The organism is Caulobacter sp. SRI_008, from assembly GCF_057586355.1.
Genome location: NZ_JBYCZS010000004.1, coordinates 109,436 through 163,494, shown reverse-complemented (window position 1 = coordinate 163,494; position 54,059 = coordinate 109,436). Strand labels below are relative to the sequence as shown.

Sequence of the window (54,059 nt, the reverse complement as noted above, 5' to 3'; positions counted from 1 at the left end):
CCGCGGGCGTGCAGGGCGGCGATGGCGGGCTCATCCAGCTGAAGCAGCGGCTCGCCGCCGGTGCAGACCACCAGCCGGTCGTTGGGACCGCCGGTCCAGGCGGCCTCGACGGCGTCAGCCAGGGCGTCGGCGGTGGCGAACTTACCGCCGCCCTCCCCGTCCGTGCCGACGAAGTCGGTGTCGCAGAAGGTGCAGACGGCCTTGTGGCGGTCCTGCTCGCGGCCGGTCCAGAGGTTGCAGCCGGCGAAACGGCAGAACACGGCGGCCTTGCCCGCCTGGCCGCCTTCGCCCTGCAGGGTGAGGAAGATCTCCTTGACGGTGTAGGTCACGGGACCAGGACCTCGCGACCGGCCGCGTCCCACTCGACGTAGCCCTTTTCGCGCAACTCGCAGGCCGGGCATTCGCCGCAGCCGTGGCCCCAGGGATGCAGCTCGCCGCGTTCGCCCTGGTAGCAGGTGTGGCTCTCAACCACGATCAGGTCGACCAGGTCTTCGCCGCCGAGGGTCTTGGCCAGGGCCCAGGTCTCAGCCTTGGTCAGATACATCAGGGGCGTCTCGACGCGGAAGTTCCGGTCCATGCCGAGGTTCATGGCGCTCTGCATGGCGTCCAGCGTGTCGCGGCGGCAGTCGGGATAGCCCGAGAAGTCGGTCTCGCACATGCCGCCGACCAGGGCGTCGATGCCCCGGCGGTCGGCCAGGGCCGCGGCGTAGATCAGGAACACGAGGTTGCGGCCGGGCACGAAGGTCGACGGCAGGCCGCGCTCGGTCATCTCGATGGCGCGATCGGCGGTCAGGGCGGACTCGGCGACGGCGCCGAAGCTCTTGATATCCAGGACGTGGTCTTCGCCCAGACGCTGCGCCCAGTGCGGGAAGCGGGCGGCGACCTGGTGACGGACGGCCTGGCGGGCCTCCATCTCGATCGAATGGCGCTGGCCGTAGTCGAAGCCCAGGGTCTCGACGCGCGCATAGCGCTCGAGCGCCCAGGCCAGGCAGACGCTGGAGTCCTGGCCGCCGGAGAACAGCACCAGGGCGGCGCCCGAGGGCGCGGAAGAGGTGGAAGATGCGGACATGCCGCTCCTCTACACGACCTTGCCCCCGGCTGGAACGGCGGGACGCGGCGCGGCGGCGCCAGGACTTCGACAACCAGCGTTTTCCGACTGTACCTTTTACGGGAATGCGACAAGATACAGCGTGCGGGGGAGCAAATTTTCTCCCTATTTTCAGCAGACCGTCACGGATGACCTTGCGTCACCCGGCGGACCGTCTTTTCTAAATTTCCAATAAGCGAGTTTTCGGCGCAACAGATGACGTTGCGTCAAGTGAAAAGCCGTAACCTATCGCCGTTTACTTACAGGCGCGGCAGTTGACAGCCAAAGAACGCAAGTATGCAATCCTGCAATGCCGAAGCAGGTCTGCCGGACACCTGCCCGCCGATCTCCGCAAAGGAGATACGACAATGAAAACGTGCGGCGACGAGGAAACAACGGGACGCGGATAGGGGCCGCCAACAAGGCGTCATCGCGTCCAGGGAGGGATTTCGAATGACGCAGACCCTGCGCTTGCGCGGCCTCTTGGCCATGAGCGCTTCCGCCGCCGTGCTGGCCGCCGTGGCCGCCCCCGCCTTCGCCCAGACGTCCGCACCGGCCAAGCCGGCCCAGGACAACGTGATCGAAGAGCTGGTGGTCACCGCCCAGAAGAAGGAGGAAGCCCTCCAGGACGTGCCGATCGCGGTCTCGGCCTTCAGCCAGGACAGCCTGGAAGTCCAGAAGATCGACGGCGGCCCGAACCTTCAGCAGGCCATTCCGAACGTCAGCTTCGGCAAGAGCAACTTCACCAACAGCTTCAACTTCCAGATCCGCGGCATCGGCTCCAAGGGCGTCGGCGTCTCGGCCGACAACGGCGTCGGCGTGCACGTCAACAACGCGCCCCTCCAGGCCTCCAACCTGTTCGAGGCCGAGTTCTACGACGTCGAGCGGGTGGAAGTGCTGCGCGGCCCGCAGGGCACGCTGTACGGCCGCAACGCCACCGGCGGCGTCGTCAACATCATCACCGCCAAGCCGGCCGACCAGTTCGAGGCCCTGGCCCGCGCCGAATACGGCAACTACGGCACGACCAAGCTGCGCGGGATGGTCAACATCCCGATCGTCGAGGAGAAGATGGCGCTGCGGATCGCGGCCGCCTCGGTGAAACGCGACGGCTTCGTCACCAACACCTACAACAACCACAAGGTCGACGATCGCGACCTGTGGTCCACCCGCGTCAGCCTGCAGGTCAATCCGAACGAGCGCCTGCGCGTCAACCTGATGTGGGAGCACTTCAACGAGGACGACAACCGCGCCCGCATCGGCAAGCAGCTCTGCACCAAGGATCCGGGCCCGGCCACGGTCGGCGGGGTGGCCACCGGCACGTCCCGACGATACCTGACGCAAGGCTGCTCTTCGGCCAGTCTCTACACCGACGCCGCCTACGGCACGGTCAACACTTCGGGCACGCTGTATGGCGTTCTGGGCAACCTGGTGGGCTTCACCAGCGGCGACCTCAACGCCGGCGACACGGTCAGCAAGGACCTGCGCGAGATCGAGACGCTGTTCGACCCGATCTACAAGTCGACCTCGGACGTCTACCAGTTCAACTTCGCCTACGACATCACCGACAGCCTGACCTTCACCTCGCTGACCTCGCTCAGCAACGGCAGCATCTATTCGAAGCAGGACTACTTCCGAAACATCTCGCCGGGCACGTTCAACAGCACGGCCCTGACGCCGGGCGGCTTCTTCACCGATCCGCAGACCGGAACGTCCAACACCTTCCTGACCTATGACATCTCGCGGTCGACGGCCAAGCAGCTGAGCCAGGAGTTCCGCCTGCAGTCGGCCTTCGACGGGCCGATCAACTTCAACGTCGGCGGCATCTATTTCGACTACCAGGGCATCACCGACTACCTGGTGGTCAGCAACGGCCTGACGATCTCGGCCCTGGCGCTGAACTTCCAGAACACCGGCAACCCGACCTGCAACCCGTCGACCACGGCCAACTGCATCGGCATCGACACCTCGGCCACCCCGACCGGCCAGGGCCACAACTACTATGACAACCACACGCCCTATCACCTGCGGGCCACCGCGCTGTTCGGCGAGGTCTACTGGCAGGCCAACGAGGACCTGAAGTTCACGCTGGGCCTGCGCCAGACCCAGGACAAGAAGAAGTCCGACTACTATCCGACCCCGCTGCTGACCACGGGCTACGGCCTGACCCAGGGCACGCCGTCGGCGCAGTACTCCGACTTCAAGGAACTGACCGGGCGCCTGGGCTTCGATTACAAGGCCAACCTGCCGTTCACCGACGAGAGCCTGCTCTACGCCTTCTATTCGAAGGGCTACAAGGGCGGCGGCGCCAACCCGCCGGGGGCCATCGGCCTGGCCGGCGTGGCGGCGACCTACCAGCCGGAATTCGTCAACGCCTTCGAGGTCGGGGCCAAGAACACCCTGCTGGGCGGCAGCCTGCTGCTCAACGCCACCGGCTTCTACTACGACTACCAGGGCTACCAGATCTCGAAGATCGTCAACCGCACCTCGGTGAACGAGAACATCGACGCCAAGGTCTGGGGCGTCGAGCTGGAAACCCTGTGGCAGCCGATCCACGGCCTGCGCCTCAACGCCAATGTCGGCTATCTGCACACCGAGATCGGCGACGGCGTCACCTCGATCGACACCATGAACCGCACCCAGGGCGACGCGGCCCTGACCCTGGTCAAGGCCGCCCGGCCGACCGCGGCCCTGGGCAGCAACTGCGTGCTGACCACCGCGGGCGTCGCGGCGGTGCTCGGCGCCGGCCTCGGCGGCACCCTGCCGCTGGCCTGCGCCGGCCCCGGCACCGGATCCAGCAGCTACTACAGCAACCTGACCAACACCCTGCTGACCCTGGCGACGACCAGCGGCGGCGCGGGCCTGACCGCGGCCCAGGCCACGGCTGTCCAGACCATACTGGCGGCGGCCGGCGGCCCGTCGGCCGGGGCCAGCACCCTGGTCGGCGCCCTGATGTCGAACGGCTTCACCTCGACCCAGGCCACCGGTCTGGTCACGGTGGCGCTGACCGCCAACGCGGTGGCCAACGGCACCGGCCTCTACAACTACGCCACCGGGGCCTCGATCGACGGCCGCGCGGCCGACCTGTCGGGCAACGAACTGCCCAACTCCCCGCACTGGACCCTGTCGCTGGGCGCTCAGTACACCTGGGACCTGCCGTCCGGCTGGTCGGCCACCGTGCGCGGCGACTACTACCGCCAGAGCGAGCAGTACGCCCGCATCTACAACACCGAGTACGACCGGCTGAAGTCGTGGGAGAACGTCAACCTGACGCTCAAGATCGAGAAGCCGGAGCTGGGCCTGTCGTTCGACGCCTACGTCAAGAACCTGCTCAACGACACGCCCATCACCGACGCCTACACCACCGACGACACCTCGGGCCTGTTCACCAACGTCTACACGCTGGAACCCAGGCTGTACGGGATCAGCATCACCAAGACCTGGTGATCCGGCTGAACCAGGTTCGTTGAAAAAACGAGGGCGGCGGGTGCAAATCCGCCGCCCTTCCTGCTTTCAGGCCTGTGACTTAACGACTCTGCAAGGCCAAGTCGTCCAAGCTGTGAACTCAACGTCGTCCAGCCCCCGGCCGCATGGAAACGCTCGCCCGCCTCATCGATCGCCGTGAACCGGTCGATCCTCAGACGTCCTGCCGGACGGTGCTGGAGATCTTCGCGAGCGAACCGCGCCTGGCGGCCCTGGCGGTCACGCAGGGCCGCGAGCCGATCGGCCTGATCTATCGCGACGTCTTCGTCGGCCAGATGCTGGTCGCCGCCGAACACCTCAACGAACGCCCCGTCACCGAGGTCATGGACCCCGAGCCGCGCAGCGTGCGCGTGTCGATGGATCCCGGCGTCTTCGTCGACGCCCTGGCCCAGAGCGCCACCCCGGTCTTCCGCACCGCCTTTGTCGCCACCGACGAGCACGGCGACTATGTCGGCGTCGGGGGCTTGGCCTCGCTGCTGGCCTCGCACCGCCGCAAGCAGCGCGAAGCCCGCGAGGCCATGGGCCTGGTCGAGCGCATGGCGCACGACATCGGCCTGCACCTGGACGGCGTCCAGGCCTTCACCGACCGGCTGGAACAGCAGCGCCTGGCGCCCGACGCCGCCGCCTGCGTGCGCGCCATCAGCGACACCAGCCGCGACATGAGCGACATCCTCGGCCGCGCCATGGACCTGCACCGCGCCGCCACCGGCGGCCTGGCCCTGTCGCCCGAGCCGACCCGCCTGCGCGACCTGGCCGACGCCGTCGAGGCCCGATGGGCGCCGCGCGCGGCCGAAGGCGGCTCGACCCTGCTGTTCTCCTACGACGGCGAGCCCGAAGCCGCCGCCCTGATCGATCCCTCGCGCCTGCTGCAGGTGTTCGACGCCCTGATCGACGGCGCCCTGGCCCACGGACGCGGCGTGATCGAGGCCAGCCTGCGGGCCCGCCTCGACGGCGACCGCCTGCGCCTGGAAGGCGACGTTCGCGACAACGCCGCCGCCGTCACCGCCGAGGAACGCCTGGCCCGCGTGTTCGACCCGCTCGGCGAAGGCCGGATGGACGACCGCGCCGAGATGGCTCTCGGCGTCGGCATGGCCCTGGCCCACCGCGTGCTGCGCGAGATGGGCGGCCAGGTGCGCGCCGAGCCCAACCGCGGCGCCGGCCTGACCCTGCGCTTCGCCCTAACCGCCCCGGTCGCCGAGGCGCTGTTCGACGACGCCGAGGAAGTGACCGTCTCGGCCCGCCCCGCCCACATCCTGATCGTCGACGACAACGCCACCAACCGAATGGTCGCCGAGGCGCTGTGCGAGATGTTCGACTGCACCTCGGAGCAGGTGACCGACGGCGTCGAGGCGGTCGAGGCCGCCCGCACCGGCCGGTTCGACCTGATCCTGATGGACATCAAGATGCCGCGCATGGACGGGGTGGCCGCCACCCGCGCCATCCGCGAACTGCCCGGCCCGGCCGGCTCGGCCCCGATCGTAGCCCTGACCGCCAACGCCGGCCCAGAGGACGTCGCCGTCTATCTGGCCGCCGGCATGCAGGACGTGGTCGAAAAGCCGATCAAGCCCGAGCGCCTGGCCGTGGTGCTGAGCGCCCTGCTGGCCGGCGAAGACGAGCAGGAAGCGGCCTGATCCGCCCTGGCCGATCAAGCTCCGCAAGACTCAACCTCTACGAAACCCAAAGACACCGAAAGTTGTCTCAAGATCTGGCTTGAGTAGAGCCCGCGACAGATCGACGCCGCTACTGGCCTGCGCGCCAAAGTAGCCCTAAGTTGTTGTTCGAGCGGGAGACGAGAGCGTCGTGTTGAATTCGGCCGAACAGCAGGCTTGGGATTTCCTGAGCAAGGCGCCGCACTACGGCGCGCCGGCCGAAGTCGAAGAGCATTTCGGCCGCGCCCTGGCGGCCTTCGGCTACGAGCGCTTCGCCGCCACACTGGTCAACGCCGAGCGCTACGGCAAGGAGCCCCCGGCCCTGTCGCGCCAGGACTTCGAGGCCTGGGACAGCCGCTACTGGGGCGAACGCTACGTCGTCCACGACCCCTGCGTGAAGCTGCTGCTGAAATCGAGCAAGTCCTTCGCCTGGACCGACGCCAAGCCGCTGGGCGACCAGCGCGCCCACGCCATGTGGGGCGAGGCCTCCGAGTTCGGCATGAACGACGGCTATGTGGTGCGGGTGTTCGGCCCGGCCGGCCACGAGGTGCTGATCCGCATGGCCACGGGCGCGCCCGACACCGACCCGGCCGCCCGCGCCGTGGTCGAGAGCCTGGCCACGGTGTTCGGCACCATCATGCTCAAGCATTGGGAACTGCAGGACGACAATCCCGACTACGGGGTGATCTCCGAGCGTCAGGCCCAGTGCCTCTATTGGGCCAGTCGCGGCAAGACCGACTGGGAGATCGGCGCGATCCTCGAGCTCTCGCCCCGCACCGTCCACCATCACGTCGAGGCGGCCAAGAAGCGCCTGGGCGTGGTCAAGCGGCAGGAAGCGGTGATGAAGGCCGGCGAACTGGGCCTGCTGAAGGCCGAGTGACTCTACACGCGTAACGTCGATACGCGAAATTTCACAACCTTGAATATGGCTCGACGATCTGTTAGGTCTTCGACATAGTCGTTTTGCGCCCGCGCGGAACGCTAATTATGGTCGTGTGTGCGCCAGCGCACAGACCAATTCCCCTTAAAAACCGGAAATGCCTCACGGACTGAGGCGGCGTGCGCATAGGCCGTTTGGCCTATCGGTGATTGGGCGGATCATACTGCCTAATGCGAGCTGTCCAGAACGGGGGACAGCATCGCCATGATCCACATCGTCACCTGCGAAAATCGCCACCTCTACGGCCCCCAGCTTTGGGCCATGCATGAAGAACGTCGCAAGCAGTGCGTCGAGAAGAACGGCTGGGTCGACCTGGTCGTGCTCGACGGCGGCGAGGTCGACGACTACGACGACGCCCGCGCCATCTACCTGCTGGGCTTCGACGACGACATGCAGCTCGAGGTCGGCCTGCGCCTGCGGCCCACCGACGACCGCTGCATGCTGGCCGACAAGTTCGGCCACCTGATCGCTCCGGGCGAAAGCCCCAAGAAGGGTCAGGACGTGTGGGAGGCCAGCCGCCTTTTCACCACCGAGGCCTATCGCGCCAAGAAGGGTCCGAGCCGCGGCACGCGCGTGTTCGAAGCCTGGGCGGCGGCCATGGAGCTGGCGCTGGTCAACAACGTCACCCGCTTCGTCGGCATGATCGACATGGCGCTGTATCCGGGAATCATGAACTCGCCGATCGACACCCGGCTGGTCGGCCTGCCCCGCCCCTACGAGTACGGCGTGGTCGCCGGATCGGAAATTCTCCTGTCGCGAGAATTGCTCCAGCGGGTTCGCGAATCGATCGCCATCGAATCAACCGTGGGCTATCACGTCGACGAACTTGACCTGCGGGCCTTCGGTGATCTGGTCGCCGTGCAGCGCCAGGTGCTGCGGGCGATGACGCCTCAGATTCTTCCGGGTTCGGAGCGTGACGAAACCCTTTCCGCGGAAGCGCTTTTCCGCTTGCACGACGCAAGCGGCCAAGCTCGGCGGATCTGGAGCGATCGCGGTCAGAAATCGGAGTTTCAGCTTAACGCTTAGGCGGAGCATAAGCTCCACCTCAGCGACGTAGCGCCGCACCTGAGCTAGCTCGACTTTCGCCAACGCCCCGGTCGTGTCATTTTACACAAACAACCGTTGGAGGCGAAAAAGTTGAGTGAAGAAACCGAAGGCCGGCGACCCAACCCGGTCGATCTGCACGTCGGCGGTCGTGTCCGTATGCGTCGCAAGCTGTTGGGCGTGAGCCAGGAGCAACTGGCCGATTCCCTGGGCCTGACCTTCCAGCAGGTCCAGAAATACGAGCGTGGCGCCAACCGCGTCAGCGCTTCGAAACTGTACGAAATCGCCCGCACCCTGCAGGTGCCGGTGTCCTTCTTCTTCGACGGCCTCGCCGACCCGATGAACGGCGCCGAAGAGGACGAAGTCGGTCACCACGCCGAACGCGTCGTTCAGGAATTCCTGACCACGCCGGAAGGCCTGGAACTGGCCGAGGTGTTCCCGAAGATCAACCGCGGTCGCGTCCGCCGCCAGGTGCTGGACCTCGTCCGCGCCATGGCCGAGGAAGCCGCCCGGGCCGACGCCTGATCCGAGCGATCACCGAGTAAACTGCTTAGAAGAGCCTCGCCTCCCCCCAGGCGAGGCTTTTTCTTGGTCTGTACATCAACCGGCGTTGGCCCGGCTCTGGGCCGCCAGCCAGATGCGCTTGGCCGTCTGGGCCCCGGCCGGGGCCAGGCCGCGCAGGTCGTGGCTCTTGAGAAAGGTCAGGCCGATCTCGCGGTCCTTGCGCCAGGCCACCTTGGCGTCGTGGGCGAAGCCGCCGACCAGGTCGACCAGTTGGGCGCTCGCTGGCGGCGTCGAGCCCGACAGCATCTGCACGCGGGCCCCGCCGTCCGACATGTCCTTGATCACGCAGTCCCAGGCGAAGGCGCCGCACAGCACCTTGCCGGACCTGTTCGTGGACAGGCGCGGCGCGGTACGCCGGTCAGCCCCCGAACGTGAATCGAATATCGACATGCCTCAAGGAACGCACGGCGCGGTTAATCGGCCGTCTGTTCCAAAGGTTTTTCCGATATTTACCTAAAGCTTGAGCATACCGATCATGCCGCGTCGCGGCTCGCGTCGGGCCGCCAGCCGTTGCTCAGCAGGTCGATGGCCATCAGGTGCGCCAGCTCCAGCACCTGCCCCTCCAGGCTGTCGAGCAGGGCCAGCCGCCGGTCGGGCGACGGGGTGTGGGCGTAGAGCGCGCACAGCACGTGCAGGCGGGCGCGGATGCTGGGCGGCTGGAAATCCGAATGCAGCAGCGAGGGCCCGGCCATCTCGGCCGCCGACACCCCGCGCCGGCCGAACGGACCGGTCGGAAGATCCTCCGACGCGTCACCGAGACCTGGCCACTGCTGCGACGGAACCGACTGCCTGGACATGACTGAACTCACGCTTTCCTGCTTGGGGTTGAACTGAAGATCAGGCCACGAGGGCCGGGGCGCCGCAGCGCATGCCGTTGGTGCGGACGTCGGCCTCGCCCAGGCCCACGCCGAGCATGCCGGTCAGGCTGTTGATCACCTGGTCGAGCGGCGCGGCCGCGGCCGCCAGCACCGGCGTCAGGGCCGTCAGCACCGCCGACTTGCCCAGGCCCAGCTGGATGCCCAGCAGATTGACGTCCAGCGTCAGGCCGGTGATCAGCGTGGCCACGGTCGTACCGACCAGGTCGTTGGTCTTCACCGTCTTGACCGTGCGGGCCTTCACCTCGGCGCTGCTGAACACGACGTTGCGGAACGAGCCGCCGCCCAGGTCGACCTTGGACGAGCCGTCCACCGTGAACAGCGGCGCCTGGACGATGCGGCCCTTGGTCGGGGTCAGGGCCTGCTTGAAGTTCGACAGCTTGCTGGTGTCGACCTGGCCGATGGTCAGCGAGCCGACGCTGGGCTTGACCGCCAGGGTCGTGGTGCGGGCCGTGCAGTCCAGGGCGGCCAGCTTGGCCTCGCCCGAGGCCAGCTCGACGATCAGCGGCACCTTGATCTGGGCCGCGCCGCCCAGCAGGCTGCCCGACCCCAGCAGCTTGGCCTCGACATAGAGCCGCGTCTGGACGGTGCGGATGACCACCGACTTGTCCTGGGTGACGGTCATGAACGGGGCGTTGTTCATCGGCTCGCCGATGGCCAGCCAGGCGTCGACGTCGGCCAGGCCCGGGATGGCGGTTCCGAGATCCAGCTGCACCTGGCGCGAGCCGTTGCTCAGCATCAGCATGGCGTTGGCCAGTTGCATGGCGTCGATGCCGACCGCCGCGCCCGCCCCGCCGACCACGCGGTCCTGGCGGGCGTAGGGGCCGGCGTCGATCAGCGCGCTGAGCTTGATGCTCTGGTTGGCGTTGGTGGCCGAGGACAGCACCTTGGCCGCCGCCGAGGCGCGGGTCTGGCCGGCCGCCGACAGCACGTCCGACAGCACAGACAGGGCCTTGCTGGTCTTCACGTCGGTGGCGAGCAGGTCGTTGTAGCTGGCCGCCTTGACGCCGAGCTTGGTGTTGAGCGCGTCGAGATAGCCGAACAGCTCGACGTCGGCGCTGGCGAGGGCCTGGTAGTCCATGACCGACAGGCTGACCGAACTGCCGGTCAGGCCGGTCAGCAGGGCGTTGGCGACGCCGCCGTCGACGCTGGCCAGGCGCGTGCCGATCGAGAAACTGGCCAGATCGGCGCGGGCGGCCGTGGCCTGCCGGCGGATCGGGATCGAGGGGCGGCCCAGCAGGGCCTGGCCGAAGAACAGGTCGGCCTGGCCCTCCAAGGTCACGCGGGCGGCGTCGGGCGTGGTCGCGCCGCTCTGGAAGCGCTGGGCGGCGGCCGTCTTCTGGGCGTCGTAGCGGCCCTTGGCGACCTGCACGGCCACGGTCCCGCCGACGGGGTTGACCTCGACCGTCGCGCTGGCGGCGCGATCGGCGCGGTCGAGGTCGGCCGCCGCGGCCAGGGCCGCCAGGTCGGCCACCCCCTGCAGGCGCCGAGACTGCAGGTAGACAGAGCCGAGGTCGACGGCCAGGGCGGCCAGGCCGACCCCGCCGGTCAGGGCGGCGGCGGCGATGATCGCCACGCCCCCCTGGTTGTTGGAAAGAAAGCCACGGCTGGAAAGGAAACGGCGCACCATCAATACCCTCCCAGACGGACGACCGCCTGACGGGTGATCAGGCTGGACGGCATGGGAGCGATCTTGGCGAAGGCGAAGGCCACGCTGTTGGAAGCGTCGTAGGAGACCGAGATCACCGCCCGGTCGCCGCGATCGGTGACCTTGGTGGTCAGCCGCTTGGCGTCGAGACCGGCGTAGTCGGTCACGCCCTCGGCGGCCGAGGCCTTGGCCAGCTGGCTCCGTTCGGTGGCGTTGAGGCCGGCCACGGCGGCCCGGGCGGCGTCGTTGGCCACCTGTTGCACCGAGTGGGCCATCCAGAAGTAGGAGCCCCAGCCGACCATTCCGATCACCATGGCGATCAGCACCGGGCACACGAGCGCGAATTCCACCAGAGCCGTCCCTTGCTGGTCGGCGCCGAACTTCCGGATCGAACGCGGCTTCCTCATCTACGCCTCCCGTACCCGTCTGGGACGAACACCCTTTGGGTTGTGAAGCGAGATTAGTTCGACCTTGGCTTTCTCCACGTTCGTACGGGTAATCCGGATTTTGCGAAGTTCACGGACATGGAACCGACGACCCGTGCGACGTTTGGCCACCCCCCAGACTGCGTTGCCCCCGTACTCAGCCGCCGGTAACTTTAGCGCGCAACTGACCAACCATTCCGAGAGTTTGCTTCAGTGAATGCGTAGCGTCCGGATTCCACGCAAATCTGGAGGGCGACATGAAGTCGCGCGACATAGCACCTGCAAGGGTGACCGCCGGAGAAATCAGCCGCAATTTCGGCCAATGGCAGGATGTGGCCCTGTCGGGGCCCGTCATTGTCACGCACCATGGCCGTCCACGGGTGGTGATGATCTCGGCCGAGCACTACGCCGCCGCCGGCCTCACCGAAGGTCCGGGCGGTCACGACAATGATTCCGAGCTGCACACGGCCGAGACCGCGCGATCGGCGATCCTGGGCCACATGAACGAGGCCTTCGTGGCCCTCGACCCCGACCTGCGCATCACCGCCGTCAATCCGGTGTTCGAGGACCTGAAGGGCTCTAGCGCCGCCCAACTGATCGGCGCGGCCTGGAACGAGGTGTTCAACGCGCCGTCCCAGGCCCTGATCGGCGAACAGTTCCGCCGCGTCCTGCGCACCGGCGAGACCCTGGAGTTCGAGTCGGAATCCACCGTCCAGGCCGGTCGCTGCTTCGGCGTGCGCGTCTTCCCCTATCCCGGCGGCGTGGCGGCCCTGTTCGTCAACCGCACCGAGGAGCGCGACCTGCGCGGCCGCCTCGACCGCGCCTCGGCCCTGGAGACGGCCCTGGCCGTGCTGCCGGGCCTGGCGACCGCCCGGCTGAACATCCGCGGCGTGCTGGCCAGCATGGACGCCGACTTCCTGACCCTGACCGGGTTCTCGGAAGCCGAACTGCGCGACTGCCGGCTCAGCGACATCGTACGACCGGCTGAGCGTCGCGGCCTGACCATGGCCGTCGAGCACGCCCTGCAAGGCGACCCGCCGGCCCGCCTGTCGGTGACCCTGCTGATCAAGAACGGAGCCGAGCGGACGGTCGAGCTGGGGCTGGCGACCATCCGGCGAGACGGAGCCCCCGACGGCGTGCTGATCGCGATCGCGGCCTGACCGCTATACCGTTAACTTGACCGTACGGAACAATCGCCAGCCAATGCGCTGTAAGCGCTTGTCTTTTTGATGATCACAAGGCAAACCCGAAACGTTGGTTTTCGTATACGGAAGCGGCGTCATGGCGGGCTCGCCCATTCCACATCCAGTCGACACCCATGTCGGCGCGCTGATCCGCGCGCATCGTCGCGCGGCCGGTGTTTCACAAGAAGAGCTGGGCAAGGCGATCGGCCTGACCTTCCAGCAGGTGCAGAAGTATGAGACCGGCGAGAACCGGATCAGCGCTTCCAAGCTGGTCGAGGTGGCTAGGACGCTCAACGTGCCGATCTCGGCCCTGTTCGACGGGCTCGACACGGGTCCCGACGGCGAAAACCTGATCGTGCGCTTCACGGCCCTGCGCGACGCCAGTCCGTTCATGCAGGCGGCCGTCGAGCTTCCCGACGCGATCCGGGCGGAACTGTTCAGGCTGGCCACGGTCTACGCCGCCGAGGACGGGGCGACATCCTGATCACCGGCCGACGACACAGCCATAGTTTGCCATAATCAATCGCTCTACCTATAGTAGCCAATCCGACACATCCGGGGGGATGCGGCTATGGGCGAAGCGAAGACGATAAGGGTGCCGGCGCGAGACGGCGTCGAGATCGGCGAGGTCGCCGCCGGCGCAAGCTGGCGCTTCTCGGCCCGCGGCCGCTGGTGGGACTGGTTCGTGCCTTCGGGCGCCGGCGGCTACCGCTTCTTCCTGGCCGACATCCTGGACATCTACCCCGTGTCGAAGGGCCGGCCGTTCTTCGAGCTCACCGCCCGCGTGCGGGAGCACCCCGAAAAGCTCTATCCCATCGGCCGGGGCGCGACGGTCACCTTCGAGCAGGCGGGCACGGTCGAGCTCTTCGCCAACGACGTCGAAGGGTTCAACTGGAACAACAGCGGCGCCATCGAGGTCGACTACGAACCCTGCGACTGCCCAGAGCCCCTCCCCGACCACAGCCAGTACGACGGCCTGCCGGGCAAGTGGACGCTGCTGCGCGACACGCTGGACAAGACCAAGGGCGTCGGCTCGACCGCCATCCTCACGCTGGGCGCGGGCGCGGCGCTGGCCTTCACCCAGCAGGGCCGAGACCTCGTGCGCACCGTGGCCGAGGGCGACTTCTCCGGCGACACCGCGGTGCGCCAGATCTTCTTCGCCCTGACCCTGCTGTTCCTGGCCGTGCAGACCTGGATCTGGCCCCGCCTGATCATCCTGTCGAACTACGGACGCGATCGCCAGGCCTGGACCCCCAACTGGCTGCTGCGCTGGACGCCGAGGCTGCTGGGCCTGGCGCCGTTCCTGTTCGTGATCGGGGCGCTGTTCAAGAATCCCGCGCCCAATACCGGACTGATCGCCGCCCTGGTGCTGATCGGCCTGGGCTTCTTCGCGGCGATCATCGCCCAGTACGACGCCCGCAAACGGATCAGGGCGACGGCGAACGCCAAACGCCAGACGCCGCGCGAGCCGCTGCGCATCGGCCGTCTGTGGGTGATCGCCAGCTTCCTGATCAGCCTGACCGCGATGCTGTGGGCGATCTTCTTCCCCGTCGCCTTCGGCTTGACCCTGGGCGCGCCGGCCGTGGCCTTCCTCGGGGTGGGCTGCATCATCCCGGTGCTGGTCGTGCTGATCCAGACCGGCGACGCCGCGCGCGTGCCGACCCTGGCCTTCCTGGTGGTCGCGGCCGCGATCTTCGGACTGTGGGTCGACAACCACCCGGTCGGCTGGCGGGCGGCGACCACGCCCTATCACGCCATCGCGCAGGACCAGCGGCTGACGCTCGATCGGGCCTACGAGGACTGGGCCAAACAGGCGCCGGCCGGACCCGACGGCGCGCGCACCCTGGTGCTGGTCGCCTCGGAAGGCGGCGCTTCGCGGGCCGGCTACTGGACCGCCGAGGTCCTGGCCTCGCTGCACGAGAAGACCGGGGGCAAGCTGGCCCACAACCTCTTCGCCATCAGTTCGGTTTCCGGCGGCAGCGTCGGTGCGGTCGGCTATGCGGCGGTGCTGCAGGACCGCCCCAACCTGCAGCCGAAGGATCTGCGCGGCGCGGTCACCGACTTCGCCGGCCGCGACTTCCTCAGCCCCACCTTCGGCGGGATGCTGTTTCCGGACCTGCTGCAACGCCTCGTGCCCGTGGCCCTGCTGCCCGACCGGGCCCAGGGCCTGGAACTGGCCTTCGAGGCCGGATGGCGCGAGCACTGCAAGGACGTTCCGGGCTGCGACCATCCGGATCTGCTGAGCCGGAGCTTCAGCCAGTTCGGCCCGACCGACGGCGCCTGGCGGCCGCTGGTCATCATCAACGGCGCGAGCCAGGAGACCGGCCGGCGCATCCTCACCAGCCGCCTGCGCTTCAGCCCGTGGGAGATCAATGCCGACGACTTCTACAACGTCGTCGATCGCGACGTTCCGGTCTCCACCGCGATCCACAACGGCGCGCGCTTCCCCTGGATCAGCCCGGCCGGAACCCTGACCCGCAAGAACGGAACCGGGTCGGGCCACATCGTCGACGGCGGCTATTTCGAAGCCGCGGGGGTCGAGGTGCTGCGCGAACTGGCGCCCGCCCTGCGGACCATCGCCGAGAAGCGCGGCGACAAGCTGCGCATCGTCTTCGTCTATATCGGCTATCGCGAGCGCACCGACGAGGCCCTGGCCAGCGCCGCCGCCCCGGCCGACGACCCGAGGGCCAACAGCTTCCTCAACGAACTGAGCGCGCCGCTGAAGGCCCTGTTCGGCAGCCGCTCGGCCCATGCCGGCCATCTGCAGCGGGAGCTCAAGCTGGAGGCGTCGGGCGATCCCCGGGACATCAACCCGATCCTCTATTCCTCGACGCCGCTGGCGCACTACGAGCCGATCCTGCTGTGCAAGCAGACGGGTCCGCGGCCCTTCGAACCGCCGATGGACTGGGCTCTGTCGGGCTGCGCCAAGGCCTATATGCGCAAGGCGGCCGGCGGGACGGCGATCGCGGAGGGCCGGCAAAGCGCCTGCCGCAAGATCCTCGACCAGCCGATCCCCTGCCAGCGCTCGCTGGATGCTGCGATCGCCCGCGCGGCGCGTCAGACGCTGGGCGGAGCGCCGGAGCCGAGAACGCCGACGGCGGTCGTCGCACAGCCTTGAATCTGATCGGCGCCCATTCCCGACCACGAAGGCGGGGATCCAAGCTGGCTTTCAGGATGAAGCTCGCTCTTGGGTGATCTTCCGACTCGGCTTGGATCCCCGCCTGCGCAGGGATGCTCGGTGGAAAAATGGCCGAAGTTCTTGAGCGTCGATGCGCCCCGGGGGCGGCGTGAGGACGCACGGACGCCGAGCCCGCCAGAAGCGACCGGGGCGCATACGAAGTACAAAGCTTGTCGGGAAGAACCGTAGTGGTGGCTGGGGGCGGGATCGAACCGCCGACCTGTGGGTTATGAATCCACCGCTCTAACCATCTGAGCTACCCAGCCGCCGAAGCGGAGCGGGCTTATAAGCGCAAACTGACGCCGGCTTCAAGCCCGGTTTGCGATGTCATCCACAACTGCGCTGAGGCGCCGCGCGAGGCTGTCGGGACCATAATCGGCCAGCACCGCTTCACGGGCCTTTTCGCCAAAGGCCAGCGATCCAGCGGGGTTGGCGACCAGGGCGGCCAGGGCGTCGGCCAGGGCGACCGCGTCGCCCGGCGGCAGCAAGCGGCCGCTGACGCCCTCGACGATCATCTCGTCCGGACCCGGAATGGCGCTGGCGGCGACGGGCAAGCCCACCGCCATGGCTTCGAGCAGCACCAGGGGGAAACCCTCCTGGTAGGACGGGAAGGCGAAGACGTCGCCCGTGGCCAGGAAGGCCGAGGCGTCGCGCCAGCCGACCAGGCGCACGCGGTCGGCCAGGCCGTGCTCGGCGATCAGGCCTTCCAGCTTGGCGCGCTCGTCGCCCTCGCCGGCGATCTCGACCTCGAAGGCAAGGCCCCGGTCGCGCAGAAGGGCGGCGGCGGCGATCAGCACGTCGAAGCCCTTCTTGGGATGCAGGCGGCCGGCGGCGACGATGCGCGGCGGGCGGCCAGGCTCGGTGAAGGGCGTCGCCCGCACGGTCGGGATCTTCACGGCGTTGGGCACGAAGTGGACGTGGGCGGCAGGCACGCCGCGCTCGATCGCCAGGTCGGCGAGGTGCCGGCCGACGCAGATGTAGTCGGTGCGGGTGGTCTCGATGTCGAAGACCGGCTTGTGGACGCAGATCGCCAGGCGGGTCGATTTCGGGGCGGCCTTGGCGAACAGGCGCGCGGGCCGCTGGCCATGGCTGAGGATGATGGCGGGCTTGACCGCCTTCACGATGGGGCGGGCCGCGCCCAGGGTCAGGGGATCCCAGTCGGTGTAGGCGGGCATCGACAGCAGCGGCGGGGTGCGGCCGGCCTGGGCCTGGGCCACCTTGCTTCCCGCCCGCACGACGCCCGCGCACAGACCGCCGCGGCGGGCCGCCCAGGTCTCGAGGATCGGCTGGTAGTCGAGGAACACCTGTTCCAGGCCGCCCAGACCCTTGCCCAGCATGGCGTGCAGGATGGCGGTCAAGGCGATCTCCGAAACTGACGGGAAAACAAGCGCCGGAACCTTCCCCGCGAGGCCCACGCTGTCAATGCGCCGGACGAAAATCAGGCCCGCTCTCGCCGCCCCCCTCGCCTGCCGGGAGAAAAGCCGTTTATGGTCGCCTCATGCGCTCATCCCTGATCTTCGCCGCCTCCGCCCTTCTCGCCATGGCCGCCTGCGGTCCCGGCGAGGCCCAGAACAGCGCCGCCCCGGCCGTCACCGCCGACGGCGGGCCGGTGGAGACGCGCGCCGCCAACGCGCCCGACCAGAAGCCGGCCTTCGCCGGCCAGACCCGTGCGCCCCTGAAGGCCGCCGGCGTCGCCTATCAGGTGCAGGTCGTGGCCAAGGGCCTGGAGCATCCGTGGGCCATCGCCTTCCTGCCCGACGGTTCGGCCCTGGTGACCGAGCGCGCCGGCCGCCTGCGCATCCTGGCCAAGGACGGAACCCTGTCGCCGGCCGTCGCCGGCCTGCCGGCGGTGGACGCCAACGGCCAGGGCGGCCTGCTGGGCCTGGCGGTCGATCCGCACTACGCCCAGAACGGCCTGATCTACTGGAGCTATGCCGAGCCGCGCGAGGGCGGCAACGGCACGACCGTGGCCCGGGGCAAGCTGGTTCCGGGCGCGGCGCCCAAGGTCGAGACCGTCCAGGTGATCTGGCGCCAGACCCCGACCCTGGCCTCGGCCCTGCACTTCGGCGGTCGGCTGGTCTTCGCCCGCGACGGCAATCTGTTCGTCACCACCGGCGAGCGCTCAATCATCGAGGGCCGGATGCAGGCCCAGCGCCTGGACGGGACCCTGGGCAAGGTGATCCGCATAAAGCCGGACGGGTCGATCCCGGCGGGCAATCCCTTCGCCGGCCAGGACGGGGCCAAGCCCGAGCTCTGGTCGATCGGCCATCGCAACCTGCAGGCCGCCGCGATCAATCCCAAGACCGGCGAGCTGTGGACCGTCGAGCACGGCGCCAAGGGCGGCGACGAGCTGAACATCCCCCGCGCCGGCAAGAACTACGGCTGGCCGACCATCACCTATGGCGAGGAATATTCCGGCAAGCCGATCGGCGACGGGATCACCGCCAAGGAAGGCCTGGAGCAGCCGATCTACTACTGGGATCCGGTGATCGCGCCCTCGGGCATGGCCTTCTACGAGGCCGACCTGTTTCCGGCCTGGAAGGGCAGCCTGCTGGTCGGGTCGCTGAAGGAGCACCACATCGCCCGCCTGACGCTGGACGGCGACAAGGTGGTGGGCGAGGAGCGCATCGCCACCGAGTTCGGCGAACGCATCCGCGACGTCGTGGTCGGCCCCGACGGCGCCGTCTGGGCGGTGACCGACGAGGAAGACGGCAAGGTGATCCGGATCACGCCGAAGGGCTGAATTTCACCAAGGCGCGATTGACGCAGGACAACAACCTGAGACTGTGATCGCCAGTCCAGTCCCGAGTCCGCATCCATGCTCGATCGCCGCCAGACCCTCACCCTGCTCGCCGCGCTGTTCGGAGCCCAGGCGACCAGTTCCGCGCTCGCGGCGGGCGCGCCCATCCGCGCCAAGATCCGCCTGCAAGGTCGCCGCGTGGTGATGGACGCCACGCTGAACGGGCGCGGACCCTACGCCTTCATCATCGACACCGGGGCGGTGATCAGCGGCATGCGGCCCGACCTGCCGGGGCAGCTTGGCCTGCGCAAGCTGCGCGACGTGCGGCTGAACCAGGGCAAGGTCTTTCCGCTCTACGCCGTCGACGAGGTGGTGTTCGGCGGCGCCGTGCGGCAATCGGGCGTCAGCCTGGCGGGCCTGACCGACGTCAGGATCGACGCCGACGGCCTGCTGGCGGCGGGGCTGCTGACCACTTTCGACAGCGAACTCGACTTCGAGGCCGGTGAATGGCGGGTGCTGCCGAACGGGCAGTTCGATCGCGCGGGCTACGCCCGGCTGCCTTCCGACCTGCACGAGAGCTCGGCCATCGGCGGCTCGTCGCGCATCGTGGCCGACGTCACCCTGGACGGCAAACCCCTGCGCCCGCTGCTCGACACCGGCGCGCCGATGGCGATGTACATGGAAAACCGCCTCGGACGGCAACTGGGCCTGTGGAATGACGAGACGCCCTATGCGCCGGTCCGCTCGCGGGGGATCGCCGGGCCGACCAAGAACCTCTCCCGTCTGGTTCGCGCCAGGCAGCTCAAGGTCGGCGCGGAGGTCTACGAGGATGTCCTGGTCGTGGTCCACGCGCCGCAGGAACTGATTTCCGGCTCGCTGCTGGGGCTGCCGATCCTGCAGACGCTGAACCTGTCGTTCGATCGCGGCGACAACGCCCTCTGGGTCAGGCGCAACGGGCTGCCGGTTCCCGAGACGCCCTATGCCCGCTCGGGCCTGTGGGTCGATCTGGAGGGATCGGAGGTGCGGGTCACCGAGGTCGGCGCGGGAAGCCCCGCGGCCAAGGCCGGCGTGCTGCCCGGCGACGTGGTTCGCGGCGCGCGTTCGGTGCGCGAGGCGGTGGCCATGACCGGCGGCCCGGCCGGACGCGAAGTGACCTTGCCGCTGACGCGCAAGGGCCAACCCACCGAAGCCCGCCTCACCCTGGCCGACTACCTGTAACTAATCGACGTCGCGCCGGGCGCGCCAGGCCTTGCGGGCCTCGGACGGCTTGCCCTTGACCAGGGCCCCGGCCGCCACGCCGGCCAGGAACGAGGCGGTGGGGTGGGCCAGGATGATGTCGGCCACCCGCTCCTCGATCGGAGCCTTGCGATGCTTGGCCTGATGGTTCGACTGGGCCAGGGCCCAGATCGCCACCACCGCCGCGGCGATGCCGGCGACAATGGCGTGGGCCCAGGCCGTGCCGACGATCGAGGCCAGGAAGGCGAACACCGCCATGGCGCCCGACACCGCCGCGATCGCCGCGGCCATGACCAGTCCCGCGCCCCGCACCAGGCGCGAGGTCAGCCGCTCGATGAAATCGTCCACCATCGCCCTCTCCGTGAAACAGCCTATCGGCTAACGCGCGAGCGGGGGTTTGGTGTCAGCCGGCCGACACAAGCAGATCCGCTACCGTTTCGCCGATCGCCAGCGAACTGGTCAGGCCCGGGCTCTCGATGCCGAACAGGGCCACGAGGCCCGGCAGGCCATGGGTGTCGGCGCCGCGCAGCTGGAAGTCGGGCTGGGGCTCGTCCGGACCATGAAGCTTGGGCCGCACCCCGGCGTAGTCGGGGCTGAGGACGCCGTCGGGCAGGCCTGGCCAGAACTTGCGGATATAGGCGGCGAAGGCGTCGGCCCGGTTCGGATCGACCGAATAGTCGGGGGCTGGGACGTATTCGAGGTCGGGTCCGAACACCGCCTGGCCGCCCATGTCGTTGCGATAGTGGGTGCCCAGCGCCCCATGGATCGGCGGCGGATAAACCAGACGCTGGAACGGCGCCTTGCCCATGAGCCGGAAATAGACGCCCTTGCCGTAGTGAGCGGCGGGGATCTGGTCGGCCGGAAAGCCCTCGATGCTCGCCGCCACGGCCTGGGACGACAGTCCCGGGGCGGTGACCAGCAGGCGCGTGGTCAGGGTGGTCGGTTCGGCGCCGCCGGCCCGCACGGTGAAGCCGCCGCCCTCCAGCGGGGTCGCGCCCTCGAACGGCGTGGACAGCACCACCGCCCCGCCGGCCGCCTCGATCTCACCCTGCAGGGCCAGCATGTAGTCGTGGCTGGCGAAGACGCCGCTTTCCGGCGACAGCAGGGCCGCGTGGGCGTTGAGGCCCGGCTCCAGCGCCTGGGCCTGCGCGCCGGTGAGCCGTTCCATACCCTCGACGTCGTTGGCCTGAGCCTGGTCCCAGATGGCGTCGAGGCGGGCGATCTCGTCGTCGCTGGTGGCCACCACCAGCTTGCCGCACTTCTTGTAGGCGACCTTGTGCGCGTCGAGGAACGCGTAGAGCCGCCGCCGCCCCTGCACGCACAGCAGGGCCTTCAGCGAGCCGGTCGGGTAGTAGAGCCCGCCGTGGATCACCTCGGAATTACGCGACGACACGCCCTGCCCGATGTGCCCCTCGGCCTCCAGCACGGCAACGGTCAGCCCGCGCTGGCTCAAGGCGTAGCCGCAGGCCAGCCCCACGGCGCCGGCGCCCACCACCACCGCGTCGAAATCAAACTCGGTCATTTGAGGGTCGCTGAATGTTCGATGGAACGGATGATCACCGCGTCGTCCGCCACCTCGTAAAAGATCACATAGGCGCCGTGCGGCAGTCGGCGAAAACGAGGATGGCTGGCGACCGCCTGAGCCATGTAGGGCGCAAAGGCGAGCTGCTCGAAACGCTCCATCAGGCTCTCGATAAAGCGGACGCCGGCGCGAGGACTGTCCTCGGCGATATAGTCGCGAATTCGCGTCAAGTCGCGCCGGGCGCGCGGCGTCAGGACATAGGGAAGGCTCACTCGCCGGTGGCCTTGGCCCGCGCCTTCAGATCCGCCAGCATTTCAGACAGGAATTGGCGGCCATCGACATGCTCGGCCGGATCGACGGCTTCCATTTCCAGTTCGTCGAGCAAGGCCTCGAGCTTGTCCGAACCACCGACGATGTCGACCGCTCGGCGATAGTTGAGCTCCGCCAGTTCGGCGGCGACGCCCTCTTCCAGCGAAGCAAACTCGCCCCGCTCGACCCGCGCCAGGAGGTCAGCCGCGTCCTCGGCGCTCAAGGTCACCGTCACCTGGTCTGGATGTCGAACCGGCCTGTTCATGGCGGCAAGCCTAGCACGGAGCCAAAGAAATCAATTCGGTCATTTGAACGCGACCGGCTTTCGCGCCCCGTGCCGGACGCCAAGAATGAGGATGTCCCGCTCGCGAATGCGATAGAGGATGATGTAGGGCGGAATGGTCACGCCTCGAACGTCCGGACCGAACGACGGCTTCAGGCCGTATCCCTCCGGAGCGTTCGCCAGGCTCTGGCAGCGCTGGATGAGGTGATCGACGAAGCTCGCCGCCGCTCTTGGCTTGTCGGCGGCGATATCGTTACCGATCGCGCTGATGTTCCTCGCGGCCGACGCGCTCAGGCGAACCGGCTTCAAGCCCGATCGTCCTGGGCGTCCGCCATGTCCTCGTATCTGGCCTTCAGGGCGTGCAGAAATTCGAAGGCGTCCACCTCGCCGGCGCCCGTCGCGGGATCCGCCTCGATCTCTTCGACGAGAGCCTGGAGAGCCGCCTCGCCGCCGAGCAGTTCGACGGCGCGGAAGTGTTCGAGTTCGAGCAGCGCGGCCGTGACGGCTTCGTCGAGCGAGGCGAACTCTCCGCTCGCGACTCGCGTGGTCAGATCCTCGACGGCGCTGGCCGGAAGATTGACCGAGACCATCGAAGCGCTGCGAACCGGCCTGTTCATGGCGGCAAGCCTAGCACGAACCTCCCGGCCCGCCACGGCTCATGGCGCGACAGGCGCTCGCCCCTGCGTTGCGAGCCGCATGAAACTTCGCCATAAGCGGTGCAGGGGACTTCCATGACCGTACGCCTTCTCGCCCTGGCCGCCAGCCTCGCCGTCGCCGGGCCAGCCCTTGCCGATCCCGCCCCGCCCGCCCGGGAGCTGACCGAGGGCGTCGTCTGGAAGAGCAAGCCGGGGCCGATGGACCTGGATCGCCATTACCCCGAGGAAGCGCGCCGAAAGGCCCTTTCCGGCTGGGCGCTGATGCGCTGCCGGGTGTTGGCCACGGGCGAAATGGAGGCTTGCCGCGCGCCGGCGTCCTCGCCCGAAGGCGCGCATTTCGACGACATGGCCCTGAAGCTGGCCTCGAAGTTCCGCATGGAGCCGACCACCGCCGACGGCCAGCCGGTGGGCGGGGCGATGATCACCATCCCCATCACGCTCGTCGGCGGCCCGGACGGCGGAAAGCCGCCGCCGGTCAGCTACCAGCCGGGACGCGCGGCCGCGGCCCTGATCCCGGCCAAGACCGGCTCGATCCCCTGCCCCGCCGCCGACGCCCCCGACCAGCAATGCCATTTGCAGGCGATCGCCTGGGAAGAGCGGCCCACGCTGGACGTCGCCGCCGCGCGGATCCTGGCCGCGGGTCCCGCCGAGGGCATGGCCAACCTGGAATGCACGGCGCGCGCCGGCCAGCTCGTGGACTGCGAGGCCAGCGGTCCGGCCCTGACGCCGACGGCGCGCGAGGCGATGCTGGCGCTGGCCCCCGCCTTCAAGCCGCCGAAACGCGCCGCGGGCGGCGCGTCCACCGAAGGCCAGCGGATCTTCACCGTGTTCGACTGGACCACGCTGAGCCGCATCTACGGCGCGGTGTACGGCGGCGAGACCCGGTAGGAGGGCCTCAGCCCTCCCACTGCCCCCACAGCCTGGCCGCCGTCGCCTTGGCCTTTTCGACCGCCGCTTCCTTGACGTGGCCGTAGCCGCGGATCTCGGAGGGGACCTCGGCCAGCTTCAGGGCCAGGGCCTTGCGCTCGGGACGCAGGCCGGCGACCAGACGGTCGAGCGTGACCTCGTAGTCGGCGATCAGGCCGCGCTCCATCCGGCGCTCCTCGGTCTTGCCGAAGACGTCCAGCGGACCGCCGCGCAGGCCCTTCATGCGCGCGATCATCGGGAAGGCGAGATCCAGCATCCAACCGCCGAAGGCGATCTTGCGCGGCTTGCCGTCCTTGCCCTTGGGCGCGATCAGCGGCGGCGACAGCCAGACCTTGGCCTTGCCGCCCTTGAAGGTCCCGGCCAGCTCTTTTGCGAAGCGGCCGTCGGTGTAGAGGCGGGCGACCTCGTACTCGTCCTTGTAGGCCATCAGCTTGTAGAGGTTGGTCGCCGCCGCGCGGGTCAGCGGCAGGTCGGCGCCCTCCCCGACCATGGCCACCTCGGCGTGACGCACCTTGGCGATCCGCTCGGCGTAGCGGGCGGCGTAATGGGCGTCCTGGTAGGCGACCAGGTCTTCGACGCGGCGAGCGATCAGGGCGTCCAGCGGCTCGGTCTGGGGCGTGGGGACGTCGCTCGGCTTGTCGCCGGCCGCGGCCGGGTCGAAGGCGATCTGGCGGCCCAGCTCGAAGGCCTGCAGGTTGGCGTCGGCGTCCACCCCGTTAAGCTTGATGGCCCGGTAGAGGGCGCGGCTGGAGAGCGGGATCACGCCGCGCTGCCAGGCGAAGCCGACCATGATCATGTTGGCGTAGATGGCGTCGCCGAAGCGGCTCTCGGCCAGGCGCTGGGCCGGGCAGGCGTCGAAGGCCTTGGTCGCGGCCTTGACCCGCCGGGCCATGGCCCCGCCGTCGAAGCGCACGTCGCGGCTGGTGACGAAGTCGGCCGTGGGGGCGAAGTCGCTGTTGCCGAAGGCCATGGTGCGGTCCTTGGCGTAGAGCGACAGCGCCTCGGGGCTGGCGGCGACCAGCAGGTCGCAGGCGATCAGCACGTCGGCGCTGGCGGCCGGCACGCGGCCGCCGACGATGGTGTCCTCCAGCTCGCCGATCTTGACGTGGCTGAACACCGCCCCGCCCTTCTGGGCCAGGCCCGTCATGTCGACCACGCTGCCGGCGCGGCCGTCGATGTGGGCGGCCATGGCCAGGATCGAGGCGACGGTGGTCACCCCGGTGCCGCCGACGCCGGTGAAGATGATCCGCCGCACGCCGTGGAAGTCCTCGAACGCGGGCAGCGGCGTGGAATCGACCGACAGCGGCGCGGGCTTGACCTTCTCGCCGGCCTTCTCGGCGCCTTCCAGGGTAATGAAGGACGGGCAGAAGCCCTCCAGGCACGAATAGTCCTGATTGCAGCTGGACTGGTTGATCTTGCGCTTGCGGCCAAAGGCGGTGTCGAGCGGTTCGATCGACACGCAGTTGGACTTCACCGAGCAGTCGCCGCAGCCCTCGCAGACCAGCGGGTTGATGAAGACCTTCTGGGTCGCCTTGGCCATGGTCCCGCGCTTGCGGCGGCGGCGCTTTTCGGTGGCGCAGGTCTGGTCGTAGAGCAGCACCGTGGTCCCGGGCGTGTCGCGCAGCATCTGCTGCACGCTCATCAGTTCGGCGCGCGGGAAGATCTCGACGCCGGGGGCCAGGTCGGTCACGGCCTCGTAGCGCTTGAGGTCATCGACGACGATGACGGTCTTGGAGACGCCCTCGCTGGCCAGTTGGCGGGTGATCTGGGCGGGGGTGAAGCCGCTTTCGGCCCGCTGGCCGCCGGTCATGGCCACGGCGTCGTTGAACAGCAGCTTGTAGGTGATGTGCGCCCCGGCCGCGACGGCGGCCCGGATGGCGAGCGAGCCCGAGTGGTTGTAGGTGCCGTCGCCCAGGTTCTGGAAGACGTGCTTCTCGGTCGTGAAGGGCGCCGCGCCCACCCAGGTCAGGCCCTCGCCGCCCATGTGGGTGTTGAGGTCGGTCGAGGGGTCGTTGAAGCCGGCCATGTAGTGGCAGCCGATGCCGGCCAGGGCGCGGCTGCCCTCGGGCAGCTTGGTCGAGGTGTTGTGCGGACAGCCCGAGCAAAAGAACGGCTTGCGGGCCTGGTCGGCGGCCAGGCTGACGGCGGCGACGCCGGCGGCCGAGACGCGGTCGAGATAGGCCCGGGCGCGCTCCATGTGCGGCCCCGGCGGCAGGCGGTCGTAGATCGCCAGGGCGATTTCGGCCACCGACAGCGAGCCCAGCTCCGACAGCAGCGGATGGCCCTTCTCGTCGGTCTTGCCGATGATGCGGGGCCGAGCCTGGGCCGGCAGGTCGTAGAGGGCGGCGCGGGCCTGGGGTTCGATCAGGGCGCGCTTGTGCTCGATGACCATGAGCGTTTCGAGGCCGGCGGCGAAGGCGCGCAGGCCCAGAGGCTCCAGCGGCCAGGGCATGCCCACCTTGTAGACCGAGACGCCGAGGTCGGCGGCTTCCTGCAGGCTCACGCCCATGGCCGAGAAGGCCTCCAGCACGTCCTTGTAGGCCTGGCCCTGGCAGACGATGCCCAGACGCGCCTTGCCGACACGGACATGCGAGGCGCCCAGCACCACGCGGTCGATCTGGTTGGCGCGGGCGAAGGCCAGGGCGGCGGGGATCTTGTGGAGGCGGAGACGGCGCTCCTTCTCCATCGGCTGGTCCTTCAGCCGGATGCCCAGGCCGCCGGGCGGCATGGCGAAGTCGGGGATCACCACATGGTGGCGGCCCAGCGACACGTCGATGGTGACGCCGCTGTCCATGGTGTCGGCCAGGGCGATCAGGCCGGTCCACAGACCTGAGAAGCGCGACATGGCGATGCCGAGGAGCCCGTAGTCGAGCACCTCCTGCACGTCGGCCGGCGACAGCACGGGGATCTCGAAGTCCTGGAAGGCGAATTCCGACTGCGACGGCAGGGTCGAGCTCTTGCAGGCGTGGTCGTCGCCGGCCACGGCCAGCACGCCGCCGGTCGGGAAGGTCCCCGCGAAATTGGCGTGCTTGAAGACGTCGCCGGTGCGGTCGACGCCAGGCGCCTTGCCGTACCAGAGGCCGAAGACGCCGTCGTGGGTCGCGCCGGGGAACAGGTTGGCCTGCTGGCTGCCCCAGACGGCGGTGGCGGCCAGGTCCTCGTTGAGGCCTTCCTTGAAGACCACGTCGTGGGCGGTGAGCAGCTTGTTGATGCGCGCGGCCTGCTGGTCGAGGCCCCCCAGGGGCGAGCCGCGATAGCCCGACATGAAGCCGGCGGTGTTCAGTCCGGCGAGTCGATCCAGGCGCTTTCGATCGAGCAGCACACGGAGCAGCGCCTGCACGCCAGTGATGAAGGCGCGACCATCTTCGAGCACATATTTGTCGTCGAGCGTGACTTCCGAGTGCCGCATGGCAAAATTTTTCCTCCCGGGTCTTTTCGCCCGCCACGCAATATCTTATAGAAGCGCGGAAATTGTTTGCCCAAGGCGTGCCCGACTCGTGTCGGTTTTGCGCAAGATCGACGCGTCAAACACCCTCTGGGGGGAGGAATTCTTGTCCGAACAACTCGACGCCGTGGATGCCAAGATCCTGGATCTCATCCAACACGACGCCGGACTGTCCGTCGCCGAGATCGCCGAGCGAGTCGGGCTGTCTTCCAGCCCGTGCTGGCGACGCATCAAGCGACTGGAAGACGCGGGCGTCATCCAGCGCCGCGTGACGATTCTCGACCGTGAAAAGCTGGGCCTCGGCTTCGAGGTCTACTGCACGGTCAAGCTGTCGCTGCCGACCAAGGAGAACCTCGAGACCTTCGAGCACGCCGTGGCCAAGTGGGCGGAAGTCGTCCAGTGCGCCACCGTGACCGGCGCGGCCGACTACGAAATGCGCATCGTCACCCGCGACATGCACGCCTTCGACGAATTCCTGCGCGACAAGATCCTGTCGCTGGGCCTGGTGTCGAACATCGAAAGCCGCATCGTCATCCGCGGCGTCAAGAACTCCACGGCCGTGCCGCTCGGCCTGGTCAGCCCCTACGTCAGCCCGCTGGGCTGAGGCTCCCGTTCGGGGGCGGCATGAGCCGCCCTCGACGAGACCCCTTGCATCCGACGCCGGATGCGTCCTCCATTGGGCACAAGGTCGGGCTACATCGGCCGGGAGGACACGCCCCATGGGCCAGCACGTCGAGCCTGCGGCCGGCGCAGAGCGCTATCGGCGCTTCGCCGACTTCTATCCCTTCTATCTCTCCGAACATCAGAGCCGCACCAGCCGCCGCCTGCACGTGGTCGGCACGGGCCTGGTCATCATCAGCCTGGTGATGGGCTTCACGGTCAGCCCGTGGTTCTTCGCGGCCGCGCCGATCGTCGGTTACGGCTTCGCCTGGGTGGGCCACTTCGTGTTCGAGAAGAATCGCCCTGCCACCTTCACCTATCCGCTGTTCAGCCTGATGGGCGATTTCCGGCTGTTTTTCGAGACGGTGGCGGGCCGCCGGCCCTGGTGAAGACAAGCTTACGGCCCGGATTTCCCTGGAGCTGAAACGGGGCTTTCAGATTGGCGCCTCACTTGCTGCTTAGGCTGGCAAGCGACCCATTTCGAGAAAGCCGCCGCCAGATGTTCCAGAAGAAGAAAGACGCTCCCGCCCCGCTGGCCCTGGAGCCCCTGGCGACCACGCCCGTCGCGCAACCGCAGGCCGCCGCGCCGGCCGCGCCGCCCCGTCCCAAACCCGCCTCGCTGATCGCCCAGGGCCTGACCATCCGCGGCGACGTCTCGGGTGACGGCGAACTGCACCTGGACTGCCTGGTGATCGGCGACATCAAGGTCGGCAAGCTGGTCCTGGGCCCCAACGGCCAGGTGGAAGGCTCGATCGCCGCCCAGGCCATCGAGATCCACGGCAAGGTCAAGGGCACGGTCGCCGCCCGCGCCGTTCGCCTCTACGGCACCGCCAAGGTCGAGGGCGACATCGCCCACGAGCAACTGGCCATGGAGACCGGCGCCGACTTCCAGGGCCGCAGCGTCAAGTTCACCCGCCCGGCGCCGCAACCCGCTCCGGCCCCTGCCCCCGCTGCCCCGGTCGCGACCGCTCCGGCCGCCTACGCGCCCGCCGCCGGCTGATCGCTGGAAACTGGTCGCGCGATCCGGGTATTGTTCTGGCGGGGCGCTTCAGCGGCGCCCGCCAGTTCGAGTAAGGCCCGCCCATGACTGCGCCGACTGTCCGCCTCGCCCTGATGCTGGCCGCCCTCGCGGCGGCGGCCGGCTGTTCGCGCAATGACGACAAGGCAGCCGCACCGGCGGCTGGCGGATCGGCGCCCCCGGCGGAATCGGAAGCCGCTCCCGCCGCCGGCGGCCCGCCTCGCCTGATGCGCGCGGGTCTCTGGAAGACCACCGCCCACACGCCCGGCGGCGCCGAGCGCACCACCACCCAATGCGTGGGCGAAGGCCAGGACCCGGCCCTGACCGCCGCCCAGGACACGCCCTGCGGCAAGCCCGAAGTCACCCCGGTGATCGACGGCTTCACGATCGAGCTGGCCTGCACCAAGGACAAGATCGCCTACAGCCTGGCCGGCGTGGTCAAGGGCGACTTCCAGACCCGCACCACCAGCAATCTCGAAATGACCGTCCAGGCCTATGGCGTGAAGAAGGTCATGAAGCTGCAGAGCGAGAGCGTCTATGTCGGCCCCTGCGACGCGGCCGCCGCGCCGTCGGGTCAGGACGAGGCGCAGTCCAAGTAGAGCCGGCTTGTTTCCGCTGAAAAAATGGGCGGGCTCTAAGCAAAAACCATACCCAAAACAGGCGATGTGGCCCCAACGCCACAAGCGCCGAGCTTCGCGCGAAGCCTCTATTTTTTACAGGAACAGCAAGGCTTGTAGGTTCATTGTCATCGCATGGGGGTTCCGTGAGTTCGAGGAGCCGAGATGACGATCAGCGGTCCGCACCTGACCGTAGTGCCGGAAGAAACCGACGGCGCCGAAGTCTATAATCTGACCCGTGGGCCGGAGACGACGGCCCAGCGTCTGCAGCGTCTGCAACAAGAAGCCCGCCTGCTGGCCCGCGAGGAAGTCGAGGCCCTTGAGCGGGACCTGATCGCCCTGGGCGAACGCGCCCTGCAGATCGCCGAAGGCGGCGAAGCCTATGCCGTAGGGCTACGGGAGATGGCCTCGCGGCTGTCGTCCGACCTGCCCCAGAAGGCCCAGTCCCTGCGCGCCATCCTGGAACGCACCGCGCGCGGCTGACGCCCAACGAAAACGGCCCGGAAGCAAAGCCTCCGGGCCGTCTAATTCTTTCGAGGCGAACCAGCCCTGGGCCTAGAGGCCCGGCAGCTTGATCTTGCCTTGCTTCTCGCGGCTGATGACGATCGCGCCGCCGCCCGTGAGGGCCTTCAGGCGGGCTTCCTCGGCGGCCGCGTCGACGGGAACCGGAGCGGTCGCGCCGGCCTCGGCGGCCGTCACGGCGCCGGCCGTCTTGTCGTCCTTCTTCCAGAACATCACCTTGCTGGCGAAGCTCTCGTCCTTGTGGGCCAGGTCGCCGTTCTCATCGTCGACGACGAAGCGGATCAGCGGATCGGCCTTGTCGACGCCGGCCTTGGCGACCAGCAGCTTCTCACCGTCCGAGCGATTGGCGGCCAGGCTCTGGCCCAGCAGCGCCTGACGGGCGGCGCTTTCCGGCTGCAGTTCCTGCGGACGCGGCTCGCCGGGCGCCGGCGGGCGCAGGCTGTAGTCCGGCGGAACCACGAGCGGAGCCTTGGTCACGACGCGGAACTCGTCGGGGACCACCTTGCTCATGCCCAGGGCCTTCGAGGCCGACTGGCAGCCCGCCAGACCGGTCGCGGCGGCCACGGCCAGCACGCTCAGGGTCGCAACCCGATTGAACTTCATGAAACCCATGCTCCAGCGGCCGCCCCCGGGGCCTAAAAATCGGACGCCCTCGATACGACATCCGAGGGCGGGCGCCAATGTCCTTCGGATTTGTGGCCTTGCTTGGGCGCTGAGCCCCCGTTTGGCCCCTATTCGGTCTGGTGCGACAGCTTCTTTTCTTCACCGATGAAACTGTCCAGCAACAGGAGCGCCACCCCCACCGAGATGCCCGAGTCGGCGACGTTGAACACCCAGGGGAAGTAGAGTCGCGAGACGTCGATGAAGTCGACGACATAGCCGTAGATCACCCGGTCGATCAGGTTGTTGCCGATCGCCCCGCCGATGATCATGCCCAGGCCGACGGCCGTCAGCGGCCGCAGGACCTTGCGGGCCCAGAAGCCCAGGCCGATCACCACCGCGGTCGAGAACACGGTCAGCAGCCAGCGACCCCATTCGGCGTGGTCGCGCAGCAGGCCAAAGCTCATGCCGTAGTTATGGACCATGGTCAGCTGGACCGGACCCAGCAGCGAGGCGCTGGCGCCCTGGGCGTGGCCCAGCAGGCCCAGCACCCAGAGCTTGGAGATCTGGTCGAGCACCACCGTGGCGACGGCGACGGCGTAGGCGGTCCAGCCCAGGCGGGTGATCTTCAAAGAGGCCACGTTCGTTCTCTCATCCCCGATCTTCCTTCTCCCCTTGCGGGAGAAGGTGGCCTGCGCAGCAGGTCGGATGAGGGGTCGCACCGGCCGAAACCGTGCGCGGCTGATCGCGCCTTCAACCCCTCATCCGTCGCCTGCGGCGACACCTTCTCCCGCAAGGGGAGAAGGAACAATACGGCGAGCTTAAGCCCGCGCCGCGTCCCAGAAGGCCACGGCGTCGGCGTCGCGAAGGCTAAGCTCCGGATAGCGGGGGTCGGTTCCCACCTCCGGCAGGATGCGCCACGAACGGGCGCACTTGTTCCCCTCGGCCTTCACCGGATCCACCGACACGCCCTTGACCTCGTCGGCCTGGAACGCGCCGCCTTCGCCGGCGACCAGGGTCGCGGCGCTGGTGCGGAACACTTCGGCCGCGTCCAGACCGTCGAAGGCGGACAGCAGGTCAGCGTCGGCGATGTGGACGACCGGAGCCGCCTCCAGGGCCGAACCGATGCGTTTTTCGCGGCGCTCGACTTCCAGGGCGCCGGTGACGACGCCGGTGACGGTCTCGACCTTGGCCCAGCGGGCCGCCTCGGCCTGGTTTTCCCACGCCGCCGGAGTTTCCGGCACCACGCGCAGGGCCACGGGGCCGGCTTCGGGGAAGCGGGTGACCCAGGCCTCTTCCATCGTGAAGCTGGCCAGCGGGGCCAGCCAGATGGTCAGGCGGTCGAAGACGTAGTCCAGCACGGTGCGATAGGCCCGGCGGCGCAGGGCGCTCGGGGCGTCGCAGTAGAGGCTGTCCTTGCGGATGTCGAAGAAGATCGCCGACAGGTCGCTCTGGCAGAACTCGACCAGCGGCCGGATCACGTCGGAGAAGCGATAGCTCTCGTAGGCGGCCTTCACCTGGCCATCCAGCTCCCACAGGCGGTGCAGGATGAACTTCTCCAGCGGCGGGAACTGATCGTAGTCGGTGACCCGCTCGGCCTCGTCGAAGCCGGCCAGGGCGCCCAGCAGGTAGCGCATGGTGTTGCGCAGCTTGCGATAGGCGTCGGTGGTGGTGGCCAGGATCGTCTTGCCGATCCGCTGGTCTTCCGAATAGTCGACCATGGCCGCCCACAGGCGCAGGATCTCGGCCCCGGACTCCTTGGTGATGCTCTGCGGCTCCACCGTGTTGCCCTTGGACTTGCTCATCTTCTCGCCGTTCTCGTCCATGGTGAAGCCATGGGTCAGGACGGCCTTGTAGGGCGCGCGGCCGCGCGAACCGCAGCCTTCGAGGAGCGAGGACTGGAACCAGCCGCGGTGCTGGTCGGAGCCTTCCAGATAGAGGTCGGCCGGCCAGGCGCTGTCGTCACGGCCTTCGATGGTGAAGGCGTGGGTGCAGCCGCTGTCGAACCAGACGTCGAGGATGTCGCCGACCTTCTCGTACTGGGCCGGGTCGTGATTGCCCAGGAAGTCGGCGTCCGGACGCGTGAACCAGGCGTCGGCCCCGCCTTCCTTCACCGCCGCCAGGATGCGGGCGTTGACGTCGGCGTCGACCAGCGGGTGACCGGTGTGCTTGTCGACGAACATCGCAAGCGGCGTGCCCCAGTTGCGCTGGCGGCTGATCAGCCAGTCGGGACGGGTCTCGACCATGGCCCCGATGCGGTTGCGGCCGGCGTCGGGGTGGAAGGCGGTGTCGGCGATGGCCTGGACGGCCGTCTCGCGCAAGGTCTTGCCGCCCAGCGCCTCGACCTCGTGGTCCATGCGGATGAACCACTGCGGGGTGTTGCGGAAGATCACCGGGGCCTTGGAGCGCCAGCTGTGCGGATAGCTGTGCTCGACGCGGCCGCGGGCCAGCAGGTTTCCGGCCTCGATCAGCTTGTCCATGACCGCGCCGTTGGCGGGACCGAACTTGCCGATCTTCTTGCCCTCGGTCTCCAGCACCTTGAGGCCGGCGAACAGGGCGACGGTCGGATAGTAGGCGCCGTCCGGATCGACGGTGTCGGGGATCTCGCGATGACCGTGGGCCAGCCAGACCTGATAGTCGTCGGCGCCGTGGCCAGGCGCGGTGTGCACGAAGCCCGTACCGGCCTCGTCGGTGACGTGGTCGCCGGCCAGCAGCGGCACGGCGAAGCCGTAGTGGCTGTCCAGATCGGCCAGCGGGTGGGCCAGGACCATGCCTTCACAGTCGACGCTCTCGACCTTCTCGAAGGCGGCGACCTTGGCGGCCTTGAAGACCTCTTCGGCCAGCTTCTCGGCCACGATCAGGCGATCGCCGACCTGGGACCAGGGGGCGAATTCGAGACCCTCCTCCAGCGCCTTCACCTCGAAGACGGCGTAGGGGATGTCGGGGTTGTAGGAGACCGCGCGGTTGGCCGGGATCGTCCAGGGCGTGGTCGTCCAGATCACCAGCTTGGCGCCGACGGCGGCGTCCGAGCCCTCGACGACCGGGAACTTCACCCAGATCGTGGGCGAGACGTGGTCGTGATACTCGATCTCGGCCTCGGCCAGGGCCGTGCGCTCGACCGGGCTCCACATCACCGGCTTGGAGCCGCGATAGAGCTGGCCGCTCGAGGCGAAGCGGTGGAATTCCTCGACGATCTTGGCTTCCGAGGTGAAGTCCATGGTGGCGTAGCGGTTCCACCAGTCGCCCAGTACGCCCAGGCGCTGGAATTCGACCTTCTGGGCCTCGATCCAGCCGGCGGCGTAGGCGCGGCATTCGCGGCGGAACTCTTCGGCCGGGACCTCGTCCTTGCGGCGGCCCTTGGCGCGGAACTGTTCCTCGATCTTCCACTCGATCGGCAGGCCGTGGCAGTCCCAGCCCGGCACGTAGTCGACGTCGTAGCCCAGGGCGAAGCGCGAGCGGACGACGAAGTCCTTGAGGATCTTGTTCAGCGCGTGGCCGATGTGGATCGCGCCGTTGGCGTAGGGCGGACCGTCGTGCAGCACGAACAGCGGCGCGCCGTCGGCCTGGCGCTTGGCGCGCACGGCGCCGTAGAGGCCCTTGTCGGACAGGGCCGCCCAGCCCTCCAGGATCTCGGGCTCCTTCTTGGGCAGGCCGGCGCGCATCGGGAACGGCGTGTCGGGAAGGAAAACGGTTTCGCGGTAGTCGCGGGCGGGCGCGGCGTCGTCGGCCATGGGAAGGCTATCCAGCTCTGGAATGTCGGAAGAAGGCGGGTGGAACCCGGCGCGCGCTGGAGGTCTCGTCCGGCGGCGTCACGCCGGGCGGATAATTCGCGCGATCTTCCGAACGAAACTCATGAGGCGACGGGATAGCAGAGCGGGCGGCGAGCGCAAAGGGGAGCCTGACACGGAAACGGCCGCTCCAGTCGCCTGGAACGGCCGTCTCGTCGTTCGATCGAGGAAGATCAGCCCAGCTTGGCCAGGTCTTCTTCGCTGATGTCGGCGCTGGAATAGACGTTCTGGACGTCGTCGTCCTCGTCCAGGCCGTCGAGCAGCTTCATCAGGGAGGCGACGGTGTCGCCGGTGACCTCGTTCAGCAGCTTGGGCTTCCAGACGATCTTGGTCGAGGAGGCTTCGCCGAACTTGGCTTCCAGGGCGGCCGAGACCTCGTTGAGGTCTTCGAAGGCGGTGTAGACGGTGTGGCCGCCGTCTTCGCCCATGTCGCTCTCGACGTCCTGGGCGCCGGCCTCGATGGCGGCTTCCATCATGTCGTCTTCGCTGGCCTTCGAGGCCGGATACTCGATCTGGCCCAGACGGTCGAAGTTGAAGGTCACCGAGCCGGTGGCGCCCAGATTGCCGCCATGCTTGGAGAACAGCGAACGGACGTTGCTGGCCGCGCGGTTCTTGTTGTCGGTCAGCACCTCGACGATGACGCCGACGCCGCCCGGGCCCATGCCCTCGTAGCGGATCTCGGCATAGTCGGCCGCGTCGCCCATCTGCGACTTCTTGATGGCGCGCTCGATGACGTCCTTGGGCAGGCTTTCGGCCTTGGCGTTGTTCACGGCCAGGCGCAGGCGCGGGTTCATCGCCGGGTCGGGCAGACCGGTCTTGGCCGCCACGGTGATTTCACGCGACAGCTTGGAGAACAGCTTGGAGCGCGCGGCGTCGGCGCGGCCCTTGCGGTGCATGATGTTCTTGAATTTCGAGTGGCCGGCCATTCGGAGGCTCTTCTCTAGATGTGTGACATGAATGGGTTGGCGGCGCTTCTACCGCCTCAAGCCGCGTCTTGTCACCCCGGGGATGGAACTGACGGCCGCGCTCGACGGTTGAGGTTGTGCCGAGTTCCTTGATCGGGGGCGCGTCGGGCGCCGGCTCGGCCGGAGTATGCTTCATGCGCAAACTGATGCTCGCCGCCATCGGCGCGGCCCTGCTGGCGGCCGCGCCCGCCGCCATCGCCCAATCGCCTCAATCGTCGCCCCAGTCGCACCCGCCCGGCCACGGCGGCCAGGGTCCGGGCAATGGTCCCGGGCACGGAAACGGCCCGGGGCCTGGTCCGAGCAAGCCGACGCCCTCGCCCGGCCCCAATCGTCCGGGCGGTCCGGACTACGGCCACTGGGACAACCACTGGGGCATCCGCCCGCCGGCCCCGCCGTCGCACTGGAAGAAGCACAACGGCTGGTACCGCCACGTGCGCGCCTGCCAGCAGCGCTATCGCAGCTACAATCCGCGCACCGACACCTACCGTGTGCGGCCGGGCGTCTATCGCCGGTGCGTGCTGTAGCCTCGGAGACTGGTCCTCGCCCTTCGACAAGCTCAGGGTGAGGACCAATTCAGCCTAGGTAGAAAACCTCACCCTGAGCTTGTCGAAGGGCGAGGTTTTCGTTTCTTCACGCCACCTTCAGTTCCACCACCACGTTGCCGCGGGTGGCCTTGGAGTACGGGCAGACCTGATGGGCTTTGTGCAGCAGGTCCTCGGCGACCGCGCGATCGACCGCGGGCGCGTTCAGCGTCAGGCGCACGCCGATGTGGAAGCTGACGTCGTCCTTGATCAGGTCGACCTCGCTGTCGAGGCTGTGCTCGCCCAGGGCGACGCTCTGGCCGCGCGCGACCAGGCCGAGCGCGCCGAGGAAGCAGGCCGCGTAGCCGGCCGCGAACAGCTGCTCGGGATTGGTGCCCTCGCCGTTGCCGCCCAGCGACTTGGGATAGCCCAGCTGCACGTCCAGGTGACCGTCGTCGGTCTTGGCGGTTCCCTGGCGCCCGCCCACGGCGTGGGCCTTGGCGGTGTAGACGGTGGTGTCGGTCATGAGGGCTCCTCTGGCTGGCCTCGGATCGAGCTTGAGCCCCGGATCATGACGGATGCAAGCGGGAGTGGATTGTCGGAAGCCGCCGCGTGGACAGGGCGAGCGCTGCAATGATAAGGCGAGCCCGCATTCATCTGGGGCGAAGAATGAACACCTTCACGCGTATCCTCGGCGCCGCGTCTCTGGCCGCCGCGGCTCTCGCCGGACCAGCCGGCGCCCACGCCCAGACGGCCGCCGCGCCGGCCAGCTCCGCCAAACCGGTCGCCGTTACGCCCGAGCAGATCGCGCAGGGCCGCCGCCTGATGCGGGCCATGAACCTCGAGGCGGGCGTCACCCGGACGCTGGACATGCTGATCGGCCAGACCCGCGAGCAGACCATCAGCCAGGTCAAGGACCTGCCGGTCGAGAAGCAGCGCCCCGTGATGGACGCCTTCGCCAGCGCCGTCGAAGCGCCCCGCACCCGCCTGACGCAAGGCGTCCTCGATGACCTGGCGGCCTATTACGCCACCCAGCTGTCGACAGCCGAGATCGGCGACCTCAGCACCTTCTACGAAACCCCGCTGGGCCAGAAGGCGGTGCTGACGCCCGACGCGATGACGCCGCAGGAGAACGAACAACTGGGCGCCTACGCCCTGGAGCACCCGCAGTTCATGCGCGTCCTCCAGCTGGCGCCGGGCACCATGGAGACGACCCGGACGTCGCTGCAGCGCCGCGGCCCGATCTTCCGCGCCGCCTTCACCAAGAACTACTGCGCCAACCTGGGCAAGATCGGCATGACCAACACGTCATGCCCCAAGCCCGCAGCGAAGAAGAAGTAAGGGCGATGCGGACGACTGCTCACCTTGGCGGCGCCGTGCTGGCGATCATTCTGTCGACCGCCAGCGCCTTCGCCGACACACCGCGACCGGGCCAACCGGCCTCGCCCCAGCAGGAGCGGCTGGACGCCGCTCGCCGGCTCGCCGAGGCTCGTCGTAAAACCTCGCCAGGCTCCTCCGACTGGCTGGCGGAAGAGCTCATAAACACCTACGAGCAGACTTGGATCACGGACAAGACCGCGCCGGCGGACCAGCACGCCCGCCAGAAGCAGATCCTGGCCACGCTCACGGCCCAACCGCGCCAGCAGCTGCGCGAGACCGCCCAATCCACGCGCATCAAGGCCTACGTCGAGGCCGGCGACGCTGAACAGTTGGACCAGATCAGGATCTTCTTCGCCTCGCCGCTTGGTCTAAAGCTGGACAACCACGAGCGGCTTACCGCCGAGGAGAGCCAAGCGATCAACACTCAGTTGAAGCCGCTCGAGGCCCCCTTGATGCTGGTCATGATGGCGGAGATGCAGGTCTCGAACGCGGCGCTCGCGGCGCAGAAAACCATTCGCCCGGCGCTCGGCAAGGCCTTCTGCGCGCAGGTGGCGGCCGAGAACCTCAGCAACACCACCTGCGCCGAGGGCAAGTTCTAGACCGCCGGCACCGACTGCTTCAGCCGGCCGCCGACGCGGATCGGCTCGACCCGCACCGCCAGACCCGTGCGGTCGTCGGTCTCGACGAACACGCCGCAGACCGTGGCCGGACCGCTGGCCGGCTGGTAGCGGCCGCCGCTGATCTTGGTGGTGAAGCGCCGCAGGGGCTCTTCCTTCTGGTTGCCGATGACGCTGTCGTAGTCGGCGCAGGCGCCGGCGTCGGTCTGGTAGGCCGTGCCGCCGGGCAGGATCTGGCAGTCGGCGGTCGGCACGTGGGTGTGGGTGCCCACCACCAGGCTGGCGCGGCTGTCGCAATAGTGGCCCATGGCCATCTTCTCGGACGTCGCCTCGCAGTGCATGTCGACGATCACCGCGTCGGCGACCTGGCCCAGCGGGGCCTTGTCGAGCTCGCGGTCGGCGGCGGCGAACGGGTCGTCCATGGCGTCCATGTGCACCCGGCCCAGCAGGTTGACGACGAACACCGTCTTTCCCGAATCCGTCTGGAACAGGTGGCTGCCCCGGCCCGGAGCGTCGGACAGGATCGGGTAGTTGGCCGGACGGATCAGGCGCGGTTCGCGCACGATGTAGGTCAGGGCCTCGCGCTGGTCCCAGCTGTGATTGCCCAGGGTCAGGCAGTCGGCCCCGGCGTCGAACAGCTCACGAGCGGTGTTCTCGGTGATGCCGAAGCCGGCGGCGGCGTTCTCGGCGTTGATGATGACGAACTCGAGGCCCAGTTGGCGACGGAGGCCCGGCAGGTGGTCGGCCAGGCCGTCGCGGCCCGACTTGCCGACGACGTCGCCGAAGAAAGCAAAACGCATGATCGATCAGTCCTTTCGGACCTCGATATACTCGTTTTCGGTCAGAATGGCGTCCAATCGTTGATCATGCCGTTCGTCGGGCAGATTGCGGGTCTCCTGGCCGTGATAGGCCAGCCCCAGGACGAAGACGTCCTTGCGCTGGCGCAGGGCTTCCAGGGCCCGGTCGTAGTAGCCGCCCCCCTGCCCCAGGCGGCGGCCCTCGCGGTCGTAGCCGAGCAGCGGCGCGACCACGAGGTCGGGCTGAACGACCGGGTTTTCGGCGACGGGCGCGACCAGGCCGATGGCGTCGCGGGCCAGGGGCTCGCCTGGCGTCCAGGCGCGAAACACCATGTGGCCGCCCTTGCCGTGCGGATCGGCGCCCTCGACGCTGGGCAGGGCCAGGCTCCAGCCCTGCTCGGCGAGCCAGTCGGCCAGAGCGCGGGCCGAAACCTCGGATCCCAGGCCATGATAGACGGCGGCGACCTTGCCTTGCGGCTGCGGAAAGCGCGCCGACAGCGCCTCACGGCCGGCGTCGACCAGCATCCAGTCGGCTTCAGGGTGTTCGAGAGCCAGCTGTTTGCGGCGATTGCGCACGAAGACGCGCAGGGCGGACTTGGCGGCGGCGGGGTCGGCGATGGTCATGGCCGACTTCTAACGCGGGAATGGCGGGAGAGGTAAAGGGTGGCGGCGCCGCGAAGAACCGTGAAGACGTTTCAATCCACTCGAACCTGTTAGTTACAGGTGGGCCCCGTGTTCCCGCAGCCACGGCCACGGGAGGGAACAGGTCCCGATAGAGAGATTAAGGTCCCTGGGAATAGAAATCTTCGACGAGGGCCGCAGCAAGACCCGCCGTTGGATAAGATAGGGGGTCGGAGGCTCCGGCGCCAGCGCCGCGTTGACGCGGGAGCCGTTTTATCCCGCCGCCAGCTTCTCGATGCGTTCGGCGGCGGCGTCGATGGCCTTGATGGCGCGGATTTCGACGCGGGTCTGTTCGTTCTGCAGACGGGCCAGTTCCGACTGGTTGTGGGCCAGGCGCAGCTTCAGGTCCGACAGCTCGTCGGCCAGCAGCAGGGCGCCCATCAGGAACAGGCGCGTCTCGCCCAGCTGCCCGACCTCCTGGCTGACCTGGCGGACCTGGCGGTCGAACAGGCGCGCGATCTCGAGGAGGTGGGCCTCCTGGCCGTCTTCGCAGCCGACGGTGTAGGGCCGGCCGTTCACGTGGATGGTCAATTGCGCCATGGGCTCAGGCCTTCGCGGGCGGGTCGGGGTCGAAGGGCGGATCGTCCTCGTCGAACGGCGGCTCCAGATCGTCCTCGAGATCGTCGGGAGCCCCCTCCTCGTCGTCGTGGACACCTTCGCCGATCAGGCTTTCGTCGCCCAGGGCGGCGCGGATCTCGGCGATGGCGCGGCCCAGGGCCTCGCTGGCCTGCTCGCCGGCCTGTTCCAGGGCGCGCTCGCGCACGCGGGCGGCTTCCAGGTCGGCGGCCAGCTGGGCGGCCTGCTCGACCACCGCGGCGTCGGCGGGCGCCGGCGGCGCCTCGAACAGGTCGCCCGAGGTCGGCTGGGCGGCAAGACGCGCATGCTCGGCCCGCTCGGCGGCGATTTTCTGCTCCAGGTTCGCGACGGCGCGTTCGAGCCGGCGCGCGGCCAGGTCGAGGGCGCTTCCTTCGCCCGGGGTCATCGGCAAGTTCCCATCATGCGGCGCAACATATAGATCGCCGCCGACTTCGCCAGCGGGCGTGACCACAATTGGGCGATGTTACCAGCGTCACAACAATAGCTAATCTGTTGTGAGCGTTCCTGGGCTTGACTTCGCCGCTCGCGACCGCGAAACCGCCTGCAAAATCAAGGAACGCCGCTCGCTTCCGAGCGGGTCCGATCGTGAGGAGAAAGACCACATGGCCCTTCGCGTCGCCATCAACGGCTTCGGCCGCATCGGCCGCCTCGTGCTGCGCTCCATCGCCGAGAACGGCCGCCGCGACATCGAGGTGGTGGCGATCAACGATCTGGGCCCGGTCGAGACCAACGCCCACCTGCTGCGCTACGACAGCGTGCATGGCCGCTTCCCGGGCGTCGTCACCTCGGGCGAGGACTGGATCGACGTCGGCACCGGCAAGATCAAGGTCACCGCGATCCGCAACCCCGAGGAACTGCCGCACGGCGACCTCGGCGTCGACATCGCCTTCGAGTGCACCGGCATCTTCACCGCCAAGGACAAGGCCGCCCTGCACCTGAAGGCCGGCGCCAAGCGCGTGCTGGTCTCGGCTCCCGCCGACGGCGCCGACAAGACCATCGTCTACAAGGTCAACCACGAGACCCTGACCGCCGACGACATCATCGTCTCGAACGGCTCGTGCACCACCAACGCCCTGGCCCCGGTGGCCAAGGTCCTGCACGACCTGGTCGGCATCGAGCGTGGCTACATGACCACGATCCACAGCTACACCGGCGACCAGCCGACGCTGGACACCATGCACAAGGACCTCTACCGCGCCCGCGCCGCGGCCCTGAGCATGATCCCGACCTCGACCGGCGCCGCCAAGGCCCTGGGCCTGGTGCTGCCGGAACTGAAGGGCAAGCTCGACGGCTCGTCGATCCGCGTCCCGACCCCGAACGTCTCGGTCATCGACCTGAAGGTCGTGCCCTCGCGCGACACCACGGTCGACGAGGTCAACGCCGCCCTGCAGGCCGCGGCCGACGGCGCCATGAAGGGCGTGCTGTTCACCACCACCGAGCCGCTGGTCTCGTCGGACCTCAACCACATCGCCGCCAGCTCGACGGCCGCCCTGCCCCAGACCCAGGTCATCGAGGGCAAGCTGGTCCGCGTGCTCAGCTGGTACGACAACGAGTGGGGCTTCGCGACCCGCATGAGCGACACCGCTCTGGAAATGGCGAAGTTCCTCTAAGAAGCCGACCCAGCCCCCGCCCTTCCAAGGGCGGGGGTTTTCACTGACGCGACAGCCACGGGGATCGATGTCGACCGCTTCCGTCCAGCCGCCGTTTCGGACGCCGCTGCGCTTGCGTCTCTGGACGTGGACCGTGTCGGTCATCCTGAGCTATGCGGCGTTGGGCGTGCCGTTCGGCGCCGCTCTTTCGGCGTGCTACTGGTTCGGCCGCAAAGCTCCCGGAATTTCGGACATGCCGCCGTTTCGTCTGCTGGGCCTGGGTCCGTCGATCGATGCTCCCCCCATGATGGCCGTCGCGTTCGTCGGGTGGGTCGTCGCCTGGGGCCTGCATCTCCACGCCTCGCGGCGTCGCCGGATGAGCATCTTCCACGCCCTCGCTCCCATCGCCGTGCTCACGCTCGGCTGCGTCGCGGCTTTCCGCACCATGGCCGCCTGCCTCCCTCTCTGAACGGACCCCTCCCATGACCTTCCGCACCCTCGACACCGCCGATCTCGCCGGCAAGCGCGCCCTGGTCCGGGTGGACTTCAACGTGCCCGTCGACGGCGGCCGGATCACCGACGACACCCGCCTGCGCGCGGCCCTGCCGACCATCGCCTTCCTGTCCAAGGCCGGCGCCAAGGTCGTGCTGCTGGCCCACTTCGACCGCCCCAAGGGCAAGGTCGTGCCGGAGATGAGCCTCGGCTTCGTGGCCGAGCCGCTGAGCAAGCTGCTGGAGCAGCCGGTGGCCTTCGCCAGCGACGCCATCGGTCCCGAGGCCGCCAAGGTCGTCGATGCGCTGGAGAACGGCGGCGTCGCCCTGCTGGAGAACGTCCGCTTCCACGCCGGCGAAGAGAAGAACGATCCCGAGTTCGCCAAGGCCCTGGCCGCCAACGGCGACGTCTATGTCAACGACGCCTTCAGCGCCGCCCACCGCGCCCACGCCTCGACCGAAGGCCTGACCAAGCTGCTGCCGGCCTATCCGGGCCTGGCCATGCAGCGCGAGCTGGAAGCCCTGGACGCCGCCCTCGGCAACCCGAAGAAGCCGGTGATCGGCATCGTCGGCGGCTCCAAGGTCTCGACCAAGCTTGATCTGCTCAACAACCTGGTCGCCAAGCTGGACCGCCTGGCCATCGGCGGCGGCATGGCCAACACCTTCCTCTTCGCCCAGGGCCACGACGTCGGCGGCTCGCTCTGCGAAAAAGACCTGGCCGACACCGCCCGCGAGATCATCGCCAAGGCCGAGAAGGCCGGCTGCGAACTGCTGCTGCCGGTCGACGTGGTGGTGGCCAAGAAGGTCGCCCCGGGCGTCGAGACCGCCGTGCGCGGCCTTGGCGAGGTGCAGTCCGACGACCTGATCCTCGACGCCGGCCCGGAGAGCGCCAAGCGCCTGCTGGCGGCCATGGATCAAAGCGTCACCTTGATCTGGAACGGCCCGCTGGGCGTTTTCGAGGTGCAACCGTTCGATGAAGCGACCGTTTCGGCGGCGAAACACGCGGCGGAACTGGCTAAATCGGGTAAGATCGTGGCGGTTGCAGGCGGCGGTGATACTGTCGCGGCGCTCAACCACGCGGGCGTGTCGGCCGACTTCACCTTCGTTTCGACGGCGGGCGGCGCGTTCCTGGAATGGATGGAGGGCAAGACGCTTCCGGGCGTCGCGGCCCTGGAGGCCTAAAGGGAGGACCTTCTCCGGCCAGCCGAACGGCGCCGGACCTCAGCAAAGTCGGAACGCCCCGCCCCGAGCCTTTCGGGTCCGGGGCTTCCGCTCTCGGATCACCGGACGAGGAACCGGTCCCGGGAATCCTGGGCAAAGAGCGCAAAAGCGCCGCGCCCCAAAAACAAGAAACACTTCAACGACTTCAAAGCTTGCAGGAGAAAGACCACGTGGCGAGGATCACGCTTAGGCAGTTGCTGGACCATGCGGCGGAGCATGAGTACGGCCTGCCCGCCTTCAACATCAACAACATGGAACAGGGCCTGGCCATCATGGAGGCCGCCGACGCGGTCGACAGCCCGGTCATCATCCAGGCGTCGCGCGGGGCGCGCAACTACGCCAACGACATCATCCTGACCCGTCTGATCGACGGTCTGGTCGAGCTCTATCCCCATATCCCGGTGTGCATGCACCAGGACCACGGCAACGGCCCGGCGACCTGCGCCACGGCGATCCAGTACGGCTTCACCTCGGTGATGATGGACGGTTCGCTGATGGAGGACGCCAAGACCCCGGCCTCCTACGAGTACAACGTCGACGTCACCCGCAAGGTGGTCCAGATGGCCCACAGCTGCGGCGTCTCGGTCGAGGGCGAACTGGGCGTGCTGGGCTCGCTGGAAACCGGCATGGGCGAGGCCGAGGACGGCCACGGCTTCGAGGGCAAGCTGTCGCATGACGAGCTGCTGACCGATCCGGACCAGGCGGTCGACTTCGTGCAGGCCACCGGCGTCGACGCCCTGGCGATCGCGATGGGCACCAGCCACGGCGCCTACAAGTTCACGCGCAAGCCGGACGGCGACGTCCTGGCCATGAACGTGATCGAGGAGATCCACCGCCGCCTGCCCAACACCCACCTGGTGATGCATGGCTCGTCCAGCGTTCCGCAGGACCTGCAGGACATCATCAACGCCTATGGCGGCGAGATGCCCCAGACCTGGGGCGTGCCGGTGGAAGAGATCCAGCGCGGCATCAAGCACGGCGTGCGCAAGATCAACGTCGACACCGACAACCGGATGGCCATCACCGGCGCCATCCGCAAGCTGCTGATCGAGAAGCCGCACGAGTTCGACCCGCGCGCCTATCTGAAGCCGGCCAAGGAAGCCATGCGCAAGGTCTGCCAGGCCCGCTTCGTCGAGTTCGGCTCGGCCGGCCACGCCAGCAAGATCAAGGCGATCTCGACCGCGGTCATGGCCAAGCGCTACGCCGCCGGCGAGCTGGACGCCAAGTTCGGCGCTCCGGCCGGCAAGGCCGCCGCCGAGTAAGGCTCGCCGCCTTCAGGCAGCTACAGAGGCCCTTCCGGTTCGCCGGGAGGGCCTTTTGCTTTGGTGGGTGATCAGGCGGCCAGGCGGTTGATCGCCGCGCCGGCCGCGCCGCACAGCAGCACGCCGCCGGTGTACCACAGGCCCACGAAGACGAAGGTCGAGTGCGGGCAGTGCAGGCCGTAGAGGCTGGCGGCCACGCCGCCGGCGAAGATCCCGGCGGCGAAGCCGGCCAGGGCCGGCCGCTCGCAATCGGTCGCCCGCAGCGCCGTCAGGCTGAGCAGCAGGGTCGGCAGGGCCATGACGACGATGTTGAAGAAGCAGGCCGTCACCGAGGCGGGCCGGAACAGGCGCGCCAGACTGTCCGGATCCAGACGCAGGACCTCGGACACGCCGCCGACCAGGAACACCAGGGCCGCGGCCGCGGCCACCAGCACGGCGGTCGGCGCCGGCGGACCCCGGCGCAGCAGGCGCGCCAGACCGTCGAACCCGGCCGCGCCCAGCGAGGCGGTGAAGACCATCTTCAGCCAGAAGAACGGATGGCCCGGCGCGGTGTCGATGTCGGGTCGCAGGTCGAGCCAGAAGAACACCAGCAGCAGGGCCGCCAGTCCGCCGGCGACGCCGATCTCGACCAGCCGCCAGGCCGGGCGCGCGTCTCGCGGACCGCGACCGGTCGAGCGCCGCGATACGCGGCGCGCCAGGGCCGAGAAGCCCTCATGATAGGTCGCGTCGTCGAAAGCCAACCGGCCGTTCCCCCGCAGCGATTATCGTCGCCGTCGTCCCCTGACGGCGCGCTTTTGAGATGCGATCTCATAAGCCGGGGCGAATGCGTAAAGACTGGGCAGCGGAAGTCAATACCGGCGTTCTTCGACTCCTGTGGAGCGGTTGTGGACGCTCTCGCTTCGCGCATGGCGACGCTTTCGGCGCCCGTCGTTCAGGCCGCCCGTTTCGCTCCGCTCACGGATCGTCCCGTCACCCGGCGATCGGCGAGAAGCGCCAGGACGCCACCCAGGCCGTAGCAGACCAGGTCGCTCGGATCGAACACCCCGCCAAACACCACGCGGGCCAGGGCGTTGCCCTGCAGTCCGACCAGGGCCAGGACATGCGAGGCCTGGCCAAGCTCGATGGCCACGCCCAGACCAAAGGCGCTGACCGAAGCGCCCATTGCGCTAAGGGGCGTGACGCCGCGAAGGCCGAAATGGACCATGGCCACGGCCAGCACGTCGCCCAGATAGGGCCGCACGAAACGGTCGCGCCACCACAGGGCGATGGCGACCTCGACCACGAACAGGCCGATGGCGACAACCAGATGACCCAACCGAATCCGCATGCCCCTCCCCGTCTCGAGAGCGAGGAGAAAGCCGCGTCGGGACGATCAGTGCAAGGTGGGACGAACCGGCGAACGCCGCCACAGCTGGGCGGTCAGGGCGTTGGCCACGCCCAGCCAGCCGAGGTCGGGCGACGAGGCGCCGCCGACCTTGCGGGCCTCGACGGCGTAGGCGGCCGAGGCGCCCAGCGAGGCGGTCGCCACGGCCAGCTGGCCGCCGCCCCGCTTCGTGCCGAACGCCAGCCACAGGGCGTTGAAGCCCTGGGTCAGGCTCCACAGGGTGAGCGCGCGGGTGCGGGCGGGACTGGACGGCGCGTTCCAGGTGCGCAGGCCCGACAGGGTCATGGCGATGAACAGCGGCGGCAGCAGCAGGCTGGTCAGGGGCTTGGGCTGGTGAGCGACGGGCTCGTGCATCTCGGCGTAGCCGACCGCGTATTCCTCGTCGTCGATCACCCGCTCGTGACGTCGGCCCATCAGCGTCGCGGCCAGCAGCGCCCCGCCGGCCAGGGCCAGGCCTATGGCCAGTTGCGCGCCGGCGCTGTTTCCGCTGGTGTCCGGCTGGAACGCTTCGCGGCCGGCCAGGGTGCGGTGGGCGTACGGCTTGCCGGTGGTGATGCGCATGACGGACTCCTCGATAACTTGGAACCGTAAACCGCTCAGCTTTCGGCTTGGTTCCAGATGACCCGCGCCCCCACGACTCCCATCCTGCTACGTCCCGCCCGCGCCGTCGAGGTCGAGACGATCCGCGTGCTGGAGCGCGCCTCGGCCCAGCGCTTCGTCGGCCTGATGGACGCCATCGCCGCCGACGAGCCGACGCCCGCGGCGGTGCTGGTCCGGCGCGTGGCCGAGGACGGCCTGCTGGTCGCCGAGGCGGGCGGCGTCATCGCCGGCTTCGTCATGTTCCGGCCGCTGGAGGACGGCCTCTATGTGGAGCAGCTCGACGTCCTGCCCGCCTTCGCCGGCCGACGGATCGGCGCGGCCCTGCTGGACGCCGTCGCCGCGCGGACGGAGGGCGGCCTCGTCCTCTCCACCTTCCGCGACGTGCCCTGGAACGCCCCCTACTACGCGCGGCTGGGGTTCGTGGAGGTTCGCGCGCTGACGCCGGGCATGGCGGCGATCCGCGCCGAGCATCTGGCGCGGGGATTGGACGAGGCGGCGCGGGTGTTCATGGCGCGGCCGGCCTGATGGGAAGAAACCTCGTCCTTCGACAAGCTCAGGATGAGGCTTCTACTGCGGCGCCTGCATTTGATCCTCACCCTGAGCCTGTCGAAGGGCGAGGATCAACGCACGAGCGCTACCGCGGCAGCAGTGAGATCGCCGTGCTGGCCACGGTGCTGACCGGCAGGGCCTTGAGGTCGGGCGAGCGGATCACGGCCACGTGGCCACGCGGGCCGCACAGGGCCGGGTCCGAGGCGTCGGAGAACAGGGCGATGGTCGGCGCGCCGGCCGCCGCCAGCAGGTGGGTCGGGCCGGTGTCGTTGCCGACCACCAGCGCCGCCTTGGCGCCGAGCACCGCCAGCTGGGCGAAGTCGGTGCGGCCGGTGAGGTCGCGGGCCTGGCCGGCGGCCTTCTGGATCTGGCGGGCCATGGCGCTTTCCTGCGGCCCGCCGATGATGACGATGTCCAGGCCCTTGGACTTCAGCAGCGCCGCCAGCTGGGCGTAGCTCTCGACCGGCCAGCGCTTTTCGGGCCGGTGGGCCGAACCGCCCGGCACCAGCAGCACGTAGGGCTTGGGCGCCACGGCCCCGGCCACCGGCCGGGCGTCCTTGTGCTTGCGCAGGATCCACGACAGGTCCGGCGGCGGGGCGCTGCCCGGCTCGATCGGCGCGTCGGGCCAGATGCCGGCCTGGCGCAACTGGTCGGCATGCCGCTCCAGGGTGTGCATGTGATAGCGGGCGCGGCCGCGCTGGGGCAGGCTGGCGCCCTTGGCGATCCCCGACCATTGCGGCGGGAACGGCCGCAGGGCCTGGAAGTACCAGCCGGTGCGGCTGTTGGTCTGCAGGTCGTAGACGCGGTCGTACTTGGCCTTGCGGATGCGGCCCAGCATCTTGAAGAGGTCGCCGGCGTCGGACGGACGGCCGTCCACCTCGACGGCGTTGAAATAGGGCGACAGGCGCGCCAGGGCTTCGAACGGCGGGGTGGTCAGCAGGGTGATCTTGGCGCGCGGGTGAGCCTCGCGGATCTTCTTCATCGCCGCCAGGGCCAGGACGAAATCGCCCAGCGCGCCCAGCTTGATGACCAGGACCTTCTTGATCTCCTTGCTCAACCCTTCGACTCCGAAACTCTCGCACCGGCCCTATGGGCCGCGATCACGCGCGCATAGACCTTAAGGGTCGCCTCGACCATGGCGTCCACAGAATACAACCGGCGGGCCCGGGTTCGGGCGGCCTGGCCCATGGCCTGGCGTCCGGCCGCTCCCGCCTCGCAGGCGTCGTTCAGGGCCTTGGCCCAGGCCTCGACGTCGCCGGGCGCGGCCAGCCAGCCGGTCTCGCCGGGCACGACCGTCTCGCGCGTCGCGCCATGGTCGGCGGCGATCACCGGACGGCCCATGACCTGGGGCTCCACCGCCGTGCGGCCGAAAGCCTCCGGCTCCAGCGAAGGAGCGATGGCCAGATCGGCCAGCAGATAGGCGGCCGGCATGTCGTCGCAGTGGCCCACCAGCTTGACGCTGTCTTCCAGGCCGGCCTGGGCGATCATGTGCTCGAGTTCGGCGCGATAGCCCTTGCGGCCCTGGTCGTCGCCGGCCAGCAGCAGCAGGATCCGGGAGTCGCCCAGGGCCTTCAGCCGGGCCAGCGCCTGGATCGCCAGCCCCTGCCCCTTCCAGCGGGTCAGCCGGCCGGCCAGCAGCACCTTCAGCCGCCGCTCGTCGGGGGCCACGCCCCAGGCCTGGCGCAGGGCCTCGACCCGATCGGCCGAGACGAAGCCGGGCTCGAAGCGCGACAAGTCCACCCCGCGCGGAATGGCCACCACCCTGTCGGGATCGATGCCGTGCTCGGCGATGACGTGGGCGCGGGTGTATTCGGAATTGGCGATCACCAGGTCGCCCTTGGTCATCACCGCGTTGTACCAGCGCTTGAGGCTGGACTTGGCGTTGTAGACCCCGTGATAGGTGGCCACGAACGGCGCCTTGGTCGCCTGCGCCGCCCACAGGGCCGAGAAGGCCGGGGCGCGCGAGCGGGCGTGGACCAGGGTCACCTTCTCGCGGCGGATCAGGTCGATCAGGCGGGCGGCGTTGCCCAGCATCACCAGCGGGTTCTTCGACTGGGCCGGCATCTGGGCCAGGCGACCGCCGTCGGCCTCCAGCCGCGCGGCCATGCGGCCGCCTCGGGTGGCGACCAGGGCCTTGCCGCCCAGGGCGACCACGCCATGGGCCACGTCGATCGTGGTCTGCTCGGCGCCGCCGGTCTCCAGTTCCGGAGTCACCTGCAGCAGGGTGAAATCATCGGGAAGGATGGACACGCCGCGCTCTGAAGAGGTTAGGAGAAGCTAGTTAGCGAAACGAACAAGGCCGCGCCATGACCGAAGTCCGCGATTTCCATCCGCGCGAGGAAAATCAGCGTCTCGCGTACCGCCAGGTGGACGGCGAAGGCCCCACGGTGGTCTGGCTGGGCGGTTTTCACTCCGACATGACCGGGACCAAGGCCCAGGTCCTGGCCGAACAGGCCCTGGCGACAGGCGGCGCCTACCTCCGCTTCGACTATTTCGGCCACGGCGAATCATCGGGCGACTTCAAGGACGGCACGATCAGCCGCTGGCGCGCCGACGCCCTGGCGGTGATCGACGAGTTGACCGATGGGCCGCTGGTGCTGGTCGGCTCGTCGATGGGCGGCTGGCTGGCCTGCCTGGCCGCCATCGCCCGGCCCGAGCGGGTGAAAGCCCTGGTGCTGGTCGCTCCCGCCCCGGACTTCACCGAAAAGCTGATGGGGCCCGAGCTTTCCGACGAAGCCAAGGCTGCGATCGAGCGCGACGGCTTCTGGATTCGTCCCTCCGAATACGACGACGACGGCTACGCTATCACGCGCGAACTGCTCGAGGACGGCGGCCGCTGGTCGATCCTGCCCGGCCCCGTGCCGATCGACATTCCGGTGCGCGTGCTGCAGGGCGGCCAGGACGACGCCGTGCCCTGGACCCACGCCCTGGAACTTGCCAACGGCCTGACCAGCCAGGACGTCGTCTTCTCGCTGATCAAGGACGGCGACCACCGCCTGTCGCGCCCGCAGGACCTGGAACGCCTCACCGCCGCCGTCGCCGAAGCCCGCGTGCTCGCCACGCCGGTAGACGACGACCCGGTCGCCCGCCGCCTGGCCCGCGCCGCCCGCGCGCGTTCGGCGGGACAAGCCCCGGCGGCCGCCTGGGCTGCGGCCGACCTGGGGGACGAGGAGGAGTAGGCGACATCGCCCTTCTCCCCTTGCGGGAGAAGGTGGCGGCGAAGCCGACGGATGAGGGGTCGAAAGCCCTGTCCGGAAAAGTCTGAGAGACCCCTCACCCGACCTCGCTCCGCGAGGCCACCCTCTCCCGCAAGGGGAGAGGGATCAGCCTTCCAGGATCGCCGCCAACCCTTCGCGATAGGTCGGGTACTTCGGTCGCCAGCCGAGCTCGGCCTTGGCCAGGGCGTTCGAGACGCGCTTGTTCTCGGCGTAGAAGCGGCGGGTGGCGGGCGACAGGCCCAGGGCGTTGAAGGGCAGGTCCGGCGGAACCGGGACGCCCAGCAACAGGGCGGCGTGCTCCATGACGTCCTGCGGCGGGGCCGGCTCGTCGTCGCAGAGATTGTAGACGGCGCCGGCGCGAGGGCGCTCCAGCGAGGCCAGCAGGCCCGAGACGATGTCGTCGCGGTGGATCCGGCTGAACACCTGGCCCGGCTTGACGATGCGGCGGCCCTCGCCGGCCTTCAGGCGGTCGAAGGCGCTGCGGCCGGGGCCATAGATGCCCGGCAGGCGGAAAGTCACGACGGTCAGCCCCATGCCCCGGCAGACCTGGCGCCAGTCGCGCTCGGCGCCGACCCGGCGCGCGCCCTCGACCGATTGGGCCTTCAGCGGGCTCGATTCGAACACCCAGCGGCCGTCGAAGTCGCCATAGACGCCGGTGGTGGAGAGATAGCCGATCCAGTCGGGGAAGGCCTCGGCCGCCGCCAGTGCGGGAATCACCGCCTCCAGGGCCGGACAGCCCTCGCCGGTCGGCGGCGAGGTGACCAGCACGGCGTTGACGCCGCGCATGGCCTCGACCATCGCGGCCTTGTCGTCGGGGTCCACCGCCGCGAAGCCCTGGGCCTCCACCGCCGCCCGCGCCTCGGGCGTGCGGCCCGTCGCGGTGACCAACCAGCCTTGCGCGGCCAGAGATTCGGCGAAAGCGGCGCCGACGAAGCCCAATCCGAACACGAAGAGACGCAAACCCTGGCCCCGACCTCAAATCCAAGGGTCCAATGAGCCGCTCAAACGGCCGGTTCCGCAAGTGCGACATTCATCCCCATGAAGTTGGCCAACAGTGCTTGCCAAGCCCGGATCGCTCTGCCATAAGCCGCCTCCTCGTCGCGGGGCGCTGTTTTCAGCCTCTTCGATGCGGGCGTAGCTCAGTGGTAGAGCGCCACCTTGCCAAGGTGGATGTCGAGAGTTCGAATCTCTTCGCCCGCTCCATTCCCTCCTTCCCGGGGGGTCGTGGACAGAGACAAGAAAATCGGTGCGCGGGCGTAGCTCAGTGGTAGAGCGCCACCTTGCCAAGGTGGATGTCGAGAGTTCGAATCTCTTCGCCCGCTCCATTTTCTTCTCTCTCCTTTCCCTTGCGTTCGAAATGATCGGTAAGCAGCGGCTTGGCCGTTTGGCCGCGCAGCGCGACATGATCTAACCTCGCCCCTGTCCACTTCGGGGAGCGTTCATGCGCCATCATCTTCTCCGCCTCGCCGCCGGCGCGGCCCTGTCGGCCGTGCTGTTGGCCGGACCGGTCCAGGCGGCCCAGGTCAGCGCCTCGGCCCGCCTCACCGAAGCCGTGAAGGCCTATGAGTCGGTCTCGGCGGTGGACGACGACGAGAGCGCCACCGACGCCTCGCGCTGGCGGTTTCCGCCGGTCGGCCCCAAGGCCGACGCCGAGCGCAAGGCCCGCTACGAGAAGGCCAAGGCCCTGCTGGGCGAGGTCGACGCGGCCGGCCTGACCGACGACGAGAAGCTGACCCGCCAGATCCTGGCCTGGAGCCTGGACGACAAGCTCACCGGCCTGTCGTTCGACGAAAACCGCATGCCGTTCAGCAGCGACGGCGGCTTCGACGTCTCCCTGCTCTATCGCGCCAACGGCATGCGCCTGAAGGACGAGGCCGAGGCGAAGAAGTGGATCGCCCTGCTGGCCCAGAGCCCGGAGTGGTACGCCGCCAACATCGCCGAGGCCCGCAGAGGGATCGCCACCGGCTTCGTCCACGCCCGCTCGACCGCCGAGTCGGTGCTCGACCGCGCCCAGCGGACCGCCGCCACGCCGCTGGCCGAGGATCCGCTGCTGGCCCCGCTGCGCGCCCTGCCCGCCAGCGTGCCGGCCGATCGCAAGGCCGCCCTGATCGCCGAGGGCGAGGCGGTGCTGAAGGCCAAGGTCGCCCCCGCCCGCGCCGGCTTCGTCGCCTTCATGCGGGACGAATATGTGCCGCACGCCGCCAAGAGCCTGGCGGCCTCCGACCTGCCGGACGGCAAGCGCTACTACGCCTTCCTGGTCAAGCGCTACACGACCACCGACATGACGCCCGACCAGGTGCACGAGATCGGCCAGGCCGAGGTGCGCCGCATCCGCGCGCGGATGGAGACGGTGATGAAGCAGGCCGGCTTCGACGGCGACCTGCCGGCCTTCCTGGCCTATCTGCGCAAGGACCCGAAATTCTACGCCACCAGCCGCCAGCAGTTGCTGGAGAAGGCCAGCGAAATCGCCAAGCGCGCCGACGACCAGCTGCCGGCCCACTTCGGAACCCTGCCGCGCCTGACCTACGGCGTGCGCCCCGTGCCGGCCAGCATCGAGAAGGGCTACACCACCGGCCGCTATTTCGGCGGCGATCCCAAGGCCGGCCGGGCGGGCGGCCTGATGATCAACACCTCCGAGCTCGACCAGCGGGCGCTCTACGAGCTGCCGGCCCTGGTGCTGCACGAGGGCGCGCCGGGCCACCACGTCCAGACCTCGCTGGCCCAGGAGCAGGCCGGCCCCGAGTTCCGCAAGAACCTCTATTTCAGCGCCTTCGGCGAGGGCTGGGGGCTCTATTCGGAATGGCTGGGCGAGGAGATGGGCATCTATCGCGACCCCTACGAGCTGTTCGGCCGCCTGTCCTACGAGATGTGGCGCGCCTGCCGGCTGGTGGCCGACACCGGCATCCACGCCAAGGGCTGGAGCCTGGACCAGGCCCGCGCCTGCTTCACCGACAACACCGCCCTATCGCCGACCAATATCGAGGTCGAGCTGAAGCGCTACGTCTCCTGGCCGGGGCAGGCCCTGTCGTACAAGATCGGCGAACTGAAGATCCTGGAGCTGCGCAAGCGGGCCGAGGACCAGCTGGGTCCGAAGTTCGACGAGCGGGCCTTCCACGACCTGGTGCTGCTGGGCGGCTCGACGCCGCTGGCGGTGCTGGACGCCCGCACCGACGCCTGGATCGCCGAGCGTAAAAAGAAGTCGTAAGCGTCACAACGCCCCGGGGTTGACCGCATCGTCGCCCCGGGCCGAACCTCCCCGCCCAACAGAAAAGGGAGGTTTCATGTCCTACGCCTCGAAGTTCGTGATCGGCGGCGCCTTGCTGCTGGCCTTGGCGGCCTGCTCCGACCCGAAGGCCGCCAAGACGCAAACGCCGCCGCCGACCGGTGAAGCCTCCGCCGCCGCGCCCGCCCCGGCCAAGCCGCCCGCCGACCTGCCGGCCGGGGAATACAAACTCGACAAGTCGCACGCCGACCTGTCGTTCAAGCTCAGCCACCTGGGCTTCTCCTGGTACACGGCCCGCTTCACCGACTTCGACGTCAAGCTGAACCTCGATCCCAAGGCGCCGGCCGCCGCCAGCGTCGAGGCCAGCATCAAGACCAGCTCCCTGACCCTTCCCGCTCCGCCGCCCGGCTTCACCGACGAACTGCTCGGCGCCGAATGGCTGGACGCGGCCAAGTACCCGGCCATCACCTTCCGCTCGACCAAGGTCGAGACCACCGGCCCCGACACCGCCGACGTCACCGGCAACCTGACCCTGCACGGCGTGACCAAGCCGGTGACCCTGAAGGC

56 protein-coding genes, 3 tRNA genes, 1 other RNA gene and 1 pseudogene (2 of these 61 running past the window's edge) are annotated in these 54,059 nt (G+C 68.7%); 30 read left to right on the top strand and 31 right to left on the bottom strand.

The window, feature by feature from the left end:
• A protein-coding gene (gene queE / locus AC2YHT_RS05610) for a 7-carboxy-7-deazaguanine synthase (protein ID WP_487288591.1) crosses the window boundary here: on the bottom strand, positions 1-329 show its 5' portion. The gene continues 304 nt to the left of window position 1, outside the view; 329 of the gene's 633 nt are visible here — the first part of the coding sequence; its start codon is at positions 327-329; its stop codon lies off the left edge, out of view.
• Positions 326-1,069: a 7-cyano-7-deazaguanine synthase QueC gene (gene queC, locus AC2YHT_RS05605; protein WP_487288590.1), complete on the bottom strand. Its 744-nt coding sequence runs from the start codon at positions 1,067-1,069 to the stop codon at positions 326-328. The genes queE and queC overlap by 4 nt, the downstream gene beginning before the upstream one ends.
• Positions 1,070-1,540: 471 nt before the next feature.
• Between queC and AC2YHT_RS05600 the strand changes: the two genes are divergently transcribed.
• The 5 genes from AC2YHT_RS05600 to AC2YHT_RS05580 all read left to right on the top strand — a co-directional run bounded on the left by AC2YHT_RS05600 (position 1,541) and on the right by AC2YHT_RS05580 (position 8,725).
• Positions 1,541-4,531 (top strand): TonB-dependent receptor, encoded by a 2,991-nt coding sequence (locus AC2YHT_RS05600; protein WP_487288589.1) that lies wholly within the window; start codon positions 1,541-1,543, stop codon positions 4,529-4,531.
• Between the two features lie 143 nt (positions 4,532-4,674).
• Complete coding sequence (locus tag AC2YHT_RS05595; protein ID WP_487288588.1) at positions 4,675-6,198, top strand: response regulator; 1,524 nt, start codon at positions 4,675-4,677, stop codon at positions 6,196-6,198.
• A gap of 169 nt (positions 6,199-6,367) precedes the next feature.
• Positions 6,368-7,096 (top strand): helix-turn-helix transcriptional regulator, encoded by a 729-nt coding sequence (locus tag AC2YHT_RS05590; protein ID WP_487288587.1) that lies wholly within the window; start codon positions 6,368-6,370, stop codon positions 7,094-7,096.
• A 264-nt stretch (positions 7,097-7,360) separates the two neighbouring features.
• Positions 7,361-8,182: an acyl-homoserine-lactone synthase gene (locus AC2YHT_RS05585; protein WP_487288586.1), complete on the top strand. Its 822-nt coding sequence runs from the start codon at positions 7,361-7,363 to the stop codon at positions 8,180-8,182.
• A 111-nt stretch (positions 8,183-8,293) separates the two neighbouring features.
• A complete protein-coding gene (locus AC2YHT_RS05580; RefSeq protein ID WP_110119520.1) occupies positions 8,294-8,725 on the top strand; it encodes a helix-turn-helix domain-containing protein in 432 nt (143 codons plus the stop codon).
• Between the two features lie 75 nt (positions 8,726-8,800).
• Here the strand turns inward: AC2YHT_RS05580 and AC2YHT_RS05575 are convergent, their stop codons facing one another.
• The 4 genes from AC2YHT_RS05575 to AC2YHT_RS05560 form a co-directional block, all read right to left on the bottom strand.
• Positions 8,801-9,154, bottom strand: coding sequence for a PilZ domain-containing protein (locus tag AC2YHT_RS05575; RefSeq protein WP_487288585.1), 354 nt, complete (start codon positions 9,152-9,154; stop codon positions 8,801-8,803).
• Positions 9,155-9,237: 83 nt separating this feature from the next.
• Entirely contained in the window at positions 9,238-9,561 is a 324-nt protein-coding gene (locus tag AC2YHT_RS05570; protein ID WP_487288584.1) for a hypothetical protein, read from the bottom strand.
• Between the two features lie 40 nt (positions 9,562-9,601).
• Positions 9,602-11,269, bottom strand: coding sequence for a pilus assembly protein TadG-related protein (locus tag AC2YHT_RS05565; RefSeq protein ID WP_487288582.1), 1,668 nt, complete (start codon positions 11,267-11,269; stop codon positions 9,602-9,604).
• On the bottom strand, positions 11,269-11,694 hold the full coding sequence (locus AC2YHT_RS05560) for a TadE/TadG family type IV pilus assembly protein (RefSeq protein WP_487288581.1): 426 nt from the start codon (positions 11,692-11,694) through the stop codon (positions 11,269-11,271). Before AC2YHT_RS05560 ends, AC2YHT_RS05565 begins: the two co-directional genes overlap by 1 nt.
• A gap of 275 nt (positions 11,695-11,969) precedes the next feature.
• Between AC2YHT_RS05560 and AC2YHT_RS05555 the strand changes: the two genes are divergently transcribed.
• From AC2YHT_RS05555 to AC2YHT_RS05545, 3 genes are all read left to right on the top strand, one after another.
• Entirely contained in the window at positions 11,970-12,872 is a 903-nt protein-coding gene (locus AC2YHT_RS05555) for a PAS domain-containing protein (RefSeq protein ID WP_487288580.1), read from the top strand.
• A gap of 121 nt (positions 12,873-12,993) precedes the next feature.
• Positions 12,994-13,380, top strand: coding sequence for a helix-turn-helix domain-containing protein (locus tag AC2YHT_RS05550; protein WP_110119508.1), 387 nt, complete (start codon positions 12,994-12,996; stop codon positions 13,378-13,380).
• 111 nt (positions 13,381-13,491) lie between these two features.
• Complete coding sequence (locus AC2YHT_RS05545; protein ID WP_487288579.1) at positions 13,492-16,014, top strand: hypothetical protein; 2,523 nt, start codon at positions 13,492-13,494, stop codon at positions 16,012-16,014.
• A 249-nt stretch (positions 16,015-16,263) separates the two neighbouring features.
• Here the strand turns inward: AC2YHT_RS05545 and AC2YHT_RS05540 are convergent.
• Together AC2YHT_RS05540 and AC2YHT_RS05535 are read right to left on the bottom strand one after the other, a co-directional pair.
• Positions 16,264-16,340: transfer RNA gene (locus tag AC2YHT_RS05540), tRNA-Met, on the bottom strand.
• Positions 16,341-16,382: 42 nt separating this feature from the next.
• Positions 16,383-17,432, bottom strand: coding sequence for a glycosyltransferase (locus AC2YHT_RS05535; RefSeq protein ID WP_487288578.1), 1,050 nt, complete (start codon positions 17,430-17,432; stop codon positions 16,383-16,385).
• A gap of 140 nt (positions 17,433-17,572) precedes the next feature.
• On the opposite strand from AC2YHT_RS05535, the gene AC2YHT_RS05530 reads away from it, so the two are divergent.
• Complete coding sequence (locus AC2YHT_RS05530; RefSeq protein WP_487288577.1) at positions 17,573-18,817, top strand: PQQ-dependent sugar dehydrogenase; 1,245 nt, start codon at positions 17,573-17,575, stop codon at positions 18,815-18,817.
• 75 nt (positions 18,818-18,892) lie between these two features.
• A complete protein-coding gene (locus AC2YHT_RS05525) occupies positions 18,893-20,032 on the top strand; it encodes an aspartyl protease family protein (RefSeq protein WP_487288576.1) in 1,140 nt (379 codons plus the stop codon).
• Here AC2YHT_RS05525 and AC2YHT_RS05520 read toward each other — a convergent pair whose 3' ends face one another.
• The 6 genes from AC2YHT_RS05520 to AC2YHT_RS05495 are packed head-to-tail and all read right to left on the bottom strand — an operon-like array spanning position 20,033 to position 22,781.
• Positions 20,033-20,401 carry a hypothetical protein gene (locus tag AC2YHT_RS05520; RefSeq protein ID WP_487288575.1) on the bottom strand — a complete coding sequence of 123 codons (369 nt, stop codon included), beginning with the start codon at positions 20,399-20,401 and terminating at the stop codon, positions 20,033-20,035.
• 52 nt (positions 20,402-20,453) lie between these two features.
• A complete protein-coding gene (locus tag AC2YHT_RS05515; RefSeq protein WP_487288574.1) occupies positions 20,454-21,572 on the bottom strand; it encodes an NAD(P)/FAD-dependent oxidoreductase in 1,119 nt (372 codons plus the stop codon).
• Positions 21,569-21,844: a type II toxin-antitoxin system RelE/ParE family toxin gene (locus tag AC2YHT_RS05510; RefSeq protein ID WP_487288573.1), complete on the bottom strand. Its 276-nt coding sequence runs from the start codon at positions 21,842-21,844 to the stop codon at positions 21,569-21,571. The genes AC2YHT_RS05515 and AC2YHT_RS05510 overlap by 4 nt, the downstream gene beginning before the upstream one ends.
• The gene (locus AC2YHT_RS05505) at positions 21,841-22,146 is read right to left on the bottom strand and encodes a hypothetical protein (RefSeq protein WP_487288572.1); all 306 of its coding nucleotides are present in this window, start codon (positions 22,144-22,146) and stop codon (positions 21,841-21,843) included. The genes AC2YHT_RS05510 and AC2YHT_RS05505 overlap by 4 nt, the downstream gene beginning before the upstream one ends.
• Positions 22,147-22,185: 39 nt before the next feature.
• Positions 22,186-22,473 carry a type II toxin-antitoxin system RelE/ParE family toxin gene (locus AC2YHT_RS05500; protein WP_487288571.1) on the bottom strand — a complete coding sequence of 96 codons (288 nt, stop codon included), beginning with the start codon at positions 22,471-22,473 and terminating at the stop codon, positions 22,186-22,188.
• The gene (locus AC2YHT_RS05495) at positions 22,470-22,781 is read right to left on the bottom strand and encodes a ribbon-helix-helix domain-containing protein (RefSeq protein WP_487288570.1); all 312 of its coding nucleotides are present in this window, start codon (positions 22,779-22,781) and stop codon (positions 22,470-22,472) included. The genes AC2YHT_RS05500 and AC2YHT_RS05495 overlap by 4 nt, the downstream gene beginning before the upstream one ends.
• A gap of 114 nt (positions 22,782-22,895) precedes the next feature.
• Between AC2YHT_RS05495 and AC2YHT_RS05490 the strand changes: the two genes are divergently transcribed.
• A complete protein-coding gene (locus AC2YHT_RS05490) occupies positions 22,896-23,708 on the top strand; it encodes an energy transducer TonB (protein WP_487288569.1) in 813 nt (270 codons plus the stop codon).
• Between the two features lie 7 nt (positions 23,709-23,715).
• Here the strand turns inward: AC2YHT_RS05490 and AC2YHT_RS05485 are convergent, their stop codons facing one another.
• Positions 23,716-27,156: an indolepyruvate ferredoxin oxidoreductase family protein gene (locus AC2YHT_RS05485; protein ID WP_487288568.1), complete on the bottom strand. Its 3,441-nt coding sequence runs from the start codon at positions 27,154-27,156 to the stop codon at positions 23,716-23,718.
• Between the two features lie 142 nt (positions 27,157-27,298).
• On the opposite strand from AC2YHT_RS05485, the gene AC2YHT_RS05480 reads away from it, so the two are divergent.
• The 5 genes from AC2YHT_RS05480 to AC2YHT_RS05460 all read left to right on the top strand — a co-directional run bounded on the left by AC2YHT_RS05480 (position 27,299) and on the right by AC2YHT_RS05460 (position 29,970).
• Entirely contained in the window at positions 27,299-27,796 is a 498-nt protein-coding gene (locus AC2YHT_RS05480) for an Lrp/AsnC family transcriptional regulator (protein WP_058348122.1), read from the top strand.
• A 115-nt stretch (positions 27,797-27,911) separates the two neighbouring features.
• On the top strand, positions 27,912-28,241 hold the full coding sequence (locus AC2YHT_RS05475; RefSeq protein WP_487288567.1) for an Mpo1-like protein: 330 nt from the start codon (positions 27,912-27,914) through the stop codon (positions 28,239-28,241).
• Positions 28,242-28,351: 110 nt separating this feature from the next.
• Entirely contained in the window at positions 28,352-28,852 is a 501-nt protein-coding gene (locus tag AC2YHT_RS05470) for a bactofilin family protein (protein WP_487288566.1), read from the top strand.
• An 83-nt stretch (positions 28,853-28,935) separates the two neighbouring features.
• Positions 28,936-29,469 (top strand): DUF3617 domain-containing protein, encoded by a 534-nt coding sequence (locus AC2YHT_RS05465; protein WP_487288565.1) that lies wholly within the window; start codon positions 28,936-28,938, stop codon positions 29,467-29,469.
• Between the two features lie 183 nt (positions 29,470-29,652).
• Positions 29,653-29,970 (top strand): hypothetical protein, encoded by a 318-nt coding sequence (locus AC2YHT_RS05460; RefSeq protein ID WP_370444013.1) that lies wholly within the window; start codon positions 29,653-29,655, stop codon positions 29,968-29,970.
• Positions 29,971-30,042: 72 nt separating this feature from the next.
• Here AC2YHT_RS05460 and AC2YHT_RS05455 read toward each other — a convergent pair whose 3' ends face one another.
• The 4 genes from AC2YHT_RS05455 to AC2YHT_RS05440 all read right to left on the bottom strand — a co-directional run bounded on the left by AC2YHT_RS05455 (position 30,043) and on the right by AC2YHT_RS05440 (position 35,323).
• The gene (locus AC2YHT_RS05455) at positions 30,043-30,612 is read right to left on the bottom strand and encodes a DUF3035 domain-containing protein (protein ID WP_110119524.1); all 570 of its coding nucleotides are present in this window, start codon (positions 30,610-30,612) and stop codon (positions 30,043-30,045) included.
• A 128-nt stretch (positions 30,613-30,740) separates the two neighbouring features.
• Complete coding sequence (lspA, locus tag AC2YHT_RS05450) at positions 30,741-31,250, bottom strand: signal peptidase II (RefSeq protein WP_487288563.1); 510 nt, start codon at positions 31,248-31,250, stop codon at positions 30,741-30,743.
• Between the two features lie 180 nt (positions 31,251-31,430).
• Positions 31,431-34,340, bottom strand: a complete 2,910-nt coding sequence (gene ileS, locus AC2YHT_RS05445) for an isoleucine--tRNA ligase (protein ID WP_487288562.1) — start codon at positions 34,338-34,340, stop codon at positions 31,431-31,433.
• A 230-nt stretch (positions 34,341-34,570) separates the two neighbouring features.
• Positions 34,571-35,323 carry a YebC/PmpR family DNA-binding transcriptional regulator gene (locus AC2YHT_RS05440; RefSeq protein WP_487288561.1) on the bottom strand — a complete coding sequence of 251 codons (753 nt, stop codon included), beginning with the start codon at positions 35,321-35,323 and terminating at the stop codon, positions 34,571-34,573.
• Between the two features lie 173 nt (positions 35,324-35,496).
• Between AC2YHT_RS05440 and AC2YHT_RS05435 the strand changes: the two genes are divergently transcribed.
• Positions 35,497-35,886 carry a BA14K family protein gene (locus AC2YHT_RS05435; RefSeq protein WP_487288560.1) on the top strand — a complete coding sequence of 130 codons (390 nt, stop codon included), beginning with the start codon at positions 35,497-35,499 and terminating at the stop codon, positions 35,884-35,886.
• A 9-nt stretch (positions 35,887-35,895) separates the two neighbouring features.
• Positions 35,896-35,985: pseudogene (locus tag AC2YHT_RS05430) on the top strand (hypothetical protein); the annotation flags it as partial.
• 7 nt (positions 35,986-35,992) lie between these two features.
• Here AC2YHT_RS05430 and AC2YHT_RS05425 read toward each other — a convergent pair.
• Positions 35,993-36,409: an organic hydroperoxide resistance protein gene (locus AC2YHT_RS05425; protein WP_487288559.1), complete on the bottom strand. Its 417-nt coding sequence runs from the start codon at positions 36,407-36,409 to the stop codon at positions 35,993-35,995.
• A gap of 143 nt (positions 36,410-36,552) precedes the next feature.
• On the opposite strand from AC2YHT_RS05425, the gene AC2YHT_RS05420 reads away from it, so the two are divergent.
• Both AC2YHT_RS05420 and AC2YHT_RS05415 read left to right on the top strand, forming a co-directional pair.
• Positions 36,553-37,224, top strand: a complete 672-nt coding sequence (locus AC2YHT_RS05420) for a DUF2059 domain-containing protein (RefSeq protein ID WP_487288558.1) — start codon at positions 36,553-36,555, stop codon at positions 37,222-37,224.
• Positions 37,194-37,862: a hypothetical protein gene (locus AC2YHT_RS05415; protein WP_487288557.1), complete on the top strand. Its 669-nt coding sequence runs from the start codon at positions 37,194-37,196 to the stop codon at positions 37,860-37,862. The genes AC2YHT_RS05420 and AC2YHT_RS05415 overlap by 31 nt, the downstream gene beginning before the upstream one ends.
• On the opposite strand, the gene AC2YHT_RS05410 is transcribed toward AC2YHT_RS05415, so the two are convergent.
• The 5 genes from AC2YHT_RS05410 to AC2YHT_RS05390 all read right to left on the bottom strand — a co-directional run bounded on the left by AC2YHT_RS05410 (position 37,859) and on the right by AC2YHT_RS05390 (position 40,340).
• Positions 37,859-38,680: a TIGR00282 family metallophosphoesterase gene (locus AC2YHT_RS05410; RefSeq protein WP_110119532.1), complete on the bottom strand. Its 822-nt coding sequence runs from the start codon at positions 38,678-38,680 to the stop codon at positions 37,859-37,861. The genes AC2YHT_RS05415 and AC2YHT_RS05410 overlap by 4 nt on opposite strands.
• Before the next feature lie 6 nt (positions 38,681-38,686).
• Positions 38,687-39,301 (bottom strand): 5-formyltetrahydrofolate cyclo-ligase, encoded by a 615-nt coding sequence (locus AC2YHT_RS05405; RefSeq protein WP_110119533.1) that lies wholly within the window; start codon positions 39,299-39,301, stop codon positions 38,687-38,689.
• Positions 39,302-39,342: 41 nt separating this feature from the next.
• Positions 39,343-39,505: non-coding RNA, 6S RNA (gene ssrS, locus AC2YHT_RS05400), on the bottom strand.
• 66 nt (positions 39,506-39,571) lie between these two features.
• Positions 39,572-39,898: a cell division protein ZapA gene (locus AC2YHT_RS05395; RefSeq protein WP_110119535.1), complete on the bottom strand. Its 327-nt coding sequence runs from the start codon at positions 39,896-39,898 to the stop codon at positions 39,572-39,574.
• A 4-nt stretch (positions 39,899-39,902) separates the two neighbouring features.
• The gene (locus AC2YHT_RS05390; RefSeq protein ID WP_487288555.1) at positions 39,903-40,340 is read right to left on the bottom strand and encodes a hypothetical protein; all 438 of its coding nucleotides are present in this window, start codon (positions 40,338-40,340) and stop codon (positions 39,903-39,905) included.
• A 217-nt stretch (positions 40,341-40,557) separates the two neighbouring features.
• Between AC2YHT_RS05390 and gap the strand changes: the two genes are divergently transcribed.
• The 4 genes from gap to fba all read left to right on the top strand — a co-directional run bounded on the left by gap (position 40,558) and on the right by fba (position 44,518).
• Complete coding sequence (gene gap, locus AC2YHT_RS05385) at positions 40,558-41,565, top strand: type I glyceraldehyde-3-phosphate dehydrogenase (protein ID WP_487288554.1); 1,008 nt, start codon at positions 40,558-40,560, stop codon at positions 41,563-41,565.
• A gap of 67 nt (positions 41,566-41,632) precedes the next feature.
• Positions 41,633-42,013 carry a hypothetical protein gene (locus AC2YHT_RS05380; protein WP_487288552.1) on the top strand — a complete coding sequence of 127 codons (381 nt, stop codon included), beginning with the start codon at positions 41,633-41,635 and terminating at the stop codon, positions 42,011-42,013.
• 13 nt (positions 42,014-42,026) lie between these two features.
• Entirely contained in the window at positions 42,027-43,217 is a 1,191-nt protein-coding gene (locus AC2YHT_RS05375) for a phosphoglycerate kinase (RefSeq protein ID WP_487288550.1), read from the top strand.
• Between the two features lie 209 nt (positions 43,218-43,426).
• Positions 43,427-44,518: a class II fructose-bisphosphate aldolase gene (gene fba / locus AC2YHT_RS05370; RefSeq protein WP_487288549.1), complete on the top strand. Its 1,092-nt coding sequence runs from the start codon at positions 43,427-43,429 to the stop codon at positions 44,516-44,518.
• A 71-nt stretch (positions 44,519-44,589) separates the two neighbouring features.
• Here fba and AC2YHT_RS05365 read toward each other — a convergent pair whose 3' ends face one another.
• The 3 genes from AC2YHT_RS05365 to AC2YHT_RS05355 all read right to left on the bottom strand — a co-directional run bounded on the left by AC2YHT_RS05365 (position 44,590) and on the right by AC2YHT_RS05355 (position 46,463).
• Positions 44,590-45,258, bottom strand: a complete 669-nt coding sequence (locus tag AC2YHT_RS05365; protein ID WP_487288548.1) for an NrsF family protein — start codon at positions 45,256-45,258, stop codon at positions 44,590-44,592.
• 191 nt (positions 45,259-45,449) lie between these two features.
• Positions 45,450-45,845 (bottom strand): ribosomal maturation YjgA family protein, encoded by a 396-nt coding sequence (locus AC2YHT_RS05360; RefSeq protein ID WP_487288547.1) that lies wholly within the window; start codon positions 45,843-45,845, stop codon positions 45,450-45,452.
• A 45-nt stretch (positions 45,846-45,890) separates the two neighbouring features.
• Positions 45,891-46,463 carry a TspO/MBR family protein gene (locus tag AC2YHT_RS05355; RefSeq protein ID WP_110119541.1) on the bottom strand — a complete coding sequence of 191 codons (573 nt, stop codon included), beginning with the start codon at positions 46,461-46,463 and terminating at the stop codon, positions 45,891-45,893.
• 57 nt (positions 46,464-46,520) lie between these two features.
• Between AC2YHT_RS05355 and AC2YHT_RS05350 the strand changes: the two genes are divergently transcribed.
• Positions 46,521-47,027, top strand: coding sequence for a GNAT family N-acetyltransferase (locus AC2YHT_RS05350; protein WP_487288546.1), 507 nt, complete (start codon positions 46,521-46,523; stop codon positions 47,025-47,027).
• 109 nt (positions 47,028-47,136) lie between these two features.
• Here AC2YHT_RS05350 and AC2YHT_RS05345 read toward each other — a convergent pair whose 3' ends face one another.
• Both AC2YHT_RS05345 and AC2YHT_RS05340 read right to left on the bottom strand, forming a co-directional pair.
• Positions 47,137-48,108, bottom strand: coding sequence for a glycosyltransferase family 9 protein (locus tag AC2YHT_RS05345; RefSeq protein WP_110119543.1), 972 nt, complete (start codon positions 48,106-48,108; stop codon positions 47,137-47,139).
• Positions 48,105-49,301 carry a glycosyltransferase family 4 protein gene (locus AC2YHT_RS05340; protein WP_487288545.1) on the bottom strand — a complete coding sequence of 399 codons (1,197 nt, stop codon included), beginning with the start codon at positions 49,299-49,301 and terminating at the stop codon, positions 48,105-48,107. The genes AC2YHT_RS05345 and AC2YHT_RS05340 overlap by 4 nt, the downstream gene beginning before the upstream one ends.
• A gap of 56 nt (positions 49,302-49,357) precedes the next feature.
• Here AC2YHT_RS05340 and AC2YHT_RS05335 point away from each other — a divergent pair, with 56 nt between their 5' ends.
• On the top strand, positions 49,358-50,230 hold the full coding sequence (locus AC2YHT_RS05335; RefSeq protein ID WP_487288544.1) for an alpha/beta hydrolase: 873 nt from the start codon (positions 49,358-49,360) through the stop codon (positions 50,228-50,230).
• 144 nt (positions 50,231-50,374) lie between these two features.
• Here AC2YHT_RS05335 and AC2YHT_RS05330 read toward each other — a convergent pair whose 3' ends face one another.
• A complete protein-coding gene (locus AC2YHT_RS05330; protein WP_487288543.1) occupies positions 50,375-51,229 on the bottom strand; it encodes an SDR family oxidoreductase in 855 nt (284 codons plus the stop codon).
• Positions 51,230-51,397: 168 nt separating this feature from the next.
• Between AC2YHT_RS05330 and AC2YHT_RS05325 the strand changes: the two genes are divergently transcribed.
• From AC2YHT_RS05325 to AC2YHT_RS05310, 4 genes are all read left to right on the top strand, one after another.
• Positions 51,398-51,472, top strand: a tRNA-Gly gene (locus AC2YHT_RS05325).
• Between the two features lie 47 nt (positions 51,473-51,519).
• Positions 51,520-51,594 (top strand) — tRNA-Gly (locus AC2YHT_RS05320).
• Between the two features lie 116 nt (positions 51,595-51,710).
• Complete coding sequence (locus AC2YHT_RS05315; RefSeq protein WP_487288542.1) at positions 51,711-53,474, top strand: DUF885 domain-containing protein; 1,764 nt, start codon at positions 51,711-51,713, stop codon at positions 53,472-53,474.
• Between the two features lie 76 nt (positions 53,475-53,550).
• On the top strand, positions 53,551-54,059 hold the 5' portion of the coding sequence (locus AC2YHT_RS05310) for a YceI family protein (protein ID WP_487288541.1). Its footprint extends 229 nt past the window's final position; only the first 509 of its 738 coding nucleotides appear in the window; it begins with the start codon at positions 53,551-53,553; its stop codon lies off the right edge, out of view.

Coding starts and splice junctions, on each gene's coding strand:
- queC (WP_487288590.1), bottom strand. CDS start 1,069: ATGTCCGCATCTTCCACCTCTTCCGCGCCCTCGGGCGCCGCCCTGGTG.
- AC2YHT_RS05600 (WP_487288589.1), top strand. CDS start 1,541: ATGACGCAGACCCTGCGCTTGCGCGGCCTCTTGGCCATGAGCGCTTCC.
- AC2YHT_RS05595 (WP_487288588.1), top strand. CDS start 4,675: ATGGAAACGCTCGCCCGCCTCATCGATCGCCGTGAACCGGTCGATCCT.
- AC2YHT_RS05585 (WP_487288586.1), top strand. CDS start 7,361: ATGATCCACATCGTCACCTGCGAAAATCGCCACCTCTACGGCCCCCAG.
- AC2YHT_RS05575 (WP_487288585.1), bottom strand. CDS start 9,154: ATGTCGATATTCGATTCACGTTCGGGGGCTGACCGGCGTACCGCGCCG.
- AC2YHT_RS05570 (WP_487288584.1), bottom strand. CDS start 9,561: ATGTCCAGGCAGTCGGTTCCGTCGCAGCAGTGGCCAGGTCTCGGTGAC.
- AC2YHT_RS05565 (WP_487288582.1), bottom strand. CDS start 11,269: ATGGTGCGCCGTTTCCTTTCCAGCCGTGGCTTTCTTTCCAACAACCAG.
- AC2YHT_RS05560 (WP_487288581.1), bottom strand. CDS start 11,694: ATGAGGAAGCCGCGTTCGATCCGGAAGTTCGGCGCCGACCAGCAAGGG.
- AC2YHT_RS05555 (WP_487288580.1), top strand. CDS start 11,970: ATGAAGTCGCGCGACATAGCACCTGCAAGGGTGACCGCCGGAGAAATC.
- AC2YHT_RS05550 (WP_110119508.1), top strand. CDS start 12,994: ATGGCGGGCTCGCCCATTCCACATCCAGTCGACACCCATGTCGGCGCG.
- AC2YHT_RS05530 (WP_487288577.1), top strand. CDS start 17,573: ATGCGCTCATCCCTGATCTTCGCCGCCTCCGCCCTTCTCGCCATGGCC.
- AC2YHT_RS05525 (WP_487288576.1), top strand. CDS start 18,893: ATGCTCGATCGCCGCCAGACCCTCACCCTGCTCGCCGCGCTGTTCGGA.
- AC2YHT_RS05520 (WP_487288575.1), bottom strand. CDS start 20,401: ATGGTGGACGATTTCATCGAGCGGCTGACCTCGCGCCTGGTGCGGGGC.
- AC2YHT_RS05515 (WP_487288574.1), bottom strand. CDS start 21,572: ATGACCGAGTTTGATTTCGACGCGGTGGTGGTGGGCGCCGGCGCCGTG.
- AC2YHT_RS05505 (WP_487288572.1), bottom strand. CDS start 22,146: ATGAACAGGCCGGTTCGACATCCAGACCAGGTGACGGTGACCTTGAGC.
- AC2YHT_RS05495 (WP_487288570.1), bottom strand. CDS start 22,781: ATGAACAGGCCGGTTCGCAGCGCTTCGATGGTCTCGGTCAATCTTCCG.
- AC2YHT_RS05490 (WP_487288569.1), top strand. CDS start 22,896: ATGACCGTACGCCTTCTCGCCCTGGCCGCCAGCCTCGCCGTCGCCGGG.
- AC2YHT_RS05485 (WP_487288568.1), bottom strand. CDS start 27,156: ATGCGGCACTCGGAAGTCACGCTCGACGACAAATATGTGCTCGAAGAT.
- AC2YHT_RS05475 (WP_487288567.1), top strand. CDS start 27,912: ATGGGCCAGCACGTCGAGCCTGCGGCCGGCGCAGAGCGCTATCGGCGC.
- AC2YHT_RS05470 (WP_487288566.1), top strand. CDS start 28,352: ATGTTCCAGAAGAAGAAAGACGCTCCCGCCCCGCTGGCCCTGGAGCCC.
- AC2YHT_RS05465 (WP_487288565.1), top strand. CDS start 28,936: ATGACTGCGCCGACTGTCCGCCTCGCCCTGATGCTGGCCGCCCTCGCG.
- AC2YHT_RS05460 (WP_370444013.1), top strand. CDS start 29,653: ATGACGATCAGCGGTCCGCACCTGACCGTAGTGCCGGAAGAAACCGAC.
- AC2YHT_RS05455 (WP_110119524.1), bottom strand. CDS start 30,612: ATGAAGTTCAATCGGGTTGCGACCCTGAGCGTGCTGGCCGTGGCCGCC.
- ileS (WP_487288562.1), bottom strand. CDS start 34,340: ATGGCCGACGACGCCGCGCCCGCCCGCGACTACCGCGAAACCGTTTTC.
- AC2YHT_RS05440 (WP_487288561.1), bottom strand. CDS start 35,323: ATGGCCGGCCACTCGAAATTCAAGAACATCATGCACCGCAAGGGCCGC.
- AC2YHT_RS05435 (WP_487288560.1), top strand. CDS start 35,497: ATGCGCAAACTGATGCTCGCCGCCATCGGCGCGGCCCTGCTGGCGGCC.
- AC2YHT_RS05425 (WP_487288559.1), bottom strand. CDS start 36,409: ATGACCGACACCACCGTCTACACCGCCAAGGCCCACGCCGTGGGCGGG.
- AC2YHT_RS05420 (WP_487288558.1), top strand. CDS start 36,553: ATGAACACCTTCACGCGTATCCTCGGCGCCGCGTCTCTGGCCGCCGCG.
- AC2YHT_RS05415 (WP_487288557.1), top strand. CDS start 37,194: ATGCCCCAAGCCCGCAGCGAAGAAGAAGTAAGGGCGATGCGGACGACT.
- AC2YHT_RS05410 (WP_110119532.1), bottom strand. CDS start 38,680: ATGCGTTTTGCTTTCTTCGGCGACGTCGTCGGCAAGTCGGGCCGCGAC.
- AC2YHT_RS05405 (WP_110119533.1), bottom strand. CDS start 39,301: ATGACCATCGCCGACCCCGCCGCCGCCAAGTCCGCCCTGCGCGTCTTC.
- AC2YHT_RS05395 (WP_110119535.1), bottom strand. CDS start 39,898: ATGGCGCAATTGACCATCCACGTGAACGGCCGGCCCTACACCGTCGGC.
- AC2YHT_RS05390 (WP_487288555.1), bottom strand. CDS start 40,340: ATGACCCCGGGCGAAGGAAGCGCCCTCGACCTGGCCGCGCGCCGGCTC.
- gap (WP_487288554.1), top strand. CDS start 40,558: ATGGCCCTTCGCGTCGCCATCAACGGCTTCGGCCGCATCGGCCGCCTC.
- AC2YHT_RS05380 (WP_487288552.1), top strand. CDS start 41,633: ATGTCGACCGCTTCCGTCCAGCCGCCGTTTCGGACGCCGCTGCGCTTG.
- AC2YHT_RS05375 (WP_487288550.1), top strand. CDS start 42,027: ATGACCTTCCGCACCCTCGACACCGCCGATCTCGCCGGCAAGCGCGCC.
- AC2YHT_RS05360 (WP_487288547.1), bottom strand. CDS start 45,845: ATGCGGATTCGGTTGGGTCATCTGGTTGTCGCCATCGGCCTGTTCGTG.
- AC2YHT_RS05355 (WP_110119541.1), bottom strand. CDS start 46,463: ATGCGCATCACCACCGGCAAGCCGTACGCCCACCGCACCCTGGCCGGC.
- AC2YHT_RS05350 (WP_487288546.1), top strand. CDS start 46,521: ATGACCCGCGCCCCCACGACTCCCATCCTGCTACGTCCCGCCCGCGCC.
- AC2YHT_RS05335 (WP_487288544.1), top strand. CDS start 49,358: ATGACCGAAGTCCGCGATTTCCATCCGCGCGAGGAAAATCAGCGTCTC.
- AC2YHT_RS05315 (WP_487288542.1), top strand. CDS start 51,711: ATGCGCCATCATCTTCTCCGCCTCGCCGCCGGCGCGGCCCTGTCGGCC.